A 56878-nucleotide genomic window follows, 5' to 3' on the forward strand; every position below is an offset into this window, starting at 1 on the left:
CTCTTGGAGTTCCTCGACGGAGATCTCGTTGAGGTGGTCCATTACAGACAACATAGTTTTCCGAGTAAAAAATTCTATCGACTACTATATCCCGAGTCGCTCACCGAACACGTCCAAACTGAATCGTTCTTTGAGTACCTTCGTGAGGAGGGAGCAAACAAGTGCCAGAAGATTCTCTCGAAGATCGACTATCAGACGTACGCTGCCCTCTTCGATGCCGCACCGCTCGTTGAGACGACAGACAGCGACGAACTCATCGAATCTGAGTTCGGCCAGACAATGATTGCCCGGCTTAAATCAGAAATTGGCGAGTACAAGTACGTAAAGACGGGGAGCAAACAGGTCATGCGGGAGATTGCTCGGCAACAGAAAGGTGCGTTCTTCGAACCTGATCTTGATGCATTCGAGTCGTTCGTCGAGGAGCGACTGACAGAGCTCAACCGGCGTCGCACTGGCGATGAGTCGTTCCCTATCGAGGGCCTTGCCGGCGAGCCGAATTACCGGCGGGTGGATAATCGTGATTTGCTCTTGGAGGGTGAGCAATGAGCGACGTTACGCCAAACCCGGAGCAACGCGATCTCATTGAGTCAACCGACGGCCTGTACCTCGTCGACGCTGGTGCTGGCACCGGGAAGACGTTCACCATCACCCGGCGATATGCGAATATCGTCGATCAGGATGGGATCGATCCGTCTGATGTCCTGTTGGTGACGTTCACGAACAACGCAGCTGAGGAGATGCGAGAACGGATCGTGCGGAACAGCGAGTACGGAATGCGGGAACTTTCGAACGCCCCGATCCAGACGTTCCACTCGTTGGCACACGATATTCTCGATGAGCACGGCCATGACGCCCCAACGTATCTCGGGGTTGAGGAGACGATTACCGGCTCAACCCGAATCATCGAAGACGAGATCATCGAACAGGCCCTGTTTCGGGAGTTCATCGGCCAGTTCATTGATTCACACCCGGAATACGACGAGTTCTTCACCGTGATCTCAGAGACGACGGAGCTGCTCGATCTCATCAAGGAACTGTCTGCGAAGGGTGTGTTTCCGACCGCAAACGGTTGGTACCGCGACGGCGAGTCACACCTTGACGGTGACTTTGAGACCTTCGAGAAGCTATTTGCCGATCTGAATACGCCTCGAAACGGTGGAAGCAAGCAGTCGAAGCTCCGCGAGAAGCTCAGCAACTATGGGAAAGAGAAGATCTACCTCCCAGAGGCACCTGAGAGATGGGAGCTTCGCGGAAACGGCAAACAGATTCCAGCGGCTGTCGCTGGACGCGTTTTCGAGGACGATCGAACAGCACTCAAGCAGTTCGTCCACGATGTGTATCACGCCTACCTTGAGTTTGCGCTTCGACGGAACTACCTGAACTTCGGGTTCCTTCAGCTGTTTGCGTTCGTCCTTCTGTGTGAAGACCACGATCTTCGAGATCGACTGGGGTACGAGTATGTGATGGTCGACGAGTTCCAGGACTCCAGTGAGATCCAGTTCAAACTCATGCTTCTTCTGGCCGGCACAGAAAATATCTGTGTGGTCGGTGACTGGAAGCAAAGCATCTACAGCTTCCAATACGCCGACGTCGACAATATCCGTGAGTTCGACGATCGACTCCAGCGGTTTGCCGAAGAGCTGAACCGGGACGCAGATCGCGTCACCTTCCCGACGACGACGGCTGTCAGCAAACAACTGACACGGAACTACCGGTCGACCCAATCTATCCTGCGGTTCTCGACAGAGGCGCTGACAGCTCGTGCGACGAACAGTGAGCTACTCGATGTTGAGGCAATCTCCGAGGCGGTCACACGGTTGAAGGCGGACACAGACCATGACGAGAGCCGTATCGAGGCGCTCACGAGTGAGGATGAACACGAAGCGATTCTCGCAAAAATCGACGACATCGTCGACAACGATGACTACGCCGTTGAGGGCGACGATGGCGAGTACCGTGCGCCGACGTACGGTGATATCGCCGTATTGACCCGAACTCGCGATTTTGGACGGGAGATACTCGACACGGCAAGTGAATACAACCTGCCGATGGCCTACGAAGGCGGGATTGAGGTCTTCCGAACCGATGCCGCGAAATTGCTGTTAGCGTGGCTTCGTATCCTCGAACGTGACGCCGACCGTGGTTGGGCTCTCGTCTTAGAAGAGGCCGGATACACGATCGACGAGGTGAAAGCGATCACCGAGCGCGGAACGTACCCTGAGGCGATGGTTGCCTTCCGTGAGAACCTTCGAGAGATGGAGACATTCGGGGGTGTCGCCCGTCGCGTCTTCGATCGGTACGACCAGAGTGGTCCGACCGCGGACGTTGTCCTTGACACAATTCAGTCGGTTCACGGGACGACAACGTTCACTCGTGGAGAACTCATCCAGTTTATCGAAGCCGCGATCGAAGACGGCAGCACCCATGAGGTCGACGCTGGTGCGGGGATGAATGCGGTGACTGTTCAGACTATCCACGCAACGAAAGGGCTCGAATATCCCATAGTCATCCTCGCGAATATGAACACGAACAAGTTCCCGTCAACCGGTGGCAGCGGGAGCGATATCGCGTATACAGATCCAATCGGACTTCGACAGCGGAAGGTGTACTCTGAGGAGGCACACGATGTCCCACACGTCTACGACAACTGGCAGACAGACGTTCTCAACAAGTGTCTCCCCCAGAATTACGATGAGGAACGCCGACTGCTCTACGTGGCTATTACGCGCGCTGAGAGCCACGTCATTCTAACCGGTGGTGAGAATCCGAATGTGTTCCTCGAGGAACTCCCCGTTACTATCGAAACAGTCGACCCAGATCTGTCGTCCTTCAGTGCAGTAGATAACGAGTCATCACCGTTTACCGTTGACATTCCGGATCCTGATGGGCCAGCAAGCTACTCCCCGCATACGTTCATCGACGATGCTGTTTTCGAAGGAGACACCGGTGGGCGAGGGATGGAATTCGGGTCGGAGGTACACGAGTTCGCAGAACGGTATGTGCTTGGTGAGGCTGTCGACACCGGTGGTGACTCCGATAAGGAGAACGTACGGGACTTCTTGGAGTCACTCGACGGCGAGAAGATCGCCGAAATTGATGCGTTCCTCCCGCTGACCGTCGACGACGAGGAAGTGACGATTGGTGGAGTCATCGATCTGCTCCACATTACTTCTGACCACGTTGATATCGTCGATTACAAGACCGATCTCACAACCCACGCCGAAGAGGAGTATACGAAGCAACTCAGTATATACTACCATGTTGTCGTCGACCAATATCCAGATCGGTCGGTCTCTGCATCGATCTTCTACACCGATGATGGTGACCGCCGTGAGATTGAACCTCTCAGTCAATCGGAGCTCAAAGAGTTAGTCCGGAGTCACAGAACGTGACTCCTTCTTGTCTTAACGTAGGATAACGCGGGAGTTCTTTGCTTTTTGCGACTGACTCGTAGATTGCGCTTCGACAGAGTCGCGTAGCTTTACACCGACCCAGCGCCCACTGTGACCATGGAATCGTCACGGAATCTCACTACGCTCCTTCTCGTCGCCGGCATAGTCATTCTCGCCGGCTGTGCTGGTGGGCTCTCTGGTGACCCGTCGCCTGCGTCCCCAGAGCCGACGAACGAATCGTCGACTATCAGCACAAATGGGAGTGTTGCGGTCCACTACATCAACGTCGGCCAATCCGTCAGTACGCTCATCGTGAATCCGAGCGGTGAGACGATGCTCATCGATACTGGACACTACAATGACGACGGCGAGTACGTCATCGAGTATCTCCAACGCCACGATATCACGCGGATCGACCACCTCGTCACATCACACGCTGACGCCGACCACATTGGCGGAAATGCGGCTCTCATTGAATACTACGAGACAGAAGCCGACGGGATCGGCGCAGTGTACGACCCTGGCGTTGCCTCAAGTACCCAAACATACGCGGAGTATCTTGATGCGATCGACGCCCACGACGTGACACTGTATGAGACTCGAGAAGGCGATACGATCAACTTCGGGGATGTCGATGTTGATGTCCTCGGCCCACCAGAACCGTACCTCGAAAACGACGATCGCAACGAGAACAGTATCGTTCTTAAACTCACACACGGTGATACGAGCTTTCTCTTTTCGGGTGATGCCGAAGACGATCAAGAAGCATACCTTGTCGACGAGTACGGGTCAGCTCTGGAGTCGACAATTCTGAAAGCCGGGCACCACGGCTCTGTGAGCTCATCAAGTGACGCGTTTCTCGATGCGGTCGATCCCCGAGCAGTTGTGGTCTCGAGCGCGTATGATTCACAGTACGGACATCCCCACGATGAGGTCCTCCAACGACTTTCTGAGCGATCTCTCCCAGCGTATTGGACCGCAACACACGGGAACATCGTCTTGACCAGTGACGGCCAGAACATTACCGTCCAAACCCAGCGGGACGCTCCGACAGATCCGAACGCACTCCGTGGGGGTGACCCGATTGAGGTTGGATCGACCGACGGTGTTAGCGATCGTGCCCGTATCGAGAGTGATGGGACAACCAGTATCGATGCCGGCGGCAACGAGACGTCGGATGACACGGACAGCGACCCCGACGAGCCGACAGCTGAAGCCGGCTTGACGGTCGCCGAAATTCACGCGGATGCAGCTGGCGATGACCGGGACAATCTCAACGACGAATACATCGTTTTCGAGAATACTGGTAGCGATGCACTCGATCTATCTAGCTGGACGATCGAAGACGACGCAGGCCGGAGTTACACGGTACCCGATGGGTTCGAGCTTGCTGCCGGCGACACAGTGACACTCCACACAGAAAGCGGGACGAGGACAACTACTGAGTTATACTGGGGGTCTGGGTCCCCCATTTGGAACAATAACGGTGATACCGTGATCGTCACCAATGCTAACGGCGAGCGTATCCTAGAAGAGGCATACACATGACTGATGTCGCTGCCCTCGATGACGGCGAATACACAGCCGTCGTGGACTCGATCGAAGATAGATTGGCCACCGTGTTCTTCGAACGCGACGGCGATGAGGTTGGAAATTCCGTCCTGGCTGCTGACCAGTTGCCCGAGGATGGTCAGCATGCCGACGCGATTCTCACAGTCACCCTTGTCGACGGTTCTATTGCGACAGCGCAGTACGACCCCGAGCAAACTACAGAGCGGTCGGAAGCGGCCCAGAACCGATTTGATCGGCTCTCACGGGGTCCACCTTCGGAGGACGACTCATAACCGCACAACATCTGTTCCCGGCACCCCCGATCAGTTCCTCTGTTGTTCACCGGCTCACGGACTCCAACAAAAGCACGAGTACCATGACGACCATGCCGGTCGCGAATCCTGTCCCGTGGGCGATTACACTAACAAATCGCCCCGACGTATCTAGTTCGACTTGGAACAACTGCGAAAGTAGCCCCACCACGACAGCGGAGCCACCGCCGATAAGCAGGAGGTTGTCACGCTCCGATACGACCCACGCCCGCCACTCCGAAATCTGTGTACGGTTGCTAACAATTACACTTCCGATCGCAACGGCAATCATCCCACAGATGATGATCGCTACAGACGGAGACAACACAGCGGACGTTACTGCGAGCGCAGAGAGCGCTCCGAGGACAATTGTTCCGGTCGTTACGACGCCGGCGTCGTAGCCATACCACGCAGTCGCTGTGCGTGCCAGTGAGACGTATAGCAGCCCTCCAAACGCACTCACGACACTGGAAAATCCGCGTGCTGTCGTGGCGTCTGCGACGAGATTCCACTGAACCGACAGTACCCAGTAATCTACGAGTTTTGTCACCGGTGGTGTGAGCACGAGACACCCGACGACAGCGATCCAGAATGGACGTCGATACCTCCACGCAGTCGCGAGTGCGTATGTCGACGCCATCACAATCGCGTACCACGCAACGCTGGACGCAAGATGTGAGCCGCTATCGTGGAGAATCGCCGCGGTCCACGCCGTGACAATTGAGGGCTCGCCATACGTGAACACAAACCGGGAGCGGAGTGGATCGGGAAGCAGAACATGGACCACGATAAGCAGGCCAGCAAGCCCAGATAAAATGGCTATCTCCACCGATCGGGTGGATGTCAGAGAGACCCGCCTTCGAGACATTCACGTCTGATTGTCCAGCAGCACTTAAAAAGAGCCAGATCGCTCACGAGTGTACTTTTTGACGTAGTCGGTTGGAAATCAGTAGATATCCACCTTTAGTGACCCGAACATCCTACTGCCCTCGATTCATAGCTGCTGGCAATGCCGAATTCGCGGCGGCCGATCGCGCCAGCTGAAGAGGATGTTCTCGATCATCTAGAGTCATATCTCGAAGAGCTGGACGCTGCCGACCCGCTTACTCGTGAGACGGCAATCACATACCTCGAAGACCACGGAGTCAACCCTGCCGACGCACGCGATATTATCGAGCAGTTACTCTTGAAGGGGTATCTGTATGAGGTTGATGACGAAATTCGGATTCCACCACGCTCGTGACGAGTTAGTAGGTCTGTTGTCTATCGGACCCTTCTCCCTCTAATCGCGTGGTTCACGCCTGTAGCAAACAGAACAGTCTCCCATCAGATGGTTCGTTACTTCCGATATACCAGAAATCGATAGTATTTCATGAATATAGCCCGAATCATGAACGATGTACGATCTCACTGGCTTTCAGCGCGATCTCCTGTATGTGATTGCGGGGCTTGAGGAACCACATGGGCTCGCGATCAAAGACGAACTCGAAGACTACTACGAAAAAGAAATCCATCACGGGCGGCTGTATCCCAATCTCGACACGCTTGTCGAGAAGGGACTGGTCGAGAAAAGTCAGCGTGATCGACGAACCAATGAGTACACTACCACTCGCCGAGGCACTAGAGAGATCGAAGCGCGGGTTGAATGGGAAGCCGAGTATATTGACCACGGCGAGTAATTTAACTACTTTGACATCCACCCCGCGCTAAAGCGCGAGGCTTTCTCCTCGATCCTCCGTAATCGAGGACAGTCCACTCCTAATGTAGTCGTCTTGGAATGGTTTGAACGGATGAATGGCCGTCGACGTGAGGGCGTGTGGGAGCGACGGTCGACTATTGCCAGCTGTTCGAATTTTTGACTGCCTGTAAGCACTACTGGAGGGGGCTAACTACTTGCGTCTGATCAGCGATGCCCTGACGCTTTCAACTAAGGTGATCAATCTGCGAAGACAGGTACTCCTGAAGGGCGGTGACCGTTCCTTCTGAGACCGCTGAGGCCCCGAAATCGCTCCGAAATCCGTGCTTGAGTTCGTCGCTCTTTAAGATCTCCAGACCACGCTCAAGCTGCTCTCGCAACGCATCCTCGTCCCCTCGTCGCAGGTGGGGCGTAACAGCGTGAAGGTCGATTTCTTCTGCCACTGCCAAGACGTCGCGAAGGTCTGTTTCACGACCGCTGTGGAGCTTTGCCGCGACGAGGACCGCCCCATCGATAACTCTGGCCGTCGTCGTCACTGTCCCCCCGCTCACCTCCTGCTGGTGGCTGTGGTCGTACAGGTAGTCGAAGGACCACTGCGCCTCCGTCTGGCGACATCCGAGACCGTTCACCAGCAGATCGAAGCCGATCGGCTGTTGCGGCGTGAGCCGTTTTTCGTACTCGATCACTTCCGTGTCGTAGAACCATTCCTTGGCGTGGCTGTCCGTTTCCCCGAAGCCCTCTCGTTCGAGGAATTCGGCGAATTCAGCCTTAGAGTCCGGTGCGACGACGATATCGAGGTCTGTCGAGAAACGTGCGTTAAACGCTGAAACAGCGTAGCCACCGATAAGGACGTACTCGTGCCCCGCTTGCGTGAGTTCCTCGAGAAGTTCGATAAGTGCGTCACTACGGTTGTTAAAGCTCATGTCTGTGCCCGTTCCGTCTCTCGATACGTGACGCCGAGGTCAAGATCTTCGTACATCCGATCGAGCATCGCCAATGCTGACTGGAACTGGGCGTAGTTCTCGCGCATATACTCGATCGTCTCAGCTCTCGAGATCACCGGGTACCCTTCGATGTGAGTGATATCGAGCGACGGGCGTGGCTCAAGGACGATTTGTAGTGGTCCGTCCAGCTCGTCTCGGGATTGTCGCTCGAATGCGGTGGGGAGGTCGAACGAGTCGAAAAACGTCTCCCAGGCGTCGACGTCTTGCTCGTGGACGGCCAGGAACAGGGGATAGTCATCGGGGTCGCGACCGACTTGATAGCCCCCTTGGGTCCACACGTAGACGGCGTCGATCCGCGTAAACGCGTACGGTCTGCCACTAAACTGCGGGATGACGTATGCCTCCTCAATCGAAGGCGGACTGACGCCAGCGCTGGCAGCCACGAACTCGCGTGCGGCGTCTCTCACGCGCTCGCTGACGACGGAGAGGCCGTCATCATAGTGGACATAGCCTGCGTCTTCGAGCCGATTGACGGCCTGTCTCACCGTCTCGTACGGCGTGTGAAGGTGTTGTGCGACACGACGGATGGAGTCACCACTCTCGATCGCGAGGATGACCTGCGCCGCCGTATCGTCGAGAACCTCATACATCTGATGGTTACCAATAATCCGGTAACAAATAAAAACTTTACTTGATCAGCCATGAAGTCCCGATTTCTCCACTCGTCTCTACACTCCTGTCGTCAACGCCGGCCCACACAAGATCGACGCAGACGCCTTCAAGCAGCGCCTCTCCGAGGTCAGCGGTGCCGCAGTATCACGACACATTGACGACGACGAGGTCGCCCTCCTCGAAGCGATGCAGCAGCTCATCTTCAACCGGTTCGACCGCGACTACAACCGCCTCGTTGCGTTCAATGCGGAATCGTGGAAAGGCGGGTTCGACCTGCCGTTCGTCCGGACGCGGTGTATCCGACAGGGCGTGGACTGGATGTTCGACGATATCCTGTTCGCCGACCTGTGGGAGCCTTTGAAAAAGCGGCTGAACACCACCCACACCGCCTACGGCGCGGCCGCCGACGCCAACTCGCTCACCGGCTCGTACGGCCTCTTGTTCAACCAGGACGACCGCCTACCGATGTTGCTTGACGACTTGGACGGACACGCGTGGTACCGCGACGATCCGTACGACCCGTTTGAGGATTCGGGGAGCGCCGCCGCACACTACCACGAGGGTGATCTGCTCCCCGTCTGCCTACACAACCTCGCCGACGTCCACCGAGCGTGGGAGCTGGGCGAACTCATACGCCAGTTTGTCTCCTCCAACGTTACCGAGAAGAAGTTATAATTCAATATATTAACTGAGATAGTGCGCAAAATCCTGTTTAGATCACATATAGTAGTAATAGTGGGTCTGTAGGTTGATGTCATCCGCGTTCGGTTCAGCGAGGATATCACTCACGGCATTCGCAATTCCAATGGTAACAGGGAGTCGCTTGCAGAAGTCCGAACTGTTCCAGTCCAGTTTGGTGAATGTGAGTATCTCACGACAGATGCGTCGGTAATCGCCGCTAAAGTACTCCTCGTGAGGCTTGACGACGATGGGTGTGGGAACCCCCGGCCCGTTGTACACGGACTGCTCTGGCACGTATCCAGTGGTGTAGAGGTACCCCTCACTCCGATCGGGAGGGAGAGCTAGTGTTCCCCGTAGTGGTGGATTGTCACCTTCCGGAAAGAGACGGAGTGGATGGTGCTTCCTGATGGTAACGAATTCCTTGACATTCACATCGGCGGCACCGTCATTGAACCCCTCACTTTCCTCCGGCCAGAAGTTTGACGACTTGTGAAGGACGAGTCGATTCGGCTGCGAGTCGCGGTAGTTGCCGTATTTCTCAAGGATGCTTTCAACCAACCGCTTGGCATCTGCGTACGAGAGGTGGGTCTGCGCCTCGTCGCTAGCGATGTCTTGAACGGGATCGCCGCGAATGACGAAGTTTTCCCCGCCTTCTATGAACACCTGTGCAATCGACGCCCTGACGTCTGGGTCGGCGCCCCGCTCTCTGTAGAACGAGATGCCCGCGTAACACTGCTGACTGTCGAAACTCGCCGTCTTCCAAGGTCTACCCTCCCGAGCCTTGTAGAGCATCCCAACGGCGATATTCCACGCGAACTCAGAACGGTGCTGTACATCAGAACCCCCGCGTAGTGCCTTAGGCGACATCAGCTGCGTGGGGGTGCCAGCTTCCATCCCCGCGAGCTTGATCTGACTCCGGAAATCGCTATTCTTCGTTTGAATCCGGTCGGTGTCCGTATTCGGATCGGCACAGAGTTCCACGAAACGCTCGGGGATGGCAACGAATGTGATGTCTGGAGGCGGCGTCTGCGCCCCGAGTCCGGCGATTTGGTGTTTCAGGTGTCTAATGGCGGGTTGGACGCGTTCTTGTCGGTTGGGTATCTCGGCAATCGTGTCTATGTCTTTCTGACGGATGCGGCCCTTCCACTTTTCGTGCGTCTGGTAGTCAAACTGGAGCTGCGAGTCGACTCCGAGCCCCGGAAATGGTTGTCGCCATCGCTTCCGATTCGAATTGCTCGAAATACCGGTTCGCATCTTTCGGAGTAGTTCCTCCATCATCGAGATCGACCGACTGTCCCCGACAATCCCGACATTCACGACTTCCTCCTCTGTGTTCGCCCGAGGGCGGGGGCCGTGCTTCAGTAACCCTCCGCGGGGATCCTTCGCCGTTTCACCGTTGGCGAACAGCAATTCGGGCTCCCTTATCCGGCGGAGGTCGAAGTCGCTCATCGTTTCACCACGACTTCTCCAGCCATCAGTGTGTCCCGTTCCTCGGTGTTCTTCGGTGGCCGCTCTCGGAGGTGAACATCGATTGCTTCCTCGAAGGTCATTCGCTGCCCGCCTGTACCCGGGATGCTTGCGTGACCACCTCGTCCTTCGTCAAGACCGAGATAGGCTCGCCACTGTCTGAATTGGCTTTTTTGATTAGGATTTCTAGACAGTGAGTTCTTGTCCAGTTGATTGTGAAGCTCGTCGGCACGGTCACCACTAATGAACGAATCGCCACGTCCACGCTCGGTGAACAACCACCCTGTCTCGACAAAGACATAGTATTGGTCGCCGTATTGCTTCACCACGGGCATCCCATACCGGTGTGCGTAGGCAGTACCCCAATCTTTCACCGCGACGTATCCGTTGAACTCCTGATTGGCCTCCAAGGCGTCTTCTTCTGAAGGCCTTAGATCACCTGACAACTCCTGTTGTCTGGTCTCATCGATATTTTGGCCGATCTCTCTATCCCTTTGAATGATGAGTTTGTGTTGGCCACGGTGGCGGATGCTGACGCAGCGGTCGTGGCGGAGAACACCGCGCCACAGCACTTTTCGATTCAATAGGGCGATAACTCGGCGGTTGTGCTGGTCGCCAGTCTGACTTATCCACTTCATAAAGTCGTGACACTCCGCCGTGTCCGTGTCTACAAACTTCACGAGTGAATCGGGCATTTCCCCGGGTGGTATCAGGCTGTACATCTCACCATTCTGAAACCAGATTGGGAGATAACGTGGATTTTGGTCATACACGTCATGGTACTCGGGGGCCAGACTCCGTAGTGTCCAGATCTCGTCGGGAAGGTCGGCGATTCGGACGAAGTTCGGTGTGGGATTGCCCCGCTGCTTTACGGGTTCGTTCTCACGTGTGTAGAACTCCCACTTTTTCTCTCCACGATCCTGAGATTCGCGATCTTCGATAAGTTCGCCAAGTCGTTCATATCCCGCTTTTTTAATGCTGACCTGTTCCAGAAATCGCCAGAAGTCCCGAAAATCGAGTGACTCGAACTGGTCTGTTTCCGCTTCGTTCAGATCGTGTCTGTCATCCAGCTCTTCATAGTATGTCCGCACCTCTTCTTCCTTCCTGATTCGGTCGTGGAAGATGTCTTCCCACCGCGACTGACTGGCGTAGTCCTCGGCGAATACCATGAATTCGAACTCTGGCCCCTCAGAGCGGGCAAAATCAATGAATTGGCGGGATAGCTCGTCAATAAAGCCGTCGTTGAACAGAGAGAGTTTGGTGTTCTTTGTCTCGACGCGGAATCTCTTGTCCTCCGCGTGAGCCGGTCGGGACAAGACAATATCAGATGTGCCCGCATAGCTGTCACCAACCTCCAAATATTCGCCGTCTTCGAGGTAGTCCCGAACACGGCGCCGGTATATCTCTGCTGTGTGGTGACTGGATTCTTGTCCCCCCTCGAGGTTTTCAAACGTCACTAACTCTACATACCGCGGCCCAGAGGAAAAAATGTCGGGTGTAGCGAACAACCGCTCCCGTAGCGGATAAGACGGGGGCGTGTTAACGATCAATCAGAAACCCCGCGATGCCCGACTCTCTCAATCTGGACGATGTGGCCGCACTGTTGTTCGACGAGCGGCGTTACAACGGCGACATCCGACCTAAGGCCTTCCACAAGATCCTCTACTTCGCAAAGCAGGAGTTAGACAGAGAACATGTCGATGAAACCATCGACACGTACTGGTATATGTGGGGCGCTGTGGTTGTGACGTCGGATTCGTCTCTCGAAATCACAGAAGGGCCTGACGGGCAGCGGGTAGTCTGTGAGGCGGAGGTTTCCGATATTGATGCCTCTCGTGGCACCATCCAGCGCGCTCGACGGGCGATTTCCAGCACATTAGACCGCTACTATGACCGCGGCATTGAGGGATTAACCGACGAGATGTACGACGAGGCCCCGTACGATGCTCAACGTCACTTTCGGGAACTGGACAAGCAACTCGACGCAGGTGGCGACTCCAAACAGATGACGCTCACCCTCGACCGGAACAAAAAACGTACTCGGGAAACGCTCCACAGATTCGTTCAGAGCTTCCCGACTGACGACTTTCCGCAGTACGAGGACGATCTTCACATCTGGTACCGATTGATGAGTGCTGAGTTGGACTCAGAGGAATACAACCCTGAGACCGCGGAGTCGCTTGCGAAGTCATTCTGGCGACTATACTGTCTTGAACTCGCGTGTCGAGAGGACAACCTTTCGCGGTCGGAAATAGCCGAAGAAAGAGGTGTCGACAGCGTTGAGAGCGCGAAAGAAGAGATTCGAGAGCAACTCCGCCGGAAAGAGCGCGAGAAGGCGAGGCGGAACGCGAAAGATACTCGGAGCGCAAGGGACGCGGCCGACGCTTTTGTCGCACCGTTCATTGACAACGACCTACTCCAGCACTAATGGCTCGTTATTTCCTTGATACCGGCGTTCTCGTTGGGTTGACGTTCCTACACGACCTATGGCACGACGACGCTGAACGACTCTACGATACCGATAACGGCCTCTACACAAGCCGAGCAGTCGTTTACGAGTACTGTAACAATAGCAACTCGAGCAAACTTGAGGACACGGTCGTGGATTGGGACACGGATGACGGTCTCTTCGGGGCGACCTTAGCGAAGGTTCGTGCAGCCCAGATGAATCTTAACCTTCGGATCGACGGCTACGATGATGACGAGCTGGATATTGAAACTCTCGTTGAGGCCTTCCTCGAGGAAACGGACGTGATGAGTAGCATCAAGCCACAAAGGCTGATCGAAGAACACATCGAACCCAACATCCGAAACGAGTTAGAAAATACACTCACTGGCGAAGAGGTCACTCGCGAGTCGGGGAGACGTACCTTGGACAGTCTGTGTGATACAGTGATAAACGAAGCTCACGAGACGAGGCAAGATCTTCAAAACCGACTTACACAGGGGCCGTCCGGAGCCCTCAGTAAGTCGGAGCGCAGACAACGTCTTGGATTCGTGGACGGGTATATGGACAAGGTAATTCTATCCGACGCTGCGTATCAGAACGACCGAAATATCGTCAGTAAGGTGGTGACCGCAGACAAATCGGATATGTACGGATATCACGAACGAATTAGTGCCGAGTTGGGAATCCAAGTTATCTACATCAAGGACGAGTTGGCCGATCCTTCGTGGCCTACCGATGAATGAGTCCAGTTGTAGATACCAAAACCTCCTCCGCGAACAGGGATAGGACGACAGTCCTCAGCTATTGCCGTGGATAACTCAGACTACCCCAGTCCGGGGTTGCTCTGACTCTAACAGTTGTTGATAGTAAGATAGTGCTATTCAGAATTTGTGGCAGCGCATAACCTCCGAGGATGGATCTGATGCGTGTCTTATATTCGAATACTGTTTCTGTGAACAAACTAGGGCCGGTGAAATTCTCGTTGTATATCGCTCTATAGGACTCTATATCGATGTGAAGTAACGACTATACTGGTTCCTCCCGCATTGTGTGTTGTGACTCAACACAATGATCAGTCGGGCCATCGGATCGCCTTCGTCTGCGTCCAGAACGCGGGACGGAGCCAGATGGCCGCCGCGTTTGCCGAGCGGGAACGCGACCGACGCGGCGCGGCTGACCGGATCGAAATCGTCACCGGCGGGACACAGCCCGCGGATCACGTCCACGACATCGTCGTTGAGGCGATGGCAGAAGTGGACATCGACATCAGCGACCGAACTCCCCGAGAGGTGACGCCCGATGAGCTACAGGCGGTCGACCTCGTCGTCACGATGGGCTGTTCGGCCTCGGACGTGTGCCCAGCGACGTGGAACGGCGAGAACCGCGACTGGGGTCTCGACGACCCGCACGAGCGTCCGATCGAGGAGGTCCGCGAGATCCGCAACGAGATTGAAGAGCGCGTCGTCGAGCTGTTCAACGAACTCTTGTCGGAGACGCCACCCGCGGAGTGAGGCGGAGAGAGTAGTCGACCCGATTCGACTCCTCTCAAACGCCGCTACCGGGAGCCGGTCTTCACCACCGGCAGCCGATCTCCACTACCAGCAGCCCATCTTCGCTAACAGCAGCTGTCGTCGTCAGCACCGCAGACGCTCCCGTAATCGATCCCCGTCTCGTCGCTGATCGCCTCGTTACACTGCATTACCATCGTGGTGAACGCGAACTCTGACGACTCGTCTTTCGCGGCGGCGAGTTCCTCACCGAGCGTCTCAGCGGCCGCGACGACCTCTTCGTCCGTGACCCCGTCCTCGACGGCGTCCTGACCGGAAGCGCTCAACAGCACCCACCTCCGGTGGACCGCGCGAACTCCTCGCCAATCTCGTCGCTAATGGTATCATTCGTTCGCTGGAGGAGTTCTATCAGCTCGGCCTGTGCGGCCTGCTGACGCTGGATGGTCTCGTTGTTCGATATCTCAGTCTGAAGTTCCTTCATCTCGGCCATCACTGACTCGTCGAAGCCGCCGCGTTGTATCTGCTGTTGCTTCCGCTGGTACTCGCGGAGCAGCGCCATCGCGTCGTCGTCGTCCTGTAACGCCTCGTCGGCCGAGACGAACCGTTGGTACGTCTCCGACTCGCCGAGGGCGTCGAGGAACTCGCGGAGCGCCGCCTCGACGTTGGCTTCTACGTCTTCCTCATCGGACACACCCACGCTGTCCTCGGCCGCACCTTCCACGTCCTGTGCGTCGCTCACGAGGGCGTCACCTCCGGTGCGTCCGCTTCGACCACGTCTGCGAGTCCAGTAATCTCCTCACCGAAGGCGCTGAGTTCTTCGAGCCCGATTGGTTCATCCTGCCGGAGCGGCGCCAACATCAACGGCGCGTCGAACCGGTCTCGAATCTCTTCGAGATACTGGGCCTGCTGGGCGCGCCGGTTCGCGAAGAAGGCGTTGTCGCCGTACTCCTCGGGGAGGAGGTAGTTGGCGACGACCAGCGAGGTCTCGATGCCGACCTGATCTTTGAGGTCGGCGGCAGCCCGGTACGCCTCCATCATGGGCGTGTACTCGGGGTACATCACGAACGCGAACGTGCTCAGTTCGGGATCTTTCATCGTCTCGATGACTTCGTCGTACTGGTCACCCTTGGCGGGCGCGGCACCCTTCGTCAGCGAACCAAGATCCATGAAACCCTTCCAGTCGGAGGGGAGTTCGAGCAGACGGAGAGTATGGCCCGTGGGGGCCGTGTCAAAGACGACGACGTCGTAGCCGTCCTCGTCGAAGTAGCTCACGAACTTCTCTAAGGCGGCCATCTCCTCGGCGCACGGCGACTCCAACTCCTCTTCGACGTTCGCGATCGCAGCGTCGACGTCGATCTGGGTGTCTTCTTTGTCCTCGTACATCTCGGTGACATGGTCGAGGACCTGCTCGCGGTACTCCGAAAGCGCTTTTTTTTGGTCGATCCGCGCCGCGTCGAGGTTGGCCTGACCGACCGAGGTGGGTTCGTGGCCCACGGGCTCGCCGAAGATGTCCTCTAAGTGCGCGGCCGGGTCGGTCGTCACCACGAGCGTCTCGTGGCCCGCCTCGGCGAGTTTCGTCGCCGCTGTTGAGGCGACCGTACTCTTGCCGACGCCGCCTTTCCCGGTGAAGAAGAGGTACTGCGTCTCGTCGCCTGGTGTGAGTTGATCGACTACCGCGTCAGTGTCCGCCATCGAATCGAACTCGGCTGCGCCGTCAGCATCAACATCAGTCGCGGCCCCGACGTCGACGGTCGCTTCTCTGCCGTCGTAGAGGACACCACCCACGTCCGCGAGCAGGTCGAGGCCGGCAATCTCGCCGGGCTGGAGCGGGTACGTCGCCGTCGCGTCGGTGTCGAACTCCTCGCGGGCGCGCTCGATGACGGCCTGTTCGTCCGCACGCTTCCCCTCGAAGAAGGGATCGTCACACACCGACTCGGGGAGGTAACCGTTGAGGACTAACAGCTGTGACTCGATACCGAGCTCGCCAAGATCGCTCGCGCTGCGTTCGATCTCGTCGATCGAGGAGTCTTCGGGCTTGCCGACGAACCCGAACGAGGTGCGCTCGTCGTCTTGTAGCGTGTCGATCGCGCGCTCGTAGTCCTGTTTGCGCTCTTCCATTGAGGCCGCCGGTCCGATACAGGTTGAGCCACCCTTCTCCAGTTCGGCGTTCCAATCGGAGGGAAGCTCCATCAGCCGGATGGTGTGGCCCGTCGGTGCCGTGTCGAAGACGACGATGTCGTACTCCGGGCTGTCCATGAAGTCGACAAAATTGTCGAAGGCGGCGATCTCCTCGACGCAGGGACTGTTAAGCTGCTCTTCGACCGTCTGGATCTCCTCTTCACCGAGTAGCTCCCGCATCGGCTCGATCGTCTCCTGGCGGTACTCCTCGGCGGCGGTGTCCGGGTCGATCTCGATCGCCGAGAGGTTCTCGATCCCGTCGATCGCGGTGACCTCGTGGCCGATCGACTGCCCGAAGATGTCCGAGAGGTTTGGCGCGGGATCGGTAGTCACCAAAAGCGTCTCGTAGTCGTTGTCGGCGAGCCACGTCGCGGTCGCACAGCTCACCGTGCTCTTGCCGACGCCGCCCTTCCCGCTGAAGAAGACGAACTCCGTCTCGCTGCCGCTCGGTTCGACTACCTCACGCGCGCTCGTCGCTGTCGACTGTGATTGTGCCATTCGTTACGCCTCCTGTGGTGTTGGCTTCTCGTCGATAGCCGCGGTCAGTTCGTCGTACGAGAGGTACTCGCCCTCGGCGACGATCTCGTCGTCGACGACCGTGATCGGGAGGATCGACGGGCCGTCCTCTTGGACGCGGTCGTAGATCCGCTGTGTCTCGAGGAACTGGTCGATGTTGTGCTGCATGTTCGCCCGCGTCACGTCGAGGTCGTCGAACGCGTCTTCGAGTTGGTCGAGCGCCGCGCTGACCTCGACGAGTTCGTCGTCGGGGTCGGGACCGCAGACGCCGGTGGAGCAACACATCGCTTCTTCGTAGAGTGTGAGTTCGGTCATGGTGGAGCCGGATGGCCGTCGATCGTCTGAGCTATTGTTCACAGCGAGACACATTGGTCTGTGTCCACTGAAACCAATTCGTTTGAACAAATTCTCATACAACTATAAGCCCTTCGGTCGGATACCTCCAGGTCGGTCACGCGATCACGAACCTGAGACAGCCGAGAGCTAGATCAGCCGATGAATCCGTTGGTCGCCCACGATCCCGGTTCGTCGGCACACGTCGCAGTTCGACACTGCGATGCCGGGGCGCTCACGAGGATAAACGCGCTCTCGACGTCGCCGTTCCGAATCTGGCGCGTCGCCGTCGGCGGGATCCAGACCGCGTCGCCGGCCTCGAGTTCGACGGATTCGTCGTCGATAACGACGGTGGCTTCGCCCTCTAAGAGGACGTATATCTCCTCGTGGTCCTCCGCAGTGTGATCGTGCGGCCTGTTCCGCCAGCCGGGCTCGCAGCGCGCGATCGACACGCCGACCTGCTCGCTGTCGAGCGAGTCGGTAAGCGGCCGCATCGCACCCGAGACCGGCTCGATGTCGGTGTAATTGACTCGTTTGTAGGATACAGTCACGCCGGACACCCCGGGCTCGGGACGGCGCATTCGGCCGTCTCGCCGCTCGCGCTTGCCATCGTGGTCGTCGCTGACCGGCGGACGCCCGCCAGAACGATCTGGTCACTCATACGAGACTATAGTTGAGCGATTGCTATATCGTTTTCGCTACCGAGCGCACTTATTAAGACGGCGTTCCACAACGTTTAATCTCACTTCTGTTCAATTTTGCCGTATGTCATCTACCGACCGCCTGCGACGGTACGTCGTCGACGAGTGCGGCTCGTGTACCGACGAGGACCTGTCCGAGCGTATCGCGGAACTGGAAGAACTGAACGAAAGCGTCGGCGGATCAGACTTGGAGACCGACGTCGAGCTGCTGTCAGCGCTCGGGAACGAGACGCGGTACAAGATTGTCCGCATGCTCCACGCGGCCGACGACGAGGAGCTGTGCGTCTGCGAGCTCTCGCCGCTGTTGGACGTGAGCGACAGCGCGATCAGCCACGCCCTCTCGAAGCTCACCGATGCCGGGCTCGTCACACGGCGGAAGGAGGGCAAGTGGCGGATGTACCGCGCCACGCCGCGCGCGAACGCCGTCCTCGTCGCACTCGACGGCTCGCGGTCGCTGTGAAAAAAACGGTCCCGGCGCAGAGCAGGCCGGCGAAGACGGTGTTGAACGGCACGCCGACCGTGCTACCGATCGCCACCCAGCGCGGCCGCCATATCGAGCAGTTGGATCGCCGCCGTATCTCCGATCCGGTAATAGGTCCACTTGCCCTGTCGACGTTTCTTGACGAGTCCAGCGTCGTTGAGTTCTCGCAGGTGACTCGCGACCGTCGATTGTGGTGCGTCGAGAACGACCTGTAGCTCACAGGCGCACATCTCACCGTCACGGAGCGCGTTCAGAATGCGGACCCGGTACTCGTTCGCTAAGGCTTTGAAAACCATAACCTGTGCGTCGACCTGTTCGTCGTCCTCGGCGATCTCGAATAGCGACGTGAGCCGGTCTTCGGGGTTCTCATAGAGCCGTTCGAGGGTCTGGCGTGTCGATTCCGGTACTGTGTCAGTCATGGTGAGATCGCGTCGACTGAGGGTCGACGTTCGAATTGATATTGTCCGGTTCGGGGCAAAAGGGTTCGGCTACGGTGATCGGCCAGCGACGGCCGACGGCGACCTCAGAGGACGACGTTGAACAGCAGGCCGATCAAGAGGATCCCGGTGGCTAGCGTCCCCGCGTAGGCGGCGATTAGTTCCTTCTGCATGACCTTCTTGAGGATCATGAACTGCGGCAGCGAGAGCGCGGCGACCGACATCATAAACGCGAGGCCGGTGCCGATCGGCAGCCCCTTTCCGATCAGCGACTCGACGACCGGAATGACACCGAGGATATCGGTGTACATTGGTACGCCGACTGCGACCGCACCGAAGACGCCCCACTGGCCCGAGAGGTAGGTCTCCACCAAGCGTTCGGGGAGGTAGCCGTGGATGAGCGCGCCGACCCCGACGCCGACGATGACGTAGGGAATGATCTCGAGAATGATCTCTTTAGCCTCGACGTAGGCCTCTTCGAGCCGTTCGCGTCTGGTCGGCTCGTCGATGTCGACCCCCGAGTCGCCGAACTCGAAGTCGTCGACGTAGCGGTCGAACCCCAATCGATTGAGAGTATAGCCGCTGGTCATCCCGATAGTAATCCCGCTGATCGCGTACAGCGCGGTCAGCTCCAGACCCACGACGCCCGGCAGCACGACGAGAGCGGCCTCGTTGATCATCGGCGAGACCGCGAGGAACGTGATCGTGATGCCGAAGGGGATGCCCGCGCCGACCATCCCGAGGAAGATCGGGATCGTAGAACACGAGCAGAACGGCGAGACGATCCCTAACAGGGCAGCCAGCGCGTAGCCGGTAAACGCTGTCTTGCCGTCAAGATAATCGCGGATCTTCTCCGGCGGGAAGTACGTTCGGAGGTAGGTGACCGCGAATATCACCGCCGTCAAGATAGCGAGGATCTTCAGAGTGTCGTACACAAAAAAGTGCGCCGCCGCTCTGGGGGCTCCCGTCAGCCCGATAGCGTCGACGACGTAGGTCGCGAACTTCTTGAAAACCATCCGGGCTTACAGCCGTTCTGTGATAATCGATTCGAGTTCATCTTCCGACGGTGTCGAGCCGGCAAACACCATTTCGTCGTCGATCTCGAATCCCGGCGTCGACATGACGCCCTTCTGTGCCAATTTGGCCATATCTGGTTCCTTCGTTACGTCCGCGTCGATGTCGTTGCGGTCGACGATCTCTTGCGTCGTCTGCTTGAGCTGTGTGCAGTTACTGCAGTTAGATGGGCCGTAGACGGTGATTTTCATTGGTTTTCCTCCGTAGTCGCATCGGCATCTGCGATGAGTGTCTGTCGCTCCGTTCGAGTCGCTTCGACTCCGTTCTCCATCATACATATCGAAATAGCACGGTATGGCATAAATGCGTTTCGAAGAAATCCGATTTGTAGTACACCGCATAGGAGAGATACTCTCTTGTGTTATAACCGTCTCACTGCTGTACGCGACCGTATTTAACCCGTATTCGCCGCTTCACCAGACATGTGACGGGTATCAAGCGTTCGTTTTGGTCGGTCGGAACGGCTGATGAGACAAATATAGTATTGAAATATCCCGATTTTATTCGGTATCGATCTCGACCTCCCCAGAGTATATCCGTCGACGGACGACAGCGGGGTGTGAGTCGCGTCGTCGAACTCGACGGACCCAACACCGTGAGAAGTCTCAGGACTCCGCGTGGTCGGTGAGGATCGATTCGATGTGGTCGGCCGGCGGCGTCGTACCGTTGTGGACGATCTCCCCGTCGATCTCCAGCCCGGGTGGCGACATGACGCCCTTTTCGGCGAGTTTGGTCATGTCTGACTCCTCGGTGACATCGGCATCGACCCCCAACTCCTCGACGACCGCCTCGGTCGTCTCCTTGAGCCGGGCGCACTTCCGGCAGTCGGCGTAGACGGTGATCTTCATCGCTCACTCCACAGAGTGGTCGAAGGGGGTTTCACGCAAATCATATCTAACAATCCCAATGTGTATATATAAATGTACTGTGTAGCATAAAGTGACGTATGAATCGCACGCATCGTTCGGTCGACGATCGAAACGATGCCGATAGAACGATCTCTTTCGCATTTCTGCCGCTAAGAACTCCATCTCGGGTGTAAAATCGGTTCGACGTGCGACGACCGAATCTTCGTTCGCTTCGATTCTTTTAAGTATGTCTATTTTCCACCATACGGTTATGGGACATATCTATGAATTTCGATACGGTAAAGCCCGATACGTCTCCGCCCTTCGCAGTCATCAGCAGGGCGGTCCTGACGATTGCAATTATCGTCCCGACCTCGTTAATTACCGCGGGAAAGACTACGTAAAATGAGTTTGTACGCCCGTATCGCCGACCTGCCGGTTACGATCGATTCGGTGGATCGACGACGATACACGAGCGAGACGACGAGTGGTTTCACCCGCACGACGACCGAGTGTCGGCTCGCCGGCGACGGCTCCGTCGGCCGCGGTGAGGACGTCTGTTACAAGACGGCCGACCACGACGCGCTCGCGGAGACGGAGCCGATCGATCTCACCGGCGACTGGACGGTGGCGACGCTGTCGGCTCACCTCGATACCGTCGACCTGTTCGCCCCCGAAGCGCCGACCTACGAGCACTACCGTAACTACCGCCGGTGGGCCATCGAGAGTGCGGCCTTGGACCTCGCGCTTCGACAGCGAGGAAAAACGCTCGGCGAGGCCCTCGGTATCGATCCAGATCCCGTCCGATTCGTCGTCTCGACACGTCTGGGAGAGCCGCCGACTTCCGATCGCATCGAGCGACTGCTCGCCCTCGATGACACTCGTGAGTTCAAGCTCGATCCCAGCGAGGAGTGGCCGACGGACCTATTCACGACGCTCGGAGCAACCGACGCCGTCCGGATCATGGACTTGAAAGATTGGTACGGGGGCCCTGATCCGGACGTCGAACCCGAGCTGTACCACGACGTGTTCGGAATGGATTCGGTGATCGTCGAGGACGCTGCGTTCGTTCCCGAGACGAACCAGTTGGTCGAGTCGCGGGCCGAACGGCTCTCCTTCGACTCCCCGATCGACGGGGTCGAGAGCCTCAGGTCGCTGCCGGTCGAACCGGGATGGTGTAACATCAAACCCTCGCGGTTCGGGTCGCTCGAATCGCTGTTCGAGACCATCGAGTACTGCCAGCAGGCAGGGATCGATCTGTACGGCGGCGGCCAGTTCGAACTCGCCAGCGGTCGGACGGCGATCCAGACGCTCGCTGCCCTCTTCTACCCGGACGCCCCGAACGACGTCGCTCCGAGCGTGTTCAACGATCCGGGAGAGACGCCGCCGTATCCCGCGAGTCCACTGCAGCCCGACGTCGACGCCGTCGGCTTCGAGTTCTGAGGCCGATTTCGCCGCGCGCTGCGGTCGGCCGGGGCGTGCGTCGACTCGGCGCCGAGCGATCGGTTGAGTGGCAGCATATATGTCGAAATCACCCCAATATAACTATGTTATTTTACTAGCTACTCAGCTGTACGTGTGCTTCAATCAGAGTAAGTACGTTCAAACAAGATGGACAATATGATGCTCATAGGTCTACCGTAGGTCCTGTATCCGAACCCCTCGATGATGCCTCGATGCTTGAATAGCTACGTTCAGCGGCAATCAGCCTCTATCTCTGATTTCCGGAATCCGTCAGCGGATCCGCTGTTACCATAGTTAGATCTCCCGTCTACATTACACATGGTACGGATCGAAATTCTCTTTACGTTTGAGAGAATACTAAATTGTATGTCGAACGAGATGGTCGGCGTTAGTGATCAGGCAAAACGAGAAAATAAAATATCTATTGCTGAATCGCTGAGCGAGGAGAGCAAGCGACAGCGTGACGGCATCGAGAACATCGGCGCGTTCGGAATGCGGACCGGTGAGTCGGATCTGATCTTTTTCCAGGGAATTCTTCCGGAGATCAACGGGGAAGTGAAGGGGCTGGAGACGACCGAAGAACAGATCGAAATGTGCCTTGACCGGCTCGAACTGATGCTCGAAAATCGTAACGCGTCGCTTGACGACGTGATGAAAGTCGAGGTCCAGCTCGCAGATACGGACGCGGCGTCGGCCGTCGACCCGGCGTACGAGTCGCGGTTCGACAACGTTGCGTTCCCGCCGCGAACTGTTGTCGGTGTCTGCTCGCTTCCCGGCGGCGCAGACGTCCAACTTGACGTGATCGCGGCCAAAGAATAATAGCGGTCTTCCGTTCGGTTCCGTTGTAGGTCCTGTTTTATTCCACTGCCGATCGTTGAACACCGACAGAACAATTAATCCGATCGCGGCGAAATACGTCGATAATGGCCGACTCCTCGTCTGATCCGCTTTCCGGAATGGATATTGACGCGCTGATCGACGACGCGGCGACGACCGCCGACGTTAAGACGTTATCGGCGTTCGGATACGAAACTCGGTATCGACTCGTCCGACTACTCGTCGAGGCGGACGGCGCGGTGAGGTTCGACGAAATCACGCCCTATGTGTCGGTGAGCGATAGCGCCGTCAGCCACGCGCTGACGCTCCTCTGTGACGCTGGACTGGTGGAGAAACGGAAGGATGGGCGGTCGCGTAGTTACTCGGCGACGGAACGGGCGGAGGCACTCGTAGACGCTCTCATCCGAACGCGATAGGTCAGCGATCGCGTGTTCTGGAATCGAGTTGAGCCAGATCCGCGGGGGTGTTGACGTTCACGAGTTGTTCACGCACGGCAGCGGGCAGTTCACGGGCGTTGATCGTCGTCGTTTCCAGCCGGTTGAGGAGTTCTATCGGCCGCCGCTCACCGGTTTCGAGAAGTGACCGGATCGCTTTGAGGGTCGGTGCTGTCCTGTACCGTCCACAGAGTGGTTGAAGCTGTGCGTCGCAGTCTACCGGTACGATCGCATCACCTTCGTCTGTCGCGGCGAGCGCCGCGAGGAGACGGCGATCGACGAGTGGGAAATCGCACCCGATGACGAACGTCCACTCGGATCGGCTTCGTTCGAGACCGTCTCTGATCCCGCCAAGTGGACCGATCGGCTCGGTATCGATAGTCCAACAGAGCCGCGTTTCGATTCCGGATACGGCCGCTTCGATGCGGGGACGCTGTGCTTCCCGACAGCTGATGAGGATCCGATCCGTCGACATATCGAGCGTATCGATTACCTGTCGTATTAGCGGCGAACCGTCGAACTCGGCGAGCGCCTTGTCGACATCGCCGAAACGCACCGATCGCCCGCCGGCGAGGACAAGTCCCGTGGTCATCGGCTCAGTCCGCGGAGCGGGTGGACACCTATCCGGAAGAAGGCCATCGCTCGAATCGATACGCTCCTCGGTGATGAATTCACCGAGGATCTTGGAGTCCTGACAACGCCCCCGCAATCTCTCCGGACGCTATTTATTGATCTACGGACAAATGGAGGTATGAAAGTTCTCAGTGTCGCCGGACCGTCGAATTCCGGGAAGACGACCGTCGTTGCGAGGCTCGCAGCCCGACTCAGCGACCGTGGGACGGTGGGAACCATGAAACGGCTCACCCACGAGCCGGACATCGATACCGACGGGAAGGATACCGCCAGACACCGAGAGGCCGGGTCGGTGCGTACCGTCGGCGTCACTGACGATGGGGACTGGTTCGGCACCGGTGACAGGTGGACGCTCGAAGATATGCTCAACGACTTCGCGCGCGAGTGTGACTACGCGCTCGTTGAGGGGTTCAGTGAAAGCCGCCTTCCGAAGGTGTCACTCGGTGATCGATCGGCCGCGCCTCCGGTGGTGGCTACGGCAGCCGACGCCGACGACCTCGCCCTCGGCGAAGTGACGGATATCATCGAGACGCTCCCGTCGTACGAGACCCCGGCGTCCCTCGTGGCGAAGACTCGTGTCTCACTCGAGTCGGTCGATCACGAGGGCGTCGCGACAGCCACCGTGCCGGTGGCCGAACTGGCTCCCACCGACGACGTGACGGCGCGAGTCGATGCGGCCAACAGGCGCCTCCGTTCGGTGGACGGCATTTGCGAGGCCCGCGTTCATCATCAGCAGTCGCTCTTCGACGAGCTTGACGACGTTGTTCATCTGGTCGTGCTGGCGGACGACACCGCGAGAGCGAACGAGGCGATCGGCGAAGCGCTTGGACGACTCTTCACGGCGGCCTGACAGCCTCGCGTCTGCGGCTCTATCGGAAGGCGGACGGCCTACTGAAAAGCGGCGAGCGCGAGTTTCGATTCGACCGAGTTCAGCCGCTGGGACATCGCCGACTTCGTGATATCGAGCTCCGCGGCGAGCTCGCCGACGCTCGTCGCCCGCGGCGTCTCATAGTAGCCCGACGCGACCGCCATTGCGGCCGTCTCCTGTTCAATCTCGGTCAGCGTTGAGAGGTCGAGCGTGACGCGGTTCGACCGGTCGCCGTCGACTGAGTCGATCCGCGTGAGACGGCGCAACGAAATTTCGTCCGTCGCCTCTCTGAGGTCGTCTATCAGCGCAGAGAGGCGGTCGCGGTCCGGAAGGAACGCCTCAATGACGACCGCCTCGTCGGTCACGTCTGTAATCTTCGGTATGCAGTCGTACTCGAAGAATATCGGGCAGTAACACTCAGAAGTGATCTCGGTTTTCGTGTGACGGATCTCGGCATCACCCGGCCCCGCCGCTGTCTTGTCGTGGGGCTCGCGCGTCGCTTCGGTGTGACACTCTCCGCCGGATGACTGCCGGTCGATCCGGTCTGCGTCTCGACCGAGATCCTCGACGGGACAGGCGACCGCCCCGGATGCGGACAGCTCGAACTCGACGTAGAGACGACGGGTCTCCTCCGTGCCGTCATCCTCTCCGGTCGATGATCGCTCTGTCAGTCCCATACTCGGTCCGTTCGACAAACTAGTATAAAATTCTGTCTCGGGTTATCGGCCTTCTGAACGGCTGAGAAGACGGAGTAAGTCAACTCGTTGCTCACTCCGCGTCGACGAGGTCGTCGATCCAGGTTAGCACTGCCATCGCTTTCGGGAACCCGATCGTCGGCACAGCCAACAGGGCGACGTGTCGCAGCGCCTCGGGGTCGACGCCCTCCTCGAGCGCGCGCCGGACGTGCGAGTGGACAGCCCCCTCCGACTCTGACCCGGCCGCCAGCGCCAGTTTGACGAGGCGTTTCTCCTCGCCGTCAATCGGACCGGCTTCCGAACAGGCCTTCCCCAAGTCGGCGTATTCCTCCCACACGTCCGGATGCTCGGCCGCGAGGTCGCCGGCCGTTGACGGGAGTTCGTCGGTGTCTTCGATAGCGTCGGGCATACGATTATATTCTGGAATCGGTGGTAAAAATCCAGACGACCGTTGCCACGAAGTGACGATACCGTCTCAATCGGTCCGGCCGGTCACTCTCTCCGGTCGAACTCGTCCGTCGAATCCGACGACTCTTCGCGGGCGATCTCCTCGACCACCCGCCGAACGATGGTCGCCTCGGCGCCGTGAAGCCGCTGTGAGACCGCGGACTTGGAAACGTCGAACTCGGCCGCGAGGTCCGTGAGCGTCGCCTCCCGCGGGTCGGAGTAGTACCCGGCTTCCACCGCCCGAAGGAGCGTCCGACGCTGTACCGCGGTCAGCTCCTCGGGATCGATCGAGACCGTCGACCGCTCCTCGTCGCTGATATCGCGGATCCGCGCCCCGTCGACGTTGAGGTCCGCGATGGTCCCCAGCACGGCCGCGATGTCGGCGCCGGGATCGATCTCTATCGAGACCGTGTGTCCGCCGCCGTGATCGTCCGCGTCGTTCGTGGCCATCGGTATGTCTGTCTACTCATACTATAGTACTGAAAGAATCAAACCGATGTCGATGAATTATGTAGGTCATTAAATATCCTGATGGATCCGCCTGACGGTCATCGTTCCGCTCCCGAACACGACGCTCGCGCTTCGCGGTGCCTGCTCGCGGGGATCACTCACGCCGGTCGGTACGGCTGTGCAACGCCGAGGATCTGCTAATAGTATATAAACACCTGTAGTATTCAGGAGTATCTACTGGGGGGCCGGGTTGTAATTCACAGATATGCGTCGAGACCATGAGGCTCCACCCGATATCGAAGACGCCAAGTTCGACGGCTGGGCCGAGAACCGGCTCGGCGACGTCGAACATGACACAGAACTGGGCAAAAAAATGGGAAAAGACGCCATCCGCCTTGCTCGGGGCGAGATGAGCGAAGAGGAGTTCCACGAGAAGTACCACGAGCAGGTAAAAAACGAGTTCGGTGTCGACGATCGACCGACGAAACCGGAGGGGTTCGACGATGAGTAGCGACGGACTCGACCTGACGAGGCGGGACGCGCTGAAGGCCGGCGGCGTCGCGGCCGCGGCGCTGGGGATCGGCGGCAGCGCGTCATTCCTGCAGGAGGCCGAAGCGCAGTCGACTAGCCTGGAGTACGAGGAGGTGCCGACGGCCTGCTGGATCGGGAAGATGGACTGTTCGGCCACCGCAAAGAAGGTCGGCAACCGAGTGATCAAGTACGAAGGCAATCCAGAGGATCCGCGGACAGAGGGCTCGCTCTGTCCGAAGGGACAGGCCCAGATCGAGCAGGTTTACAACCCCTACCGGGTCAAGGCCCCGCTGAAGCGGACCAACGAGAAGGGCCAGCATGGCGAGTGGCAGGAGATCAGCTGGGACCAGGCGATGGACGAGATCGGCGAGGACCTGAAGGCGAAACTCGAAGACGACCCCCGGCGGGTGGTCTTCCAGGTCGGCCGAAAGAAATCGCCGCAGTGGCAGGAAGACGCTTGGGTCACAGGGACGAGCAATAAGTACGGCAGCATGGAGAAGTACGGCCACGGCGCGACCTGTTCCGACTCGGGATACCGCGCCCAGGAGCTGATGTTCGCCACCCACGGCGTCTCGGAGACCGACTTCGAGAACTGCGAGTTCTTCATCGGCTGGGGGCACAACATGACGCAGGGCGGTGGTGCACACCAGTGTCAGATCGTTTGGCCGAAGCAGATCGCGGACGCCCGCGACGACCAGGGAATGGAGACTGTCGCCATCGATCCACAGCGTCGTAACTCTGGGCCCTACACCGACCAGTGGCTCCCGATCGAGCCGGGCACGGACATGGCGTTCTGGCTGGCGTTCAACAGCGTCCTTGTTCGCGAGGGGTACATCGACGAGGAGTACCTCACGACCGCCACGAACGCGCCGTGTCTCGTCGCGACCGAAGGCGACGAGGAAGGCCACATCCTCCGGACCGACGACGCCGAAGACCCCGGCGAGGAGTACACCTGGGCCGACGGCGAACTGGTCTGGGACGAACAGGCCGGTGAAGCGGTTCCCCACGAGGAGGCGTCGTCGCCCGAGAACGTCGCGCTGGAAGGGACCTACGAGGTCGACGGGACCGAAGCGCGGCCGGCCTTCGACCTGTACCTCGACCAGATCTCTCAGTACGACCCCGAGTGGGCCGCCGATATCACCGATCTCGACGCCGACACCATCAACGAGCTCGCCGTGAAGTGGGGCGAGAAGGCGAAGATCGGTGCCACCGTCGAGGTCGACGGCATTGAGATCCCCTACCGGCCGGTGGGGATGCACGGCTACCACGTTGCCCAGCAGGAGATGGGGGTCCCGACGACGATGGCGCACTACCACGCCGCGATGCTGGTCGGGGCGGTCGACGTCGTCGGCTCCACGCGCGTCCGGAAGGCCAAGTACGACGGTCCCAAGGACTACCGCGAGCCGTTCCGCGATCAGGCGTTCCATCCCGAGAAGATCACACCGAACCCGGACGGACCGTCGCTGGGCGGGAGCATGTTCCACCCGATCGATTCGACGGCGTTCTCCCAGAGCCACGTCAGCCAGACGAACCCCGACAAGTACAACCTCCCCTACGAACCGGAGGAGATGGCGTGGATCGTCCAGATGGCCAACCCGGTCACCTCGGCTCCGGGAATCGAGACCGTCATCGAGAGCATGAGCAGGGTCGACACGACCGTCGTCGTCGACCCGTGGTTGAGCGAGACGGCCGACGTCGCCGCAGACTACGTGCTGCCGGCGGCAACCGCCGACAAGCTCCAAGGCCCGACGGGTGGCTGGAGCGGCTACGCCGACATCGAGCACATCCGGTTCCCCTCGATGGACCCGCTGTGGGACAGCAAGCCCGACGCAGAGATCTTCATTGAGATGGCCAAGGCGGTCGACGCCTACGAGGAGTACGTCCTCGACATCAACGACGAACTGGGACTCGACGGGACCGAGTACGCCTACTCCGGGGCTGACGAGACGCCCGACGACCCGAGCGAGTTCCTGCGTGACGGACTCGACCGGTGGGCGAAGACCAAGGGCAAGAGCCTCGACTGGTTCCGCGAGGGCAACGTCATCACCAACGAGTGGGACGTCGGAGACGGCAACCGGTACGCCTACACCTGGGGGATGGACAACGGCTACGGCGAATTCAATCCCTACGACGCCAAACACGAGTTCTACAGCGAGACGCTGTTCCGACTCGGCGAGCGCGTCGAGGAGCTGTTCGACGACTCGAAGTTCGACGACCCCGAGTCGGAGTTCCCCTACCTCCAAGACTACAACGCGTACCCGACCTGGCGCCAGCCGACGTTCAAAAAATCCCCCGAGGAGTACGACTTGACGCTGTTCAGCTGGCACCAGATCGAGCACAAGCAGACCCGGACGGCGAACAACAAGCTGCTCAACGAAATCGCGCCGAAGAGCGCGTTTCGGCTGAACCCACAAGACGCGGACCGTATCGGTGTCGAGAACGGTGACGAGGTCGTCCTCGAAACCCACGACGCCCAGAACGACGAGGCGTATCAGGTAGGGGGCGTCGTGATGATCCAAGACGGCGTCAAACCCGGCACGGTCGGTGTCCCGCACCACCACGGGAGTTGGAAGGACCCCGAGAGCGAGGCGCTCGACGAGGGGCCGAGCATCAACTTCGCGATTCCCAGCGGGCCGGGCTACCTCGGCCTCGACAACGGCCAGGCCTTCCAGGTCCGTGCGAAGGTCGAGCCCAAGGGAGGTGACAACTGATGACACAACTCGGAATGGCGATCGACTTGGAGCGGTGTTACGGCTGCCGGGCCTGTATGGAGGCCTGTAAGGTCGAGAACAGCACGCCTCGCGGGGCGTTCTGGATGCACGTGTTCCGCTTCGAGGAGGGCGAAGCGCCGGAGACCACCCAGACCAACATGCCCCGGCCGTGCCAGCACTGCTCGGAGCCGTCCTGTGCGTCGGCCTGTCCGACCTCGGCGCGGTTCAAACGCGAGGAGGACGGTATCGTCCTCACTGACTACGACCGCTGTATCGGCTGTCGGTACTGCGAGATCGGCTGCCCGTACGGCGTCAACTACGCGCAGTTCGAACACCCTGAGGACGCTCAGTACGGCTACGGCTCCGAGTCCGTGGAACACGCCGGCGACGACACGCATGGCTCGGGCACCTTTGCGGAGGCGCTCGGCGACGAGGCGCCCGGCGAGGGTAAGCCGCCGTGGCACGACCCGATCCACGATCAGCCTGTCGAGCCGCGGGGGACGCAGATGTCCGGCCCGCAGCCTGAGGGCGTGATGAGCAAGTGTACGATGTGTGCGCACCGGCAGGACAACCCGGAACGCGGCCAACAGGGGACGACCGCCTGCGCGCAGACATGTCCCGTCGACGCGATCAAGTTCGGAGACATGGAAGACCCGGATAGCGAACCCCGACAGCACCTCAAAGAAAAGAGTTCGTCGTCGACGTTCAAATTGCTCGAAGACCGCGGCACCGAGCCGAATGTCGTCTACATCGGCGACGAGCCCGGTGACGACGCCCGCACCATCGAGGACGCGGACACGTTCAAGGACCCGCAGGAGGCCATCGAGATCGAAAAGAACCCGCCTGAGAGCCGCTCGACCGACGTGGAGGTGGGCCAATGAGTACCCCGACCAGCTCGGACCGGCGGACGGCGACGCTCGTCGATCCCGGCCCCCGCTACTACGCCATGTTGGCGATCGCCGGGCTCGTCGTGCTCGCGATGGTGTACAGCTTTGTGACCGTCCTGACACAGGGTCACGGAATCACCGGGTTACACAACTGGGGGACCGACGGCGGCGTCCCGTGGGGTCTCGATATCGGCGCGTTCAGCTGGTGGTCGGCGATGGGCGTCGGCGCCATCGCGTTGTCGGCGCTCATCCGCGTGTTCCGCATCGACGACTACCGACCGTACGCCCGGATCGGCGAGCTGCTGACGCCGCTGGCGTTCGGGGTCGGGTTCCTACACATCGTCTTCGACCTCGGGCAGCCCTTCCGCGTGCTCAACACGCTCATCTACCTGCCCCTACAGTCGCCGATCGCGTGGGACGTGATCCTGTTGGCGGGACTCGGGACGATTTCCGTCATCTACCTGATCGCGTCGCTCCGCGCGGACGTCTACGACCTCGCCGAGCGGGACGCGCTTCCGGCGGCGCTCGATCCGGTCTACGACGCGCTGCTGATCGGCTACGAACCGTCGGAAAATAAAGCGGGGAAAGACCTCGCGTGGTGGCTCGGAGCGCTTGTCCTCGTGTTCATCCCGGTCGTCGGCGGCGGGGTCGTCCCGCTGCTGTGGGGCCCCCTCGGTGTCAACATCAACTGGTTCGGTGCGATTCAGGGACCGACGTTCCTCGCGGCGAGCATGACGACTGGCGCGGCCGCGGTGCTGTTCGTCGGCTGCGTGCTCCGCTATGCGTACGGGCTCGACGACGTGTTCACCGACTACACGCTCCGGCGGCTCGGTGCCGTGACCGGTGCGTTCGCGTTCACCTACCTGCTGGGAACGTTCTACGAGATTCAGACCGGCTCGTTCGCGGCCGACATGGCTGATCCGAACGTCACCGCTCTCGTCTTCGAGGGACCGCTCGCGCCCCTGCTGGTGCTCGCGATCATCGCAATCGTCATTCCGACGGCGTACCTCACGATACAGCACGCCAGCGACCGATTCAGTCTGCTGGGAACGGTCCTCCTGACGGGCGTCATGCTCGTCGGAATCCTTCACCAGGAGACGTGGCTGATCGTCGGCGGGCTGATGTACCCCGACCTGCTGTACCCGGTCGGCGAGTACACGCCCTCGATCTACGAGTGGCTGAACCTGATGGGGACGACCGCGCTCGTCGCGCTCGTCCTGCTGGTGTTCGCCAAGACGCTCCCGATAGTCTCCGACCCCGCAGAGGTGAGATCGGACCGATGAGTTCCACGAACACGGAACGCGAGGCGGACGATCCCGCGTCGCGGGAGCCGGAGAAGCCGTTCGACGAGAGCCCGGTCGACGCACGGGTGTATCGTCTCCTCGGCGAGCAGCTGCTCACTCGGCCCGACCGCGAGCGGGTCGACGCCGTCGGGGCGTGGGCGCGGGAGTGGCTGGCGACTGCCGACTCGCTGCCGGTGGAGATCGAAACCGCTCTCAGGCGGATCGCCGACGGAAGCGAGGCCGACATCGAACCGCTCCGAACGGCCTACACGCACCTCTTCCGTGGGGTCTCCGAGAGCGACCCCGACCCGCCGTACGAGTCGATGTACGTCGGCAGCGGGTTCTACAGCGAGACGACCACCGAGATCAGGCAGGGCTACCGGTGGGCCGGCGTGGACGTCGACACCGCTGCCGGCAACGAGCCGCCGGACCATCTCGGCCTCGAACTACAGTTCCTCGGTGAACTGATGACGATGGATGATACCGAGGCCGACTCTGACGAGCCCGACGTCGAGGACGCCAAGTGGTGGCTGCTGTACGAACACTTGGCCGAGTGGGTCCCGACCTACATGGCACGGATCCAGCAGGCCGACCCGCACGACTACTACGCGGGGCTCGTCGAACTCGCTCTCGCGCTGGTGAACGCCCACTGCGATCGGCTCGAGGGACGGAGGTAACGATGCACAATACCGACGTCGTCTACGAGATCGAGTTCGAAGCGGCCGACGACCGCCGTGAACGGCTCGACGCGTGGGTCGCGACGGACATCGTCGAATGGGCCGGGCACGAATCGGTCGCCGCTTTCGAGGTGCTCACCGGTGGCCGACGGGCGTCCGCGGACTCGAAGTTCGTCTTCGAGTTCGACACGCTCCGCGACTGGGCGGCGTTCGTCGAGAGCGACGCCCATGAGACCGCAGTCGACAATCTTAGTGCGTTGACGACCGAGACGGAAACCGCGCTGTGGCGTCGCAGCTCCGTGTCGCTCGATCTGACCGTCGACGACGACAGTGAAATCCGACCGTACGCGGCCCAATCGAACCCAGTGATATGACAATGACAGTAGATTTATACGACGCGCTCGCCCGAGTCGACGATCCGATCCTCAACGACGACATCGTCTCGCTCAACCTCGTCGGTGACATCGAAATCGACGGGGATACCGCCCACGTCCCGCTCGCGCTTGGCGCACCGCACTCGCCGGTCGAGACCCAGATCACCGAAGACGTTCGAGCCGTCGTTCGGGAGGAGGGATACGAGCCGTCGCTGTCGGTCGACATCGACGACCAGACGCCCGCCGGCGTCGTCGACGGCGCGCCGAACGTGATTGCCGTCTCCTCCGGCAAGGGCGGCGTCGGGAAGAGTACCGTCGCGGTGAACCTCGCGACAGCGATGGCCGAGCGAGGGGCAAACGTCGGGCTGTTCGACGCCGACGTGTACGGCCCGAACATCCCGCGGATGCTCGGCGTTCACGACCACCCGGGGATGGCGGAGGATGACGAGACGATCATCCCGGTCGAGAGACACGGGCTCAAGCTGATGAGCATCGGTTTCCTCGTCGGCGAGGACGACCCGGTCATCTGGCGGGGCGCTATGGTCGACAAGGTGCTCACGCAGCTGTGGCACGACACTGAGTGGGGCGACCTCGACTACTTCGTCGTCGACCTGCCGCCAGGAACGGGCGACGCGCAGCTGACGATGCTCCAACAGATGCCGGTGTTGGGGGCGCTCGTCGTGACGACGCCACAGGACATCTCGCTGGACAACGCACGGAAGGGCGTCCGGATGTTCGACAGACATGACGCGTCGGTGCTGGGCGTCGTCGAGAACATGAGCGGCTTCGTCTGTGACGAGTGCGGAAAACGACACGACGTGTTCGCGAGCGGTGGGGGCCAACGACTCGCTGACGAGTTCGATCACCCGCTTCTCGCTCAGATTCCGCTTGATCCAGCGATCCAAGAGGGATGTGAGGTCGGCGAGCCCATCGTCTCCGACGGCGACTCGGAGCCGGCACGAGCGTTCCGAGAACTCGCCGAGCAGACGATGGATCAGGTCGGTCGAGAGCGGCGACGCTCGCACGCCGGGGGTGCCGTCGAGATTGAACCGGAGCCGTAGCAACGCGACGGGGTCTCCGGACGTCGAACGTCGGTCGATTGCCGTCCGGTTCGGCGTCGTAACCGGACTCGGTCGCAGGTGACGCGGATCCGGCGATGGCGTAATCTTAAACCATTACTTCTCACGAAATAGTAACGAGAGTGGGTTATATGACGCCGAGAACCGAAGCGTTCTCCATGCGATCGCGTTCGCGACGGTCGGTCCTCGCAGCGCTCGCCGCCGGGGGCGGACTCGGGATCGCCGGCTGTCTCGGCAGCGACGAGGCCGTGTCGATCCTCGCCGCCGGGAGCCTCGCGGTCCTCGTCGATGACCACCTCGGCGCGCGGTTCGAATCCGAGACGGGGATCGCCTGTCGCGGGGAGTACTACGGCACGAACGCGGTGATGCGAATGGTGACCGACGGCCGGAAGTATCCCGACGTCGTCGTGAGCGCGGACGCCGGTCTCTTGCGCGATCGGCTGTACGACAGCCACACCGCGTGGGATATCTCGTTCGCGTCCAACGTCGTCGGGATCGCCTACGCCCCCGACACGCGGTTCGGGGAACGACTGGAGGCGGGCGACCCGTGGTACGAGGTGGCGCGTGAGGCCGACCCCGGTGCCCTCGCGATAAGCGACCCCGACCTCGACCCCCTCGGCTACCGCGCCATCCACGCGTTCCGACTGGCCGAGCGGGAACACGAGCTCGACGGCTTCGCCGAGACGGTCACGGACGCCGCCTACCAAGAGCCTGAGGAGCCGCAGTTGCTCGCCGGCGTCGAGACGGGGAACCGCGCCGCGGCGGTCGTCTACCGGAACATGGCCACGGACCACGGGCTTCCGTTTCAGCCGTTCCCGGAGGCGTACGACTTCTCGGACCCGGACTACGCCGATCGTTACGCCGAGGTCTCGTACACGACGGACGAGGGGTACACGGCGACCGGGAGACCGACCGTGTACAACGCGACGGTCCTCGAGAGCGCGGACTCGCCGGACGCCGGGCGCGAGTTCGTCCGGTTCCTCGCGAACGCCGACGAGACCCTCCGCGAGAACGGGTTTGAGACGGACGGGTTCCCGAGCACGCACGGCGACGTTCCCGCCGAGGTGACGGACGGATGAGCCTCGTCGACGCGACCCGATCGGTCACGAACTCCCGGCGGCTGCCGCCGCTGCTGGCCTTCGGGCTCCTCGGCGGGATCCTGCTCGTCTACTTCGCGCTTCCCTTCGTGGCGTTTCTCGGCCGAACCGGATCGGTCCCCGTCGTCGAGACCCTGTTGCAGGCCGGGAGCCGGACCGCAATCCGGAACTCGCTTCTCACCGCGCCGGTCGCCACCGCGATCGCGACCGTGTTGGGCGTTCCGCTCGCGTACGTCCTCGCGCGCGAGACGTTCCCGGGGAAGCGGCTCATCGAAGCGCTCGTCGTGCTCCCGCTCGTCGTCCCGCCGGTCGTCGGCGGGGCGATGCTGCTCAGCGTGGTGGGCCGGTTCACGCCAATCGGCGCCGCCGCGGCGCGCGTGGGAGTGCCGGTGACGGACAGCCTCCTCGGCGTCGTGCTCGCGCAGACGTTCGTCGCCGCGCCGTTCGTGGTGATCACCGCTCGCGCCGGATTCGGGGCCGTCGACGAGCGTCTCGAACAGGCATCCAGATCGCTCGGATACGGACCGATAGCCACGTTCAGGCGCGTGTCGCTTCCCCTCGCGAGTCGAGCGATCGTCGCCGGGGTCGTGCTCACGTTCGCACGGGCAATCGGCGAGTTCGGCGCCACGATGATGGTCGCGTACAACCCCCGGACGATGCCGACACGGATCTGGGTCGATTTCATCGCCGGCGGTATCGACGCGATCGTCCCGCTCGCGCTCGCTCTGTTGGCGGTCACGCTCGTCGTGGTCGTCACGGTACAGCGGTTCGCCGGAGTTCCGACCGTGGTGGACCGATGACCCTCGAACTCGACGGGCTGACCCATCGGTACGGGAGCGAGCGCGCCCTCAACGACGTGTCGCTCGCGCTGGAGGACGGGGAGCTCGTCGCGCTGCTCGGGCCGAGCGGCTGCGGGAAGACGACCGTCGTCCAGGCGATCGCCGGGCACCTCGACCCGGCGTCCGGTCGAGTGTCGCTCCGCGGAACTGATGTTACCGGCGTGCCGCCGGAGGATCGAAACGTCGGGATCGTCTTCCAGTCTCCGACGCTGTACCCCCACATGACCGTCGGAGAGAACGTCGCGTACGGACTGGAAAGCGGTGATCTCACGGCCGGTCAGGTGAGCGGACGCGTCGATCGGTACCTCGAACTGGTCGAGCTCGCCGACAGGCGAGACGCGTCTCCGAAGTCGCTCAGCGGGGGCGAGGCCCGTCGTGTCGAACTCGCTCGTGCACTCGCTCCCGAGCCGGACGTCCTCCTGCTCGACGAACCGCTGTCGGCGCTCGATAAGGGGCTTCGAGCGCGCCTCCGCGACGAGATCGTCCGCATCCAGCGGGAGACGGGCGTGACGACGCTGTTCGTTACCCACGATCAGGAGGACGCAATGTCGGTCGCGGATCGGCTCGTCGTCCTCCGCGACGGGGTGGTCGTCGCGGCCGGACCGCCCAGACGGCTCTACGAATCGCCCCCGAACCGCTTCGTCGCGTCGTTTCTCGGACGCTCGAACGAGCTCTCGGCGAGGGTCGAGAGCGACGAGTCGTCAACGGTGACGATCGGCGGGGCTGAAGTCGCCCTCGACGAGGTCCCGAGCGAGGTCACCGATACCGCCCGCGCGACGGTTCACATCCGACCGAGCGATCTGACGGTCGAGGCCGCTACGCAGCCCGACGGAACGTCGGGCGTCACTCGTGACGCGTTGGATCGGTCGGGCGCATCGGCCGACGGAGGTCAATCTGACGACCGATCGAGAGCGCTCGAGATGCGAGGTACAGTGACGCGGGTACGTGACGTGGGGCGCCGCTACGATGTCCGTGTGGAACTCGACTTGGGCGAGGTAGTAACCGTTGAGATGCACCGAGACAAACTGTCCCAGTCCGATCGGGTGACCGTCTCCGCCGCGGCAAGTGATCTCTCAGTGTTTCTTGTCTCGAATTGACCACACATTCGTATTAGATAATATTCACACATGAGTGCGGATACCGACCCCGTAATCTATTACATCGTTTCTGATTACAAAATACGGCGACCAGAGTCGCGCTTCCGTGACTATCGCCTACAACTCCGCGTCTCATTCGCCACTCGGCGTCTTACTCATCCTCACGTGAGCGGTCGCTCATCTCACGCTTCTTGGAATTAAAATATCTGTGCGAGGGATCCGTTTCACTTTAATAGATGAATAGATATAAATCTATTGGAGTAGTAGAATGCATCCATACATCGCCGAGATCATCGGAACAGCGATCCTCATTATCTTCGGAGGAGGCGTCGTCGCCAACGTCGTTCTCAACGAGACGAAAGGAAACGGCGGCGGGTGGATCGTCATCACGTGGGGATGGGCGATCGGGGTGTTCATGGGAGTGTTCACCGTCAGCCAAGTCAGTGGTGGCCACATTAACCCCGCCGTGACGATCGGTCTCGCCGCCGCCGGGTTGTTCGATTGGGCGCAGGTTCCCGCATACATCGCCGCACAGACCGTTGGCGGATTCCTTGGCGGCGTGGTGGTGTGGCTGGCGTACAAGGACCACTTCGCCGCCACGGAAGACGAGGCGGTGAAGCTGGCGATCTTCTCGACCAGTCCCGAAATACGGAACTATTCGGCCAACCTGCTGACCGAGATCATCGGGACGTTCGTCCTGGTTTTCGGCGTTCTCTACCTGAACTCCGCCGGGTTCTTCGACGCCGCGTCGGGTGAAGTGCTCCAGTCAATCACCATCGACGGCCAGGAGGTCGGATTCGGCCTCGGCGCGCTGTCGGCGCTTCCGGTCGCGCTCGTCGTGCTCGGTATCGGACTGTCGTTGGGCGGTCCCACCGGCTACGCTATCAACCCCGCACGTGACCTCGGACCGCGCGTCGCGCACGCGATCCTCCCGTTTCCGGGTAAGGGACCGTCGGACTGGGCGTACTCGTGGGTGCCGATCGTGGGACCGATCCTCGGAGCCCTCCTCGCGGCCGGGCTCTATCATCTGCTGTGAGCTGAGAGTCAGGTGTGTCACGTCCACCTATTTCGGTTGGACAACCATCCCTCCACGGCGTACGGTGTCGACTCTAGCACTACTTGTTTGGGAGTATCCTCAATCGAGTGCCGATAACGACTCCGAGTTCGATCGAGCCGGATCATCTAGTTTGTACTGCTTGCGGGTTACGATGATGACTCTCATAGATCGGATCATATCGAGATGTCGATAAGAGAAAGATACAAGTGTTCATATACTGAATCGGGATTACAGCATGAATGATAATGATGGTTCTATCAGCCGGCGGCGGTTGCTCGGTGCCGTCGGAACGGCGGGCGCGGCGTCCGTCGCGGGGTGCGGGTTCCAAGCGCCCACCGCGGAGGAGGAGTCACCGGCCGAGTCGCCGACCGAACGCGTCGCCCGGCTCGATCGGTACCCCCGTATCCTCGTGGGGAGCGTTGGCGACCTCGGGGACGGTGACGTAGAGACGTTCGAGTATCCCCTCGAAGGAACGCGTAACTTCCTCACTCGGATCGAGGGAGAGGCGTGGGATGGAGTCGGCTCGGACGGGGATATTGTCGCGTACAACGGCCTCTGTACACATATGGGCTGTAGCGTCGAAGGGCTGGTCGACCCCGGTCAGGAGATGGCCGGTCCCTGTTCGTGTCACTACACGACGTTCGATCTCTCGAAAGGCGGGATGGTCGTCAGCGGAGCCGCGACGACCGACCTCCCCCAAGTGCGCCTCGACGTCGAAGACGGCGACATCTACGCGACGGGGATCGACGGGCTCGTGTACGGCTACCGAAACAACCTGCGGGACGGAACCCCGATCGAAGCCGCCGCGGAGGAGTAATCATGGCCGCAGACAATCCGAACACCAGCGAGGTACCCATTCCTCCCACGGACGCTGAGCGCAGCACGCGATCGTGCCGGTACTGTATCGTCGGCTGTGGGTACGAGGTCTACAAGTGGCCGGTCGGCGAGGAGGGTGGTCCGTCGGCCGACGAGAACGCGCTGGGGATCGACTACCCGGCGGGCTACGGCGAATGGCCCTCGCCGAACATGCACGAGATCATCAAGGAGAACGGGCGGGAGTACCACGTCCTGTTCAAACCGGACACCGAGTATCCGGTCAACGAGAGCGGCTCGCACTCGGTTCGCGGGGGCACGCAGGCGCAGTCGCTGTACTCCCCGAACAACGAGGACTACGACGACCGCCTGAAACAGCCGCAGATCCGGATCGGCGGCGACCTCGTCACCGTCGACTGGGACACCGCTATCGAGGCGTGGGCCCGCGCCACCGAGATCGCCACCGAAAACGGCGAGAACCCGAACGGCTACGGGCAGAAGCTGTACTTCTATCAGTTCATCGAGAACACCTTCGCCGGGACGAAGCTCTGTTACGATGTCATCGGCTCACCCAACTGGGGCGGCCACAACCGCCCTGCCCTCACACCGGAGTGTCCCGGACTGGTCAACGCCGGCCTCGCGGAGTGGTCCTATGCTTACGAGGACGCCGCGGAGGCCGACACCATCGTGCTGGCGGGGGCGGACCCCAAGGAGAACCAGGACGTCATCTTCAGCCGATGGATCGACGAGCAGGGTGATGCCGACATCGTGTTCATCGATCCGCGAAAGAAGTTCACCGCGAACTACGCCGAGAACAACGGCGGGATCCACCTCCAGGTCAACGAGGCGACGGATCCGATCCTCTTGAACGCCATCGCCCGGCATATCGTCGATCAGGGCTGGCACGACGAGGAGTTCATCGAAGAGTGGGTGATGGCGGACCGCGAGACGATCGACGAGGAGGGGTGGTACCAAGAGGAACTCGGCATGACACCCGAGGAGTACTACGACCTCCTGGACGATCCCCGCTACGCCCCCGAAAACGCCGCAGAGACGACCGGTGTCCCGGCCGAGGACATCCGCGAGGCCGCCGAACTCATCGCCCAGCCCAACGATGAGGAGACGAACACGCTGTTCATGCTGGAGAAGGGACTCATCTGGGGATGGTCCCACGAGAACACCGGCGCGATGGCGAACCTGACGCTCATCACCGGTAGCGTCGGTCGCCCCGGTACCGGAATCACCCGCGCTGGGGGCCACCAAGAGGGCTTCTGGACGAACGGAGCCGAAGGCGACGTCATCGCCGAGAGTTCGACACAGACCTTCGACGGCGAGACGGTCGAGGGCGCGACGGTCGCGCCGAACACGGTCGAACGCATCAGGGACGGCGAGATCAGCCACTGGCACGTCATCGGTAACGATCCGGCTCGTCAGTCGTACGCGACGCAGGACCTCCGGAATGCGATGCGGGAGCGCACGAGCGGCGCGCAACCGCAGACCGCCGACATCGACGAGATCGAGCGTGCGTTCCGCGAGCGTATCGAATCGGGCGGCATGGTCGTAACCCATCAGGAGCTGTACGCCAACACGACGACCCAATACGCCGACATCGTCCTGCCGGCGACGGCGGTCGAATCCGGCGAGGGCGGCGATTACCACCGCTGGAACGGCGAACGTCGTTTCCGTCAGTATCAGGGCTTCATGGAGGGCCCCTCCGGCGCGAAGGAGGATTGGGAGATTTTCGCGATGATGGGCCGACGACTCGGTGCCGACGACATGGACTGGGAGGACTCCCGAGAGATCTTCAACCTGATCGCCGAGGAGTATCCGGGTGCCGGGGGTGATCACTCCCTCGAAGGGATCGCACCCGCCGCCGAAGCGAACGACATGACGCCGGCGGAGTACATGGAAACTGTCGATGAGGGCGTCCAACAGCCGATCTACGAGGAGAACGGTGAAGTACAGGGGACGCCCCGGGTCCATGCCCCGGACGGAGAACGCGAGGTCATGGATCACCGGTTCCACACGAGCACGGGCGAGGCGATCCTCCAGCGCGTCGACTGGGATCGGGTCGTCGATCCCGACGACGGGACGACGATCGGTGACGTCTACGAACAGCTCAGTCCCGGCGAGGACGAGATCTGGGTGACGAACGGCCGGCTCCAGCACCTCTGGCAGAACATGTACACCCACCAGCGACTGGAGTACATCCAGAAACGCTTCCCGCAGAACATCCTCCAGCTTCACCCCAACGACGCGGCCGAACGGGGGATCGAAGCCGGCGACCTCGTCGAGATCGTCAACGACGACGTCTTCAACATCCACGGCGAGAACACCGAGGGCAGCTTCACGGCGGTCGCCTATGTCGTCGACGAGGACGACGCGGCTCAGGGGCAGTCCGTCTCGGAGGGGCTGGCATACACCTACTGGCTGTATCCGGACCAAGTCAACAACGACGTCAACCCGGCGTACCTCGATCCCGCCAACCCCAATCCCGGCTACAAGTACGGGAAGGGGCGGATTAGACGCCTCGGCGAGAGCGAGGTCAAAGGCGAAATGAGCTTCAAGCCGATGAACATCGCTCCAGAATGACGAGCACAGAACACGCGGAGGGGCTCGCAGACGGAGACTTCGTCCGGATCGAATACACGGCCCGCGCCGCCGAGAGCGGTCACGTCGTGGACACCACGGATCCCGCGGTCGCCGCCGCCGCTGACATAGATGGCATTGACGCCGAGGGACCAATCGTCATCGTACTCGGTGAGGGACACGTGTTCGAACCGATCGAGGACGCGATACGAGCGGTCGGAGTCGGCGGGTCGACGACGGTCACCGTGGAGCCGGACGACGCGTTCGGCGAGCGTGACTCGAGCAAGCGCGAGACGGTACCGTCCGCGCTCGTTCCGGCAGACCAGCGCGAGGCCGGTCGGACTATCTCCGTCGCCGGCCGCGAGTGTGTGATCGAGTCCGTCGACGACGAGACCGCACATCTTGATTACAACCACTCGCTGGCGGGCGTTACGTTAGAGTACGACCTGTCGGTCGCCGGGCGGGTCACGGATCACGACCGAGTCGAGGCGCTCCGCGCGCTCCACGGACTCGACGCCGAGACGACGCTCTCAGACGGCCGACTCGCTGTCTCGATCACCGCGGCCGACCCGTCGCGAGAGCGCGATCGGCGACGTCGGGGGTTCATCCGCGATGCGGGACGGCTCCTCCCCGTCGATGCGCTGTCCGTGACAGAATCGTATTCAACGTAGACGTCCGCGGCGTCGGACGATCGGTTCCGTTCCAGTCTCGTTCGGCAGTACCCGCGGTAGGCTGTTTCCGTTCTCTATTGCGCGTTGTTTCGGCACCGACAGAGCTGTGCTCGCGTTCTGTCGTTCAAGACATGGCCCCATTGTCGACGCCTGAGTTTCTTCGAAGAGTTTTAATATATGAATAACTGTTCATCTATTATGGGTCAGCAGACAACCGAGATCGAGTCAGAGTCGAAGCACGAGAGCAAGATGAACATCGATCCGGCGCTGAGCGAGGAGAGCAAGCGCCAACGTGAAGGCACGAGTAATATCGGAGCGTTCGGGAAGCGAACCGGGTCGTCAGACCTGCGCTTTTTCGAGGGCATCCTTCCTGAAATCGATGGCCAAGTGTTGAGTGATCGCTCAATCGAAGAGCAGTTCTCGACCGCACTCGACAACCTCGAATCCGCGCTCGCCGACAATCGGAACGCGACGTTCGGCGACGTGATGAAACTCGAAATACAGCTCACAGAGCCGAGCGCCGCGGAAGCGATCGATCACGTCTACGAGTCGCGGTTCGACGACATCGAGCTCCCGCCGCGGACCGTCGTCGGCGTCTGCTCGCTCCCCGGCGGCGCAGACGTGCAACTCGACGTGATCGCGGCCGAAGAGTAACGACCGCTGCCGACGCACCCATTATGAGCACTCACCCGCCTACACACAGGTATCGCTCTCCTCCCGACTCACCCAACACGACGGGGGTGATGGCGTCGTGAGCGACGCCACTCACGAGCACGGGCCGAACTGCGACTGCGAGGCCTGCGGGGACCCGAGATCGATGGACTTCCTCGATAAGTACCTCACCGTCTGGATCTTCGGCGCGATGGCGATCGGGATCAGCCTCGGCTACGTTGCGCCGTCGGTGACCGGTCCGATTCAGGACCTCCATCTCGTGGAGATCGGCCTCGTGTTAATGATGTACCCACCACTCGCGAAGGTCAACTACGGGCAACTCCCCGCCGTCTTCAAGAACGTGAAAGTACTCGGGCTGAGCCTCATCCAGAACTGGCTCATCGGCCCCACACTGATGTTCGGATTGGCGGTCATCTTCTTTAGCGGTCTCGTTCCTGGACTGCCTGCCCGACCTGAGTTCTTCCTCGGGTTGGTGTTCATCGGGATGGCTCGCTGTATCGCGATGGTGTTGGTCTGGAACGAGCTCGCCGAGGGTTCGAACGAGTACGCCGCGGGGCTCGTCGCGTTCAATAGCGTTTTCCAGATCGTTACGTACGGCGTGTACATCTGGTTTTTCGCTCTATTCCTCCCTCCGATTCTGGGCATGGAATCGCTCGTTGCCGGCATTTCCGCATTCAATATTACACCGATACAGGTTTTCGAGGCGATCGCGATCTTCCTCGGGATCCCCTTCGCCGCCGGCATCCTCTCCCGATTCGTCGGCACGCGGGCGAAAGGTGTTGAATGNTCGCGATCTTCCTCGGGATCCCCTTCGCCGCCGGCATCCTCTCCCGATTCGTCGGCACGCGGGCGAAAGGTGTTGAATGGTACGAGGAGACGTTTGAACCCACGATCAGCCCGCTCACGCTGATCGCGCTGCTCTTTACAGTGATCGTGATGTTCGCGATGCAGGGCGAGCGCATCGTCGCGCAGCCAAGTGACGTCCTGCTCATCGCGGTGCCGCTCACGATCTACTTCGTCGTGATGTTCTTCGTCAGCTTCGGGATGGGCCGCGGGATCGGTGCCGACTACTCGACGACGACGGCGATCGGATTCACAGCGGCGTCGAATAACTTTGAGCTCGCGATCGCGGTTGCTGTCGCGGTGTTCGGCGTCGGCTCCGGGGTGGCGTTCGCGACCGTTATTGGTCCCCTGATTGAGGTACCAGTGCTGCTCGCCTTAGTCAAGGTGGCGCTATACCTCCAAGGGCGCTATGACTGGCGTGGGTACACGACCGGAAGCCTCAACGAATCTGTGAGTGAATCACCGAGTGAACCCGCGTTAGACGACGACTGATCACCCTACAGAACACGAAAGAATTTCTGATTTTGACCGACGGTAGCGGTCTGGTTGAGACCGTCAGTACGACGTTTTGACTTGGTATCCTGGATAGCAGGACAGTTCACCGACGAGCAGACCATTTGATACGAATTTTCAGCTCCGAGCAGATCCCACTGTAGCCTATCATCGGTTCCGCTCACTCTGCGAAATCAGGATCTGGGATCTATATCGATTAGTATGTGAATATTCCACACATATAAAGTATTTTATTTGTTTGACCGAGTCTGATTATAATGACAACTAACAAACTTCGGATCGACTTCGTTTGTGTTCACAACGCGGGGCGAAGCCAGATGGCTGCGGCGTTCGCGGAGCGCGAGCGCAGCGAACGGGGACTTGACGATGTCGTTGACATTCACTCCGGGGGAACGGACCCGGCCGATACGGTCCACAAGGAAGTCGTCGAGGCAATGGCGGAGGTCGGAATCGATATCTCGGATCGAACACCGGAGTACGTCGCCGACCTCGAGTATCTGAAGGAGACCCAGTATTTGATCACGATGGGATGTTCCATCAGTAAGTTCAACCCCGAGCAGTACGGCGTCGAGTCGCAGAGTTGGGATCTCGCTAACCCCGATGGTCAGGACATGGAGACGGTACGGGAGGTTCGAGACACAATCGAGACGAGAGTAGAAACACTGTTTGATGATGTCGAACGCCAAGCAACCGAGATGCGAGCCACTACAAACTCTTCGAACGGGATCGTCGGATCGCTTCGAGACGCGTGGTCGCGCTGACCAAGTGGCAAGAATATCTATCTCATTATCTCCTGCGACCTAGTTTGAGCGTTCAGACGTAGGCCTCGAACTCCTCGCCGAACGCGAGGAAGTATCCGGTCCCGATGACACCAATCACGGCTGCGATAGTGAACGCAATTTCTGGGTTGACGAACTCCCAGAGGTAGCCGCCAAGTGCGGCGCTCGGGATAACGACGGTGTTCCGGAGGAGGTAGTAGGTGCCGGTGACACGCCCGCCAGCACCGGCTTCGGCGGGACCCACGATTAGCGCCTTGTGAGAGGGCAGCCCCGCAAACCGCAGCCCGGAGAACGCGAAGATGAAGACCATCGCCCACTGGAGCGGCATGACCGGGTCGAGGACTTCCGGCCCGCCGATGAGGACGATCGGGAATAGCGCGTAGACCGCGAACCCCAGCGCGACGATGGGCTTGATACCGACCCGCTCGGCGAGTTTCGCTGCCGGTGCCATGATCAACAATGCGATCAGCATCTCGACGCCTAGGAGGTAGCCGAAGAACGCCTCCGGCGAGAGATCGATCGCATACGAGAAGCTAGCCAGCGATACAGTCGTCTCGAATCCGACCTGGTAGAACTGGGTGACCACCAGCACGAAGAAGACGTACACCATCCCGTTAGCGAACCGGACGAGCGTGTCGCCGACTAACAGCGGGCGGAGCGGGGCGGGCATCTCCCGCAGGTCGCGTCGGATCTGGTCGATCCCCTCGAACGAACCACCGAGAGAGTCTTCACCGGCGTCGTACAGGAGATGCTGGGCGACGGTCCCGATAATTCCGAAGACCACGGCAACGGCGAGAACGTACTGGAAGCTCACCGTGAACGCGGGGTGGAAGCCGATGAGGACGGCCGCGAGCACCGGCCCGATGAGGAACGCCGTCCGGCGGAAGGTTTCGGTGCTGGCGAAGCCGGCTGCCAGCCGCGAGGGGTCCGTCGCCTGCTTGACGACTGCGAACGTCGCGCCCAGCCCGAACGATTTCCACCCCTGTGCGAGCAGGAGGCCGACGAAGATCCAGATCCAAGGCTGGATCGTCACGCCGGCGACGGTGATCGCTCCGAGGTTCGGCGCGACCAACCAGACCCCGAAGCCGAGCGTCGAGATCAGTCCGAACAGCGTGAGTGCGTAGCGGGAGCCGATGCGGTCTGAGATAGCGCCGCCCGGATACGGGAACACCGCCGAGATGATGTTCCCAACGGTCCCGAACAGACCAACCACAAACCCAGAGGCTCCGAGCGCGACCATGTACTCGGGAAGAAACCGACTGGTCATCTGGAAGCCGAGACTAAACGCGAACATCGCCAACGACAGCACCAGCACGTCTCGCTCCAGCGCGAAGAACTGCCGGAATGTATCTAGTGGTCCCGATTCGTCCGTCTCAACCGTGACTTGATCCTGACTCATACTCGGAATCCTGCTGAACTCAATTGCGTGCTTACGTTTCCGTACCTGATTGGCGGTACCTGGCTCATAGGATGAGGAAGTACCATGCCATGCCGACTCCTCCGCCGCCGAGAATCAGATATGCGGCGTGCGTCCCGCGGACGAACAGTCCGAACGTAACAACGGCGAGGGCGACGGTGAAGACGTCGACGAACGACTCCGCGGCGAGTGTGACGGTCGCACCGAGGATCGCCCCGACGACAGCGGCGTTGACCCCGATCAGCGCCGTCTGAATGATGTCGTTCTCCCGGACTCGCGCGAAATATGGGAAGAAGCCCATAATGAACACGAACGACGGGCCAAACGCCCCGACCGTGGCGACCAACGCTCCGAGGATGGCGATCCACAGCACCCCGCCGGAGACGTCCAACAACAACTTGTAGCCGACAAACGCCGTCGTCATCACGACCGGACCGGGAGATAGCTGACCGATAGCGATGCCGTCGACGAACTCTCGTGCGGTCAACCACGCGAACTCGTTGACGACGTACTTTTCGATGAACGGGATGAGGACGAGACCGCCACCGTAGATGAACGAGCCTGTGTAGATCATAAACAGGAACAGCTTCACCCACGGGTTCGCCCAGAGGGTGAGCGCGAGTCCCCAGAGCGGACTCGCCTCGATTGCCGTCCGAATACGGGGACCGACCAGATCGAGTACGCGGCTTCGAAACGCGTACAGGCCACCGAAGATGGCTGTTACGACGCCGGTAGCGGCGATTTGTTTCACGTTCGTCCGTACCCAGTCCGACCGATAGAGCACGACAGCGATGAGTCCGGCCACGATGAATTCGAGGACGGGATTCGGGTTCAGCGTGGCCGTCACAACGATCGCAGCGACCAGCAGCGCCACCAGCAGGAAGTCCACTGACCATGTATCTGAACCGATCTCGAACTCGGCATGTGACTTGCCGTCAGCAAGGGCGCTCTGTGCCATCGAGTACGCGGCACCGACGATGAGCCCAATAACGACCGGGTTGATGCCGTAGAAGGCGGCTTCGACGGCTGGAAGCGTCTGATACGCGAAGTACAGCCAAGAGAAAAAGACGACGAGGATGAACGTCGGGAGCATGAAAAAGAACCCGGCGACGATCGCGCCCGGATTACCGGCGCGAATCCATCCCATGAAGATACCGAGTTGCGTCGACGCCGGTCCAGGGAGCATATTACAGATCGCCAGCCCCTCCATGAAGATCGACTCGTTAGTCCATTCTCGTGAGTCCTCACCAACCAGATCGTCTTCCATCATGGCGATGTGGACGAGCGGTCCGCCGAATCCGACGATACCGATGAAGAGAAAATAGCGGGCGATCTCGACGAGTCTCGCAGGGCTCGATTGCCCGCTGTAGTCCTCTACCGGACTGTTCGTTTCGACGTCAGCCATCGGTTCTGAACACCCCAGAAATGTCGCTGGTGGCCGGCAATCCCAACTGAGACACGATACGATTCATATACGGCTATCCAGCCACAGGGTAAATAATATTTCTATAGTAGTGTAGTATATCCCATTTACTTTCGGACGTGTTTTATCATGCTGTCGCTCATCGAGGTGTATATGACCGGCCGAAAGAATGCGATGCTCACCACCGAAGACCGTCGGTGGTTAAACGGTGAAAAAGAGTACGACGGGCAACACGCGAAACAGCAACGGTACCAACGCCGACGGGACATCCGTGAGCGCGTCTATAGCTCGATGCTGGATTTTTCGATTCTGGTCGACGAGTTGGATGACGACGAGTGGCGTGATATCTTCGGAGAAGTAGTAGATGAAGGGAAGCAGTGGCAGAATGCGGACGAAGATCTCCAAGCTGGTGTTCGTGACGGCCTCGCCTTTCTCCTTCGAACGGTCGGCGTCGCCGCACTGATGCGTAATGGGCAGGAATCTCAAGACACGGTTCCCGAGCGACTGTTCACGGCAGCCCTTCGACGAGCCGGCCACCGGGACGGACTGCTCGTCGAGTCTGTGTCCCTGGATATTGAGGCGACAGATGTGGGGATTCCGGAACTCCTTGAAGACCTCCAATCGGACGAGCCAATGTCCGCCGGTAGTCTCTACCTCCTGATGGAGAGTGGGGCCGTCGATACCGACGTAGTACAAGACTGTCTGCGCGATCAATTACTGGAAGACGACTCGGAGGAGGTCCGATAGAGATGTCTATCACGTCCAAGCGCGAACTTTTCGATCGAGAACTCCAGAAGCTCTACCACGCCGAGATCGAAATTCTCGACCTTCACAGCGATCTTGCCGCCGCCGCAGCGAGCGACGAAGTCCGGGCTATTTTCGGTAGCCACGAGGGCGATACGGTCGACCAGATCGACCGTATTGAAGCCATCTTCGCGGCGCTTGATATGGAACCCCGCGAACAGGGGAGTCCGATCATGGAGGGGTTGCTTGCCGAGAAATATCAGTTCATTCTCGATGTCGAAGACGACGACCTCCGCGATCTTGATGTTATTAGCATCGGGATGATTAACGAGCGTCTGGAAATCACGCTCCTTGATCGGCTGATTCTCTTGGCAGGTGAACTCGGGCTTCCGGAGTCTGCGATATCGGATTTGAAAGAGAATCGGGCAGAAGCACAGATCGCGCTCGAACAGATGCAACAGTTCCTCGACGATCGGCGCATTGGTAGGTGACGATCGAACAATATCAGCTCGGGAGCGTCATCCGGGACGAACTCAAAGAAACCGATCTCGTCACCGTATTCGAGAATCTCGATCACTCGATAGACGCGATCGAAGACGGGTATCCAGCGTGGCATCCTGCGCCGCTCTCCTTTCGCGCGATGGTCCTCTCGTTCGTGTTTATCGAAATAACGGGTGACTCGTACGCCGACTTCACTCGGCGACTTACCCGACAACCGGAAGTGGCGAATATACTCGGATTCGGCCGAGTGCCTGACGATTCAGCATTCTCGCGGGCATGGCGAAATCGATTCGATGACGCTGTTCACGAATATGTCCACGCTACCGCCCACTTCGTTGTCAAAGAAGTCCACGATCGCGACATCCCAGCACCGGAGGTGCGGTCAAAGTCTGAGATCGTCGAGGATACCGAAGAAGACCGAAACTCAGTAGAAGACGAATCCTTCTCACAGGAAGAGATCATCCAAACGACCCGCCTCGCGCGTGATCACGCCTTCGGTCACTTCGACTCTGGTCGAGCGTCGAACGCCTCTTACGAAGACACGCAATTCTTCGAGTTACAGACGTTCATGGGGATGGTTCGGTGCGGAACCGCACAGGGATCGACTCGCTTCCAATACCGTCGTGGCGAAGAGTACAGCCCCCATGGAGATACTCATCTCCGCGCCGTCAAGCAGTTCGATCCTGACGAGCTCGTGGACGGTTTCAACGAGACAGCAGATCGCTTACTCTCCGTGATCGCCTCTGAAGCATCGTTCCGGCGTCCAGTCACAGCCGCGATCGATATCACGACGATTCCCTATTACGGGGATGTCGAAGGAATGCCGATGGTCAGCGGGACCAAGGACAGAGACGAGCGAGCGTTCAAATTCGCCACGCTCTCAATCATTGGACAGAATATCCCGCTTGTTCTCGCCGTTGAGTCGGTCCGAGAGAGCTCCGAGTGGGATGAGAACCCGTCGAATCAGATTCATCGTACTGTGCGACGATTGGTTCAACGAGCGAAAGAGCTCGTCCCCATCGAGACAGTGCTGTGTGATCGGGAGTTCGATTCGATACGCGTGTTTCAGACGCTCTCAAACCTCGATGTGAACTACCTCATTCCGAAGCGGGTCTCCAGCTCCGAACGGGATGTACTCGAACAAATGAAGGAAGACGACCAAGAGGTGGCCGTTGAGTCGGCTTCCGTCCATGTGGAATCTGGATCGCATCCAATGCGGCTCCTGTACGTTCCCTCAACGAGTGGCGATGGTACGGCCGTCTTCGCGACGAATCACCGAGTCGATCCGGAGGAAGCAGAGATGTTCTGTCAGCGCTACAGCCGCCGGTGGCAGATCGAGAGCGAGTACAAATCGATCAAGGGCGACTTTCTCGCCAAGACCTCCTCGAAAGACTACCGCGTTCGCCTGTTCTACTTCGTGTTCGCGGTACTCTTGTACAATATCTGGCGGCTCATCGACTTCTTGCTGAAAGCGGACGTCGACGGCGAGATGGACTACGCACCCGTACTTACCGCAGGTGAGTGTGTTGAACTCGTTGCCTCGGNGTCTGCCGTTCGGGAGTGACAACCCTGCTCAGCAGAGCCAAAATCCACGCAATTTCGCACGTTCGCCTGATAGATACGACCAAGAGGGCTCGACATCAGCACCTGATCGGTGAGAAGAACCACGAATTGATGCCAATTTAACCCAAAACTGGCCTATCCTCCGAAACGGTGGATTGGACACAGTCTCGGAGGATGTGTTTGATGCGTGCCTTAATTTCGGAGTTTTTTGAATAGATTATAACGAGGGAGGAATCTGAGCCTCGACCGCCGTCATCACCGACTAGGTGACCAAGTGAAGCAGCGATAGCAACAAAGCCTAGACCCTGACTTCAGTTAGCGGTATTGTAAATATTAAATATAACTCTGAATATTGATATATAGGGTGGGTTAGTGTCATTTCAGCGTTCATTGTCGGTCAAAAGGTGGTATATTCATTCGATTGGGGGCTCAAGTTCAGCTCAACAGCTATGTTGAATCGCCTTCTTCAAACAGATTCTCGCCTGAAACAGCCGGTCGATGAGACCTGCTTACTAACCGAAGTAATGGATGAGATTACTCGCTCTCCCAATAATCGATATCATCGTCAATGGCGTAGTATCCGTGAACGGCTCGTTCTCCACGTCCGCCGGGTGGCGACCCAACAAACACCCCGAGTTTGTTCGAGTCCGGATAGACTGTTACCTCGGGCTCGTTCATCGTCGAGAACGCGAGATATCGAAGTGATCCATCCGAGTCATTGATAATTTTGTGTCCACCAGTCGCATCGGCTGGAAGTGCCACATAGTCCTGTTCATTGAGTGAGTACGTCTCACCAGCAAGCCGAAGTGTACCTCGACCAGCTAGCACGTAGATTGCCTCTTCATTTGCAGTATGATAGTGGTACGGCCACGACGATTCGCCCGCCGGCAACTCATACAGGCTACACCCGAGTTGATCGCCGCCAGCCGCTTCCCCTAGCTGCTTCCGCCGAAGTTTCATATCCCCGTCGTCAAGCTCAGACCACTCAAGATCGTCCTCGTTTATTAGAGCCATGCCATCCTATCTGAGTCGAAATGTGATGTTTCTTGGGTCCGTTGAAACGGTATACTGAGCGATTCGTGAGCCACCTGTACTGACCGCAACTGGGTTAGAATTCATCATCTAACAAGAATATCAGCAGAGTAGTCCAGCCTGTTATGTTTCGTCTTGACCATGAGTAAAGTAGACCATTGTATTCGGTAATTCTCTTATGGCAACCACTTGATTTCTGAGGTGAGATTTCCAACAAAATTCCGACCTTCAGTAGCTTCATCAGTAAGAGATCGATAAATGTTACACATGGTGGACTGGAGATCCGTGGAAGAATCGAGCCCGCTCTCCGATGCATACCTCGTCTCTGAGAAGCTTTTCGACGGGCTTTGGGCTGGCGCTCCTCTCGATCCCATTCTCACAAGACTCGAGGGACCGTTCGAGAAGCTCGAAGACGAATACCCCGAGTGGCATCCGAACTCTCATTCGTTTCAGGGGATGCTCAAACTCTTCCTCTACCGTGAGATCTCCGGCTGGAGCTATCGGCGAATCTCCCGCCATCCCGAGCTGGCAGAGGTATTCGGACTCGAGAATATACCGTCCGAGTCCGCCATGTCACGGACTTGGGAGAACCGATTCAACGAAACAACTCAGGAGTTCATCACCGCTGCTGCACATCGACTCATTCGCGCTGTTCATGACTTCGAAATTATCACACCGAAGGTCCGATCCCCAGTAGAAATCGAAGACGACGAGCCGACAATTAGAGAAGATAACGAACAAAACTCACAGTTTACGGGGAGTGAGATTCACCAGACAACGCGGCTCGCTCGCTCATATGGGTTTGATTCATTTGACTCTGGACGAGCAAGGAATACGCAATACGACGACACACAGTTCTTCGAACTCCAGACATACATGGGGATGACTGGCTGCGGAAGCGCCCAAGGTGCGTCTCGGTTCCAGCGGCGACGAGGAGATGAGAAGGGTCCACACGGGGACACGCATCTACGGACAATAAAACAGTTCTCCACGGAATCTCTCATCGAAGGGTTCCACGAAGCCTCTGGCCGATTATTGTCACTTCTCGGGGCCGAGTCCGGATTCCGAGAACCCGCAACGGTTGCGATCGACATCACGAAGGTGCCCTACTATGGCCAAGTTGAAGCAATGCCGATGGTGAGCGGCGATACTGATGGAGAAGGTCTCGTGTACAAGTACGCGACCCTCACGATCGTCGGCCGAAACATTCCTTTCATCCTCGAAGTAGAGCCTGTTCGCGAAAGTTCTTCGTGGGACGAGAACCCGTCAAACCGGATTCACAGAACGGTACGCCGGCTAATTCAGCGGGCGCGTGAACACGTCAATATTGAGATGGTCCTCTGTGACGCGGAGTTTGATTCAAAACATGTCTTCCAGACGCTGTCGAACCTGAATGTAGACTACCTGATCCCGACACGGGTCAATGCGCCTGAAAAGGAGGCCATTGAACGAATGAATGATGACGGGCAGGAGGTTGCTGTTGAGGAGAGCAGTGTCCATCTCAAGAATGGGTCCCACTCGATGCGGTTCCTGTACGTTCCATCAAAGAATAGTGATGGGACAAGCGTGTTCGCGACGAACGTCGACGTCGGTCCAGCTGAGGCAAAGTCGCTCAGTCGGAGATACAGTTCGCGCTGGCAGATTGAGAGTGAATACAAGTCGATCAAACACGAGTTCCTCGCTAAAACATCCTCCAAAGACTACCGCGTTCGGTTGTTCTACTTCGTGTTCGGAGCGTTATTACACAATATTTGGCGGATGACAGATTTCCTGTTGAAGGCAGAAGTCGGTGGAATTGAGGATGGAGTTTTCGATCGGCCACCAGTTCTGACAGCCGGAGAGACAACGGAGCTGGTCTCATCAGCACTTCTCCCGTACGGGTAGTGCTTAGCTGAGACCCAGATTCTCGTGGCGGCTATGAGTGGCAACGCTGTCACTTCAGGCACAATTTCGGTCGTCTCTCCGTTTACTCTCCAGATGTTCTTGGAGATCTCAGACTGCCAGTAAGTGGACTGTTTTGAGAGCCTTTCTTCAGGTTCGTCAATCCCGGAAAACAGTCTATTTCTGGCCATCCTCCGAAACTGTGTGGCTCCCAATTCTCATGTGAGTTGCGAACGACAAGAAACGTTCGCGTCTTTTCATAACATATATTTAAAATAATAGAAAGTATGTGCCAGATCTCATTAAATTGCATATACAGAAGAATTTATTTTCTAATTAGTTATGATCTGTATTATGGTCCCTCAACCAGACGGAGAAGCCCTGCGTGAGGTAATCCACAAGCGGTACCCTATCTTGGAGTGTATTGGTGACTCCCAGAAAACGATTCCAGAAATCGTCACAGATAGCGAAAAATCTAGAACAACTGTTGATCGTGGTATAAAATCATTTAAAAATCACCAGCTTATCCGAGAGTCAGAGAGAGGACAGTATGAACTTACGAATAAGGGTAAGTTAGCGAGAGATGAGATCAAAGACTATAATGCTTTCATGGATTCATTGGCAGGTACAACAGATCTCGTCTGTTCGCTCAGTGATGCAGAACAAATTCCTCGTGATATCTTTCGGGGTGCTGAATATCGAATAGCAGACCCCAAAGCGCCAGAAACCTGTCTTCAACATATTTCTGAAATTCTTAAGTCAGCGACACAATTTCAGGCAACATCAACAGTAGCTCTTACGTATTATCTTGATATGATTCATAATACTATTAATAGAAATAATACGAAGGCTAAAATAATTGCTGAAAAAGATGTGATTGAATCGATGGCACAAATGCGTAAAGAGGATCTAAAACAATTATGTAGTGATGACCGTATGAATTTATTCTCGATTGATAAGTCAATTCCTTACACGGGATGGGTTATTAACACACCATCTAGGGAGGTCGGAGTACTTATTTTCCACTCAGGAGGGGGTATTAAAGGAATTCTGATGAATGACTCTCAACAAACTGTTGAGTGGCTAAGGACATTCTGCGATAGATATCAATCTAATGGTACACTCATTACTGAATCTACAATTCAAGGGTTATGAGATAGATAGATCATTCGTTACTTTAATTCACAACTAGAATAGTAAGCAGATAGTACGCAACAAACACATCCTCCAAAAGAAGTCTGTTTACAAGTCAAACCTCGTAGTCACGATCTCCTTGGTCTTCGAGATACGAATCAACGAACTCCTTGGCTTCACTCGCAGTTAACCCTGCACCTTCAACTTCTCCAGTTTCTCCATCTGGATCTTTTGGATATTCGACGTACCCCAGTTCCGGAGATTGAGGCCACAACTTAACAATTCCCGCGACATGACGGTGATCCGCATCTGTGAGTTCAGTTTCAACCCACGAATCCGTATTCGAATAGCGCACCCTAAGTACGGGTTCAGTTATCGGATTTTCTAGATCCGGAACAAACATGTATTGGCTCGCTGTCGTTGTTCCGGGCACTTCCGAATTATCTGTCCCGACAGGTGGCATTTCTATGGTTTTTGTAAAAAGACGTTCCCCTCCCGTGAGCAACTGTAGATCAATCTTTTGTTTCTTCTCACTATTATTTGTGGTCATAATATAAAGTAATTCTATCGGCGAATTCTCGTTGGAAGTACTGAGACATCCACTTATACTACCAAATCCAAGTATTGAGATCATCTTAGTCATGTTCCGTCGTGAGCAGTACAACTTCATCACAAAGTTATTATTGATGCTAAATAGTATTAAAATTTTCTACTCTAATATTACCGACTATCTACATAGTTCAGTCGTCAATCTGATTTATTGATAGTTATATCGGTAGATTCCGTTGTTACATATGCTGGACCTGACTGTCTCCGGTATTCACTGATTTTCCACTTGGGAACTTTATGCTTGATTTTATTATTTCGGATCTTTTCCGTCGTTATTCGCTCGATTCCATACTCAGCTAATTCATTATTACTCATATCCTGGAGATCATCATACTCTAACTCATCTATTGAAGGACTTGTGGGTGAATTCGGTGAAACAGATCCGCCTGGAACAAATGTGACATCAATACCTATATTTTCCCATCCAGTATCGGATTCGATAGTCATTGTTCCAGAAGTACTGTTAATTGTATCCATATCTGCTTGGAAGCCTACGAAATATGACGATGCCCAGTTTGTTAAAGCATAATCCTGTGTCAGTTCAAACTTTGTCGGGTCTGATGTGTCGAACGCACCAGGATCATAGAATGATTGGTAAATATCTGCGGCAGAAAGAAGATAACCCGCTGGTGTTTCTGAGAGAAGTTCAGTGGTAGCTGTCTGTACGAGACTATTATAATTACCATCTCCAACATCGTAGGGCTTTGCCATACTCCGTATGTATTTACTAGAATTTGGAACTTGGTCAAAGGATGCGGTTCCATCAGTCTCAGCTATAAATTCCTGTTTTTCTATGCCATACGATTTTTGATCATTATCTTCATCGTAATCTTCTGCAACCATTTCATAATTAAATATATGAGAATAAACCTCACTTCCATCGGGACGGGTCTGCCATTCACTCACGACATATTCCAGTCTTACGCTTGTTGTTTGTGAAACGAATTCGTCATCGTCATACTCAACCCACCCAGAGGATGATGTCTGGAAGTCAT

At 58.6% G+C, this 56878-nt stretch carries 58 protein-coding genes and 2 pseudogenes (1 of these 60 cut by a window edge); 37 read left to right on the forward strand and 23 right to left on the reverse strand.

The annotated features are described in order from the left end of the window. The 4 genes and pseudogenes from C472_RS14910 to C472_RS14925 all read left to right on the forward strand — a co-directional run. A pseudogene (locus C472_RS14910) lies at nucleotides 1–546 on the forward strand (hypothetical protein); the annotation flags it as partial. Beyond that, nucleotides 543–3392, forward strand: coding sequence for a UvrD-helicase domain-containing protein (locus C472_RS14915; protein WP_006630685.1), 2850 nt, complete (start codon nucleotides 543–545; stop codon nucleotides 3390–3392). The pseudogene C472_RS14910 and the gene C472_RS14915, both read left to right, overlap by 4 nt. A 117-nt stretch (nucleotides 3393–3509) precedes the next feature. Then, complete coding sequence (locus C472_RS14920; protein WP_049906778.1) at nucleotides 3510–4940, forward strand: lamin tail domain-containing protein; 1431 nt, start codon at nucleotides 3510–3512, stop codon at nucleotides 4938–4940. Next, nucleotides 4937–5236 carry a DUF3006 family protein gene (locus C472_RS14925; protein WP_006630687.1) on the forward strand — a complete coding sequence of 100 codons (300 nt, stop codon included), beginning with the start codon at nucleotides 4937–4939 and terminating at the stop codon, nucleotides 5234–5236. The genes C472_RS14920 and C472_RS14925 overlap by 4 nt, the downstream gene beginning before the upstream one ends. 46 nt (nucleotides 5237–5282) lie before the next feature. Here the strand turns inward: C472_RS14925 and C472_RS17130 are convergent, their stop codons facing one another. Beyond that, nucleotides 5283–6041, reverse strand: coding sequence for a hypothetical protein (locus C472_RS17130; protein WP_152420662.1), 759 nt, complete (start codon nucleotides 6039–6041; stop codon nucleotides 5283–5285). A gap of 222 nt (nucleotides 6042–6263) precedes the next feature. Here C472_RS17130 and C472_RS16565 point away from each other — a divergent pair, with 222 nt between their 5' ends. Beyond that, nucleotides 6264–6497 (forward strand): hypothetical protein, encoded by a 234-nt coding sequence (locus tag C472_RS16565; protein ID WP_082238283.1) that lies wholly within the window; start codon nucleotides 6264–6266, stop codon nucleotides 6495–6497. 154 nt (nucleotides 6498–6651) lie between these two features. Beyond that, nucleotides 6652–6933 carry a helix-turn-helix transcriptional regulator gene (locus tag C472_RS16570; protein ID WP_006630689.1) on the forward strand — a complete coding sequence of 94 codons (282 nt, stop codon included), beginning with the start codon at nucleotides 6652–6654 and terminating at the stop codon, nucleotides 6931–6933. Nucleotides 6934–7177: 244 nt separating this feature from the next. Here the strand turns inward: C472_RS16570 and C472_RS14940 are convergent, their stop codons facing one another. Then, a complete protein-coding gene (locus C472_RS14940; protein ID WP_006630690.1) occupies nucleotides 7178–7873 on the reverse strand; it encodes a nucleotidyltransferase family protein in 696 nt (231 codons plus the stop codon). Continuing rightward, nucleotides 7870–8544: a helix-turn-helix domain-containing protein gene (locus tag C472_RS14945; RefSeq protein WP_006630691.1), complete on the reverse strand. Its 675-nt coding sequence runs from the start codon at nucleotides 8542–8544 to the stop codon at nucleotides 7870–7872. Before C472_RS14945 ends, C472_RS14940 begins: the two co-directional genes overlap by 4 nt. 208 nt (nucleotides 8545–8752) lie before the next feature. Between C472_RS14945 and C472_RS14950 the strand changes: the two genes are divergently transcribed. Then, a complete protein-coding gene (locus C472_RS14950) occupies nucleotides 8753–9241 on the forward strand; it encodes a hypothetical protein (RefSeq protein WP_006630692.1) in 489 nt (162 codons plus the stop codon). A 42-nt stretch (nucleotides 9242–9283) separates the two neighbouring features. Here C472_RS14950 and C472_RS14955 read toward each other — a convergent pair whose 3' ends face one another. Both C472_RS14955 and C472_RS14960 read right to left on the reverse strand, forming a co-directional pair. Next, nucleotides 9284–10696, reverse strand: coding sequence for an argonaute/piwi family protein (locus C472_RS14955; RefSeq protein WP_006630693.1), 1413 nt, complete (start codon nucleotides 10694–10696; stop codon nucleotides 9284–9286). Next, nucleotides 10693–12171 carry a hypothetical protein gene (locus C472_RS14960; protein WP_049906781.1) on the reverse strand — a complete coding sequence of 493 codons (1479 nt, stop codon included), beginning with the start codon at nucleotides 12169–12171 and terminating at the stop codon, nucleotides 10693–10695. The genes C472_RS14955 and C472_RS14960 overlap by 4 nt, the downstream gene beginning before the upstream one ends. 107 nt (nucleotides 12172–12278) lie before the next feature. On the opposite strand from C472_RS14960, the gene C472_RS14965 reads away from it, so the two are divergent. From C472_RS14965 to C472_RS14975, 3 genes are all read left to right on the forward strand, one after another. Beyond that, nucleotides 12279–13142 (forward strand): hypothetical protein, encoded by an 864-nt coding sequence (locus tag C472_RS14965; RefSeq protein WP_006630695.1) that lies wholly within the window; start codon nucleotides 12279–12281, stop codon nucleotides 13140–13142. Continuing rightward, nucleotides 13142–13906 (forward strand): hypothetical protein, encoded by a 765-nt coding sequence (locus C472_RS14970; protein WP_006630696.1) that lies wholly within the window; start codon nucleotides 13142–13144, stop codon nucleotides 13904–13906. Before C472_RS14965 ends, C472_RS14970 begins: the two co-directional genes overlap by 1 nt. A gap of 345 nt (nucleotides 13907–14251) precedes the next feature. Then, nucleotides 14252–14674: an arsenate reductase/protein-tyrosine-phosphatase family protein gene (locus C472_RS14975; protein WP_394295124.1), complete on the forward strand. Its 423-nt coding sequence runs from the start codon at nucleotides 14252–14254 to the stop codon at nucleotides 14672–14674. A gap of 104 nt (nucleotides 14675–14778) precedes the next feature. On the opposite strand, the gene hcsS is transcribed toward C472_RS14975, so the two are convergent. The 5 genes from hcsS to C472_RS15000 form a co-directional block, all read right to left on the reverse strand. Then, nucleotides 14779–15003, reverse strand: coding sequence for a halo-CC-star protein HcsS (hcsS, locus tag C472_RS14980; protein WP_006630698.1), 225 nt, complete (start codon nucleotides 15001–15003; stop codon nucleotides 14779–14781). Further along, entirely contained in the window at nucleotides 14994–15410 is a 417-nt protein-coding gene (hcsL, locus tag C472_RS14985) for a halo-CC-star protein HcsL (RefSeq protein WP_006630699.1), read from the reverse strand. Before hcsL ends, hcsS begins: the two co-directional genes overlap by 10 nt. Next, nucleotides 15407–17347 (reverse strand): arsenical pump-driving ATPase, encoded by a 1941-nt coding sequence (arsA, locus tag C472_RS14990; protein ID WP_006630700.1) that lies wholly within the window; start codon nucleotides 17345–17347, stop codon nucleotides 15407–15409. The genes hcsL and arsA overlap by 4 nt, the downstream gene beginning before the upstream one ends. Nucleotides 17348–17350: 3 nt before the next feature. Beyond that, the gene (gene arsD, locus C472_RS14995) at nucleotides 17351–17680 is read right to left on the reverse strand and encodes an arsenite efflux transporter metallochaperone ArsD (protein WP_006630702.1); all 330 of its coding nucleotides are present in this window, start codon (nucleotides 17678–17680) and stop codon (nucleotides 17351–17353) included. A gap of 173 nt (nucleotides 17681–17853) precedes the next feature. Further along, nucleotides 17854–18279: a cupin domain-containing protein gene (locus C472_RS15000; protein WP_049906783.1), complete on the reverse strand. Its 426-nt coding sequence runs from the start codon at nucleotides 18277–18279 to the stop codon at nucleotides 17854–17856. Between the two features lie 184 nt (nucleotides 18280–18463). On the opposite strand from C472_RS15000, the gene C472_RS15005 reads away from it, so the two are divergent. After that, nucleotides 18464–18859 (forward strand): ArsR/SmtB family transcription factor, encoded by a 396-nt coding sequence (locus tag C472_RS15005; RefSeq protein ID WP_006630704.1) that lies wholly within the window; start codon nucleotides 18464–18466, stop codon nucleotides 18857–18859. A 62-nt stretch (nucleotides 18860–18921) separates the two neighbouring features. On the opposite strand, the gene C472_RS15010 is transcribed toward C472_RS15005, so the two are convergent. From C472_RS15010 to C472_RS15025, 4 genes are all read right to left on the reverse strand, one after another. Next, complete coding sequence (locus C472_RS15010) at nucleotides 18922–19299, reverse strand: ArsR/SmtB family transcription factor (protein WP_006630705.1); 378 nt, start codon at nucleotides 19297–19299, stop codon at nucleotides 18922–18924. 104 nt (nucleotides 19300–19403) lie between these two features. Then, nucleotides 19404–20333, reverse strand: coding sequence for a permease (locus tag C472_RS15015; RefSeq protein ID WP_006630706.1), 930 nt, complete (start codon nucleotides 20331–20333; stop codon nucleotides 19404–19406). 6 nt (nucleotides 20334–20339) lie between these two features. Further along, nucleotides 20340–20582 (reverse strand): thioredoxin family protein, encoded by a 243-nt coding sequence (locus tag C472_RS15020; protein ID WP_006630707.1) that lies wholly within the window; start codon nucleotides 20580–20582, stop codon nucleotides 20340–20342. A gap of 414 nt (nucleotides 20583–20996) precedes the next feature. Further along, entirely contained in the window at nucleotides 20997–21239 is a 243-nt protein-coding gene (locus C472_RS15025; protein WP_006630708.1) for a thioredoxin family protein, read from the reverse strand. A gap of 405 nt (nucleotides 21240–21644) precedes the next feature. Here C472_RS15025 and C472_RS15030 point away from each other — a divergent pair, with 405 nt between their 5' ends. The 3 genes from C472_RS15030 (at nucleotide 21645) to C472_RS15040 (ending at nucleotide 23956) form a co-directional block, all read left to right on the forward strand. Next, complete coding sequence (locus C472_RS15030) at nucleotides 21645–22682, forward strand: enolase (protein WP_049906785.1); 1038 nt, start codon at nucleotides 21645–21647, stop codon at nucleotides 22680–22682. A 399-nt stretch (nucleotides 22683–23081) separates the two neighbouring features. Then, nucleotides 23082–23522: a RidA family protein gene (locus C472_RS15035; RefSeq protein WP_006630710.1), complete on the forward strand. Its 441-nt coding sequence runs from the start codon at nucleotides 23082–23084 to the stop codon at nucleotides 23520–23522. A gap of 104 nt (nucleotides 23523–23626) precedes the next feature. Next, nucleotides 23627–23956 carry an ArsR/SmtB family transcription factor gene (locus C472_RS15040; RefSeq protein WP_006630711.1) on the forward strand — a complete coding sequence of 110 codons (330 nt, stop codon included), beginning with the start codon at nucleotides 23627–23629 and terminating at the stop codon, nucleotides 23954–23956. Between the two features lies 1 nt (nucleotide 23957). Here the strand turns inward: C472_RS15040 and mobA are convergent, their stop codons facing one another. Beyond that, a complete protein-coding gene (mobA, locus tag C472_RS16575; protein WP_006630712.1) occupies nucleotides 23958–24566 on the reverse strand; it encodes a molybdenum cofactor guanylyltransferase in 609 nt (202 codons plus the stop codon). A gap of 159 nt (nucleotides 24567–24725) precedes the next feature. Between mobA and mobB the strand changes: the two genes are divergently transcribed. Then, a complete protein-coding gene (gene mobB, locus C472_RS15045) occupies nucleotides 24726–25457 on the forward strand; it encodes a molybdopterin-guanine dinucleotide biosynthesis protein B (RefSeq protein WP_049906787.1) in 732 nt (243 codons plus the stop codon). Nucleotides 25458–25495: 38 nt separating this feature from the next. On the opposite strand, the gene C472_RS15050 is transcribed toward mobB, so the two are convergent. From C472_RS15050 to C472_RS15060, 3 genes are all read right to left on the reverse strand, one after another. Then, the gene (locus tag C472_RS15050; protein ID WP_006630714.1) at nucleotides 25496–26152 is read right to left on the reverse strand and encodes a helix-turn-helix domain-containing protein; all 657 of its coding nucleotides are present in this window, start codon (nucleotides 26150–26152) and stop codon (nucleotides 25496–25498) included. Nucleotides 26153–26243: 91 nt separating this feature from the next. Then, a complete protein-coding gene (locus C472_RS15055; RefSeq protein ID WP_006630715.1) occupies nucleotides 26244–26579 on the reverse strand; it encodes a carboxymuconolactone decarboxylase family protein in 336 nt (111 codons plus the stop codon). Between the two features lie 83 nt (nucleotides 26580–26662). After that, a complete protein-coding gene (locus C472_RS15060; RefSeq protein ID WP_006630716.1) occupies nucleotides 26663–27067 on the reverse strand; it encodes a helix-turn-helix domain-containing protein in 405 nt (134 codons plus the stop codon). A gap of 265 nt (nucleotides 27068–27332) precedes the next feature. Between C472_RS15060 and C472_RS15065 the strand changes: the two genes are divergently transcribed. The 17 genes and pseudogenes from C472_RS15065 (at nucleotide 27333) to C472_RS15145 (ending at nucleotide 45561) form a co-directional block, all read left to right on the forward strand. Next, entirely contained in the window at nucleotides 27333–27578 is a 246-nt protein-coding gene (locus C472_RS15065) for a 4Fe-4S ferredoxin N-terminal domain-containing protein (RefSeq protein WP_006630717.1), read from the forward strand. Beyond that, nucleotides 27571–30309 carry a molybdopterin-containing oxidoreductase family protein gene (locus C472_RS15070; protein WP_006630718.1) on the forward strand — a complete coding sequence of 913 codons (2739 nt, stop codon included), beginning with the start codon at nucleotides 27571–27573 and terminating at the stop codon, nucleotides 30307–30309. Before C472_RS15065 ends, C472_RS15070 begins: the two co-directional genes overlap by 8 nt. Further along, complete coding sequence (locus C472_RS15075) at nucleotides 30309–31190, forward strand: 4Fe-4S dicluster domain-containing protein (RefSeq protein WP_049906788.1); 882 nt, start codon at nucleotides 30309–30311, stop codon at nucleotides 31188–31190. Before C472_RS15070 ends, C472_RS15075 begins: the two co-directional genes overlap by 1 nt. Further along, complete coding sequence (gene nrfD / locus C472_RS15080) at nucleotides 31187–32479, forward strand: NrfD/PsrC family molybdoenzyme membrane anchor subunit (RefSeq protein ID WP_006630720.1); 1293 nt, start codon at nucleotides 31187–31189, stop codon at nucleotides 32477–32479. The genes C472_RS15075 and nrfD overlap by 4 nt, the downstream gene beginning before the upstream one ends. Continuing rightward, nucleotides 32476–33156, forward strand: a complete 681-nt coding sequence (locus tag C472_RS15085; protein ID WP_006630721.1) for a TorD/DmsD family molecular chaperone — start codon at nucleotides 32476–32478, stop codon at nucleotides 33154–33156. The genes nrfD and C472_RS15085 overlap by 4 nt, the downstream gene beginning before the upstream one ends. 2 nt (nucleotides 33157–33158) lie before the next feature. After that, entirely contained in the window at nucleotides 33159–33530 is a 372-nt protein-coding gene (locus C472_RS15090; RefSeq protein WP_006630722.1) for a hypothetical protein, read from the forward strand. 2 nt (nucleotides 33531–33532) lie between these two features. Continuing rightward, the gene (locus C472_RS15095) at nucleotides 33533–34591 is read left to right on the forward strand and encodes an Mrp/NBP35 family ATP-binding protein (RefSeq protein ID WP_006630723.1); all 1059 of its coding nucleotides are present in this window, start codon (nucleotides 33533–33535) and stop codon (nucleotides 34589–34591) included. Nucleotides 34592–34767: 176 nt separating this feature from the next. After that, nucleotides 34768–35688, forward strand: coding sequence for an extracellular solute-binding protein (locus tag C472_RS15100; RefSeq protein ID WP_006630724.1), 921 nt, complete (start codon nucleotides 34768–34770; stop codon nucleotides 35686–35688). After that, on the forward strand, nucleotides 35685–36506 hold the full coding sequence (locus C472_RS15105) for an ABC transporter permease (RefSeq protein ID WP_006630725.1): 822 nt from the start codon (nucleotides 35685–35687) through the stop codon (nucleotides 36504–36506). The genes C472_RS15100 and C472_RS15105 overlap by 4 nt, the downstream gene beginning before the upstream one ends. Next, entirely contained in the window at nucleotides 36503–37642 is a 1140-nt protein-coding gene (locus tag C472_RS15110; protein ID WP_006630726.1) for an ABC transporter ATP-binding protein, read from the forward strand. The genes C472_RS15105 and C472_RS15110 overlap by 4 nt, the downstream gene beginning before the upstream one ends. A 268-nt stretch (nucleotides 37643–37910) precedes the next feature. After that, the gene (locus tag C472_RS15115; RefSeq protein ID WP_006630727.1) at nucleotides 37911–38678 is read left to right on the forward strand and encodes an MIP/aquaporin family protein; all 768 of its coding nucleotides are present in this window, start codon (nucleotides 37911–37913) and stop codon (nucleotides 38676–38678) included. Nucleotides 38679–38934: 256 nt separating this feature from the next. Then, complete coding sequence (locus C472_RS15120; protein WP_082238286.1) at nucleotides 38935–39516, forward strand: Rieske 2Fe-2S domain-containing protein; 582 nt, start codon at nucleotides 38935–38937, stop codon at nucleotides 39514–39516. 2 nt (nucleotides 39517–39518) lie between these two features. Next, nucleotides 39519–42104 (forward strand): arsenate reductase (azurin) large subunit, encoded by a 2586-nt coding sequence (locus C472_RS15125; RefSeq protein WP_006630729.1) that lies wholly within the window; start codon nucleotides 39519–39521, stop codon nucleotides 42102–42104. Next, entirely contained in the window at nucleotides 42101–42772 is a 672-nt protein-coding gene (locus C472_RS15130) for an FKBP-type peptidyl-prolyl cis-trans isomerase (RefSeq protein WP_006630730.1), read from the forward strand. The genes C472_RS15125 and C472_RS15130 overlap by 4 nt, the downstream gene beginning before the upstream one ends. Nucleotides 42773–42970: 198 nt before the next feature. Next, nucleotides 42971–43426: a RidA family protein gene (locus C472_RS15135; protein ID WP_049906791.1), complete on the forward strand. Its 456-nt coding sequence runs from the start codon at nucleotides 42971–42973 to the stop codon at nucleotides 43424–43426. Nucleotides 43427–43523: 97 nt separating this feature from the next. Next, nucleotides 43524–44779: pseudogene (locus C472_RS18100) on the forward strand (arsenic resistance protein). Nucleotides 44780–45057: 278 nt separating this feature from the next. Next, entirely contained in the window at nucleotides 45058–45561 is a 504-nt protein-coding gene (locus tag C472_RS15145; protein ID WP_082238287.1) for an arsenate-mycothiol transferase ArsC, read from the forward strand. 52 nt (nucleotides 45562–45613) lie between these two features. Here the strand turns inward: C472_RS15145 and C472_RS15150 are convergent, their stop codons facing one another. Together C472_RS15150 and chrA are read right to left on the reverse strand one after the other, a co-directional pair. Then, the gene (locus C472_RS15150; RefSeq protein WP_006630733.1) at nucleotides 45614–46978 is read right to left on the reverse strand and encodes an MFS transporter; all 1365 of its coding nucleotides are present in this window, start codon (nucleotides 46976–46978) and stop codon (nucleotides 45614–45616) included. 64 nt (nucleotides 46979–47042) lie between these two features. Further along, nucleotides 47043–48401 carry a chromate efflux transporter gene (chrA, locus tag C472_RS15155; RefSeq protein WP_006630734.1) on the reverse strand — a complete coding sequence of 453 codons (1359 nt, stop codon included), beginning with the start codon at nucleotides 48399–48401 and terminating at the stop codon, nucleotides 47043–47045. Between the two features lie 147 nt (nucleotides 48402–48548). Between chrA and C472_RS15160 the strand changes: the two genes are divergently transcribed. From C472_RS15160 to C472_RS15170, 3 genes are read left to right on the forward strand one after another with little or no spacing between them, the layout of a single operon-like run. Next, nucleotides 48549–49166, forward strand: a complete 618-nt coding sequence (locus C472_RS15160) for a hypothetical protein (RefSeq protein ID WP_241432997.1) — start codon at nucleotides 48549–48551, stop codon at nucleotides 49164–49166. A gap of 2 nt (nucleotides 49167–49168) precedes the next feature. Beyond that, nucleotides 49169–49654 carry a DUF892 family protein gene (locus tag C472_RS15165; RefSeq protein ID WP_006630735.1) on the forward strand — a complete coding sequence of 162 codons (486 nt, stop codon included), beginning with the start codon at nucleotides 49169–49171 and terminating at the stop codon, nucleotides 49652–49654. Beyond that, entirely contained in the window at nucleotides 49651–51228 is a 1578-nt protein-coding gene (locus tag C472_RS15170) for a transposase (RefSeq protein WP_006630736.1), read from the forward strand. The genes C472_RS15165 and C472_RS15170 overlap by 4 nt, the downstream gene beginning before the upstream one ends. 533 nt (nucleotides 51229–51761) lie before the next feature. Here C472_RS15170 and C472_RS15175 read toward each other — a convergent pair. Then, nucleotides 51762–52241, reverse strand: coding sequence for a cupin domain-containing protein (locus C472_RS15175; RefSeq protein ID WP_006630737.1), 480 nt, complete (start codon nucleotides 52239–52241; stop codon nucleotides 51762–51764). A 285-nt stretch (nucleotides 52242–52526) separates the two neighbouring features. On the opposite strand from C472_RS15175, the gene C472_RS15180 reads away from it, so the two are divergent. Together C472_RS15180 and C472_RS17135 are read left to right on the forward strand one after the other, a co-directional pair. Then, entirely contained in the window at nucleotides 52527–54143 is a 1617-nt protein-coding gene (locus C472_RS15180) for a transposase (RefSeq protein ID WP_049906793.1), read from the forward strand. A 351-nt stretch (nucleotides 54144–54494) separates the two neighbouring features. Then, a complete protein-coding gene (locus C472_RS17135) occupies nucleotides 54495–55295 on the forward strand; it encodes a helix-turn-helix transcriptional regulator (protein ID WP_152420663.1) in 801 nt (266 codons plus the stop codon). A gap of 94 nt (nucleotides 55296–55389) precedes the next feature. Here C472_RS17135 and C472_RS17900 read toward each other — a convergent pair whose 3' ends face one another. After that, complete coding sequence (locus C472_RS17900) at nucleotides 55390–55917, reverse strand: hypothetical protein (protein ID WP_241432998.1); 528 nt, start codon at nucleotides 55915–55917, stop codon at nucleotides 55390–55392. A gap of 104 nt (nucleotides 55918–56021) precedes the next feature. Continuing rightward, nucleotides 56022–56878, reverse strand: the 3' portion of a protein-coding gene (locus C472_RS17140; RefSeq protein ID WP_152420664.1) for a hypothetical protein. Its footprint extends 109 nt past the window's final position; 857 of the gene's 966 nt are visible here — the last part of the coding sequence; its start codon lies off the right edge, out of view — the gene reads right to left on this strand; the stop codon is at nucleotides 56022–56024.

Source organism: Halorubrum tebenquichense DSM 14210 (genome assembly GCF_000337415.1).
Classification (GTDB): Archaea; Halobacteriota; Halobacteria; order Halobacteriales; family Haloferacaceae; genus Halorubrum; species Halorubrum tebenquichense.

Excerpts from the sequence above, each read along its gene's own strand:
- C472_RS14915 (WP_006630685.1), top strand. The coding sequence starts at position 543 with ATGAGCGACGTTACGCCAAACCCGGAGCAACGCGATCTCATTGAGTCA.
- C472_RS14920 (WP_049906778.1), top strand. The coding sequence starts at position 3,510 with ATGGAATCGTCACGGAATCTCACTACGCTCCTTCTCGTCGCCGGCATA.
- C472_RS14925 (WP_006630687.1), top strand. The coding sequence starts at position 4,937 with ATGACTGATGTCGCTGCCCTCGATGACGGCGAATACACAGCCGTCGTG.
- C472_RS16565 (WP_082238283.1), top strand. The coding sequence starts at position 6,264 with ATGCCGAATTCGCGGCGGCCGATCGCGCCAGCTGAAGAGGATGTTCTC.
- C472_RS16570 (WP_006630689.1), top strand. The coding sequence starts at position 6,652 with ATGTACGATCTCACTGGCTTTCAGCGCGATCTCCTGTATGTGATTGCG.
- C472_RS14940 (WP_006630690.1), bottom strand. The coding sequence starts at position 7,873 with ATGAGCTTTAACAACCGTAGTGACGCACTTATCGAACTTCTCGAGGAA.
- C472_RS14945 (WP_006630691.1), bottom strand. The coding sequence starts at position 8,544 with ATGTATGAGGTTCTCGACGATACGGCGGCGCAGGTCATCCTCGCGATC.
- C472_RS14950 (WP_006630692.1), top strand. The coding sequence starts at position 8,753 with ATGCAGCAGCTCATCTTCAACCGGTTCGACCGCGACTACAACCGCCTC.
- C472_RS14955 (WP_006630693.1), bottom strand. The coding sequence starts at position 10,696 with ATGAGCGACTTCGACCTCCGCCGGATAAGGGAGCCCGAATTGCTGTTC.
- C472_RS14965 (WP_006630695.1), top strand. The coding sequence starts at position 12,279 with ATGCCCGACTCTCTCAATCTGGACGATGTGGCCGCACTGTTGTTCGAC.
- C472_RS14970 (WP_006630696.1), top strand. The coding sequence starts at position 13,142 with ATGGCTCGTTATTTCCTTGATACCGGCGTTCTCGTTGGGTTGACGTTC.
- arsA (WP_006630700.1), bottom strand. The coding sequence starts at position 17,347 with ATGGCACAATCACAGTCGACAGCGACGAGCGCGCGTGAGGTAGTCGAA.
- arsD (WP_006630702.1), bottom strand. The coding sequence starts at position 17,680 with ATGACCGAACTCACACTCTACGAAGAAGCGATGTGTTGCTCCACCGGC.
- C472_RS15000 (WP_049906783.1), bottom strand. The coding sequence starts at position 18,279 with ATGCGCCGTCCCGAGCCCGGGGTGTCCGGCGTGACTGTATCCTACAAA.
- C472_RS15005 (WP_006630704.1), top strand. The coding sequence starts at position 18,464 with ATGTCATCTACCGACCGCCTGCGACGGTACGTCGTCGACGAGTGCGGC.
- C472_RS15010 (WP_006630705.1), bottom strand. The coding sequence starts at position 19,299 with ATGACTGACACAGTACCGGAATCGACACGCCAGACCCTCGAACGGCTC.
- C472_RS15015 (WP_006630706.1), bottom strand. The coding sequence starts at position 20,333 with ATGGTTTTCAAGAAGTTCGCGACCTACGTCGTCGACGCTATCGGGCTG.
- C472_RS15020 (WP_006630707.1), bottom strand. The coding sequence starts at position 20,582 with ATGAAAATCACCGTCTACGGCCCATCTAACTGCAGTAACTGCACACAG.
- C472_RS15025 (WP_006630708.1), bottom strand. The coding sequence starts at position 21,239 with ATGAAGATCACCGTCTACGCCGACTGCCGGAAGTGCGCCCGGCTCAAG.
- C472_RS15030 (WP_049906785.1), top strand. The coding sequence starts at position 21,645 with ATGAGTTTGTACGCCCGTATCGCCGACCTGCCGGTTACGATCGATTCG.
- C472_RS15035 (WP_006630710.1), top strand. The coding sequence starts at position 23,082 with ATGGTCGGCGTTAGTGATCAGGCAAAACGAGAAAATAAAATATCTATT.
- C472_RS15040 (WP_006630711.1), top strand. The coding sequence starts at position 23,627 with ATGGCCGACTCCTCGTCTGATCCGCTTTCCGGAATGGATATTGACGCG.
- mobA (WP_006630712.1), bottom strand. The coding sequence starts at position 24,566 with ATGACCACGGGACTTGTCCTCGCCGGCGGGCGATCGGTGCGTTTCGGC.
- mobB (WP_049906787.1), top strand. The coding sequence starts at position 24,726 with ATGAAAGTTCTCAGTGTCGCCGGACCGTCGAATTCCGGGAAGACGACC.
- C472_RS15050 (WP_006630714.1), bottom strand. The coding sequence starts at position 26,152 with ATGGGACTGACAGAGCGATCATCGACCGGAGAGGATGACGGCACGGAG.
- C472_RS15055 (WP_006630715.1), bottom strand. The coding sequence starts at position 26,579 with ATGCCCGACGCTATCGAAGACACCGACGAACTCCCGTCAACGGCCGGC.
- C472_RS15060 (WP_006630716.1), bottom strand. The coding sequence starts at position 27,067 with ATGGCCACGAACGACGCGGACGATCACGGCGGCGGACACACGGTCTCG.
- C472_RS15065 (WP_006630717.1), top strand. The coding sequence starts at position 27,333 with ATGCGTCGAGACCATGAGGCTCCACCCGATATCGAAGACGCCAAGTTC.
- C472_RS15070 (WP_006630718.1), top strand. The coding sequence starts at position 27,571 with ATGAGTAGCGACGGACTCGACCTGACGAGGCGGGACGCGCTGAAGGCC.
- C472_RS15075 (WP_049906788.1), top strand. The coding sequence starts at position 30,309 with ATGACACAACTCGGAATGGCGATCGACTTGGAGCGGTGTTACGGCTGC.
- nrfD (WP_006630720.1), top strand. The coding sequence starts at position 31,187 with ATGAGTACCCCGACCAGCTCGGACCGGCGGACGGCGACGCTCGTCGAT.
- C472_RS15085 (WP_006630721.1), top strand. The coding sequence starts at position 32,476 with ATGAGTTCCACGAACACGGAACGCGAGGCGGACGATCCCGCGTCGCGG.
- C472_RS15090 (WP_006630722.1), top strand. The coding sequence starts at position 33,159 with ATGCACAATACCGACGTCGTCTACGAGATCGAGTTCGAAGCGGCCGAC.
- C472_RS15095 (WP_006630723.1), top strand. The coding sequence starts at position 33,533 with ATGACAGTAGATTTATACGACGCGCTCGCCCGAGTCGACGATCCGATC.
- C472_RS15100 (WP_006630724.1), top strand. The coding sequence starts at position 34,768 with ATGCGATCGCGTTCGCGACGGTCGGTCCTCGCAGCGCTCGCCGCCGGG.
- C472_RS15105 (WP_006630725.1), top strand. The coding sequence starts at position 35,685 with ATGAGCCTCGTCGACGCGACCCGATCGGTCACGAACTCCCGGCGGCTG.
- C472_RS15110 (WP_006630726.1), top strand. The coding sequence starts at position 36,503 with ATGACCCTCGAACTCGACGGGCTGACCCATCGGTACGGGAGCGAGCGC.
- C472_RS15115 (WP_006630727.1), top strand. The coding sequence starts at position 37,911 with ATGCATCCATACATCGCCGAGATCATCGGAACAGCGATCCTCATTATC.
- C472_RS15120 (WP_082238286.1), top strand. The coding sequence starts at position 38,935 with ATGAATGATAATGATGGTTCTATCAGCCGGCGGCGGTTGCTCGGTGCC.
- C472_RS15125 (WP_006630729.1), top strand. The coding sequence starts at position 39,519 with ATGGCCGCAGACAATCCGAACACCAGCGAGGTACCCATTCCTCCCACG.
- C472_RS15130 (WP_006630730.1), top strand. The coding sequence starts at position 42,101 with ATGACGAGCACAGAACACGCGGAGGGGCTCGCAGACGGAGACTTCGTC.
- C472_RS15135 (WP_049906791.1), top strand. The coding sequence starts at position 42,971 with ATGGGTCAGCAGACAACCGAGATCGAGTCAGAGTCGAAGCACGAGAGC.
- C472_RS15145 (WP_082238287.1), top strand. The coding sequence starts at position 45,058 with ATGACAACTAACAAACTTCGGATCGACTTCGTTTGTGTTCACAACGCG.
- C472_RS15150 (WP_006630733.1), bottom strand. The coding sequence starts at position 46,978 with ATGAGTCAGGATCAAGTCACGGTTGAGACGGACGAATCGGGACCACTA.
- chrA (WP_006630734.1), bottom strand. The coding sequence starts at position 48,401 with ATGGCTGACGTCGAAACGAACAGTCCGGTAGAGGACTACAGCGGGCAA.
- C472_RS15160 (WP_241432997.1), top strand. The coding sequence starts at position 48,549 with ATGCTGTCGCTCATCGAGGTGTATATGACCGGCCGAAAGAATGCGATG.
- C472_RS15165 (WP_006630735.1), top strand. The coding sequence starts at position 49,169 with ATGTCTATCACGTCCAAGCGCGAACTTTTCGATCGAGAACTCCAGAAG.
- C472_RS15175 (WP_006630737.1), bottom strand. The coding sequence starts at position 52,241 with ATGGCTCTAATAAACGAGGACGATCTTGAGTGGTCTGAGCTTGACGAC.
- C472_RS15180 (WP_049906793.1), top strand. The coding sequence starts at position 52,527 with ATGGTGGACTGGAGATCCGTGGAAGAATCGAGCCCGCTCTCCGATGCA.
- C472_RS17135 (WP_152420663.1), top strand. The coding sequence starts at position 54,495 with ATGGTCCCTCAACCAGACGGAGAAGCCCTGCGTGAGGTAATCCACAAG.
- C472_RS17900 (WP_241432998.1), bottom strand. The coding sequence starts at position 55,917 with ATGACTAAGATGATCTCAATACTTGGATTTGGTAGTATAAGTGGATGT.